The sequence below is a fragment of the Nonomuraea sp. NPDC003754 genome, assembly GCF_053605785.1.
Map to the genome: position 1 here is coordinate 511073 of NZ_JBSGJX010000001.1, position 55243 is coordinate 566315.

Annotated in this window: 66 protein-coding genes (1 of these 66 only partly in view); 12 read left to right on the forward strand and 54 right to left on the reverse strand. The window is 69.7% G+C overall.

Features of this window, described 5'->3' with window-relative positions:
- The 3 genes in view from ACWEVS_RS02280 to ACWEVS_RS02290 are tightly spaced (at most 45 nt apart) and all read left to right on the forward strand, a layout consistent with a single transcriptional unit that may run on beyond the window.
- Positions 1–571 carry the 3' portion of a LacI family DNA-binding transcriptional regulator gene (locus tag ACWEVS_RS02280; RefSeq protein WP_452549542.1) on the forward strand. The gene continues 461 nt to the left of window position 1, outside the view, so 571 of the gene's 1032 nt are visible here — the last part of the coding sequence; its start codon lies off the left edge, out of view; it ends in the stop codon at positions 569–571.
- Positions 572–616: 45 nt separating this feature from the next.
- Entirely contained in the window at positions 617–1834 is a 1218-nt protein-coding gene (locus ACWEVS_RS02285) for a glycoside hydrolase 5 family protein (protein WP_452549544.1), read from the forward strand.
- Between the two features lie 14 nt (positions 1835–1848).
- The gene (locus tag ACWEVS_RS02290) at positions 1849–4374 is read left to right on the forward strand and encodes an endo-beta-N-acetylglucosaminidase (protein WP_452549546.1); all 2526 of its coding nucleotides are present in this window, start codon (positions 1849–1851) and stop codon (positions 4372–4374) included.
- Between the two features lie 538 nt (positions 4375–4912).
- On the opposite strand, the gene tsaD is transcribed toward ACWEVS_RS02290, so the two are convergent.
- From tsaD to ACWEVS_RS02350, 12 genes are all read right to left on the reverse strand, one after another.
- Positions 4913–5944 (reverse strand): tRNA (adenosine(37)-N6)-threonylcarbamoyltransferase complex transferase subunit TsaD, encoded by a 1032-nt coding sequence (gene tsaD / locus ACWEVS_RS02295; protein WP_449919825.1) that lies wholly within the window; start codon positions 5942–5944, stop codon positions 4913–4915.
- Entirely contained in the window at positions 5937–6368 is a 432-nt protein-coding gene (gene rimI / locus ACWEVS_RS02300) for a ribosomal protein S18-alanine N-acetyltransferase (protein ID WP_354906503.1), read from the reverse strand. The genes tsaD and rimI overlap by 8 nt, the downstream gene beginning before the upstream one ends.
- A gap of 11 nt (positions 6369–6379) precedes the next feature.
- Positions 6380–7027: a tRNA (adenosine(37)-N6)-threonylcarbamoyltransferase complex dimerization subunit type 1 TsaB gene (tsaB, locus tag ACWEVS_RS02305; protein ID WP_452417207.1), complete on the reverse strand. Its 648-nt coding sequence runs from the start codon at positions 7025–7027 to the stop codon at positions 6380–6382.
- A 127-nt stretch (positions 7028–7154) separates the two neighbouring features.
- Positions 7155–8084, reverse strand: a complete 930-nt coding sequence (locus ACWEVS_RS02310) for an aminoglycoside phosphotransferase family protein (RefSeq protein ID WP_449919819.1) — start codon at positions 8082–8084, stop codon at positions 7155–7157.
- 36 nt (positions 8085–8120) lie between these two features.
- Positions 8121–8660: a class F sortase gene (locus ACWEVS_RS02315; protein WP_452417206.1), complete on the reverse strand. Its 540-nt coding sequence runs from the start codon at positions 8658–8660 to the stop codon at positions 8121–8123.
- A gap of 12 nt (positions 8661–8672) precedes the next feature.
- On the reverse strand, positions 8673–9392 hold the full coding sequence (locus ACWEVS_RS02320; protein ID WP_452417204.1) for a hypothetical protein: 720 nt from the start codon (positions 9390–9392) through the stop codon (positions 8673–8675).
- A 103-nt stretch (positions 9393–9495) separates the two neighbouring features.
- Complete coding sequence (tsaE, locus tag ACWEVS_RS02325) at positions 9496–9951, reverse strand: tRNA (adenosine(37)-N6)-threonylcarbamoyltransferase complex ATPase subunit type 1 TsaE (protein WP_449919815.1); 456 nt, start codon at positions 9949–9951, stop codon at positions 9496–9498.
- Positions 9948–10997 carry an alpha/beta fold hydrolase gene (locus ACWEVS_RS02330; RefSeq protein WP_449919812.1) on the reverse strand — a complete coding sequence of 350 codons (1050 nt, stop codon included), beginning with the start codon at positions 10995–10997 and terminating at the stop codon, positions 9948–9950. Before ACWEVS_RS02330 ends, tsaE begins: the two co-directional genes overlap by 4 nt.
- The gene (alr, locus tag ACWEVS_RS02335) at positions 10994–12136 is read right to left on the reverse strand and encodes an alanine racemase (RefSeq protein WP_452549549.1); all 1143 of its coding nucleotides are present in this window, start codon (positions 12134–12136) and stop codon (positions 10994–10996) included. Before alr ends, ACWEVS_RS02330 begins: the two co-directional genes overlap by 4 nt.
- A 12-nt stretch (positions 12137–12148) precedes the next feature.
- Positions 12149–13612: an NAD(P)H-hydrate dehydratase gene (locus ACWEVS_RS02340; RefSeq protein WP_452549551.1), complete on the reverse strand. Its 1464-nt coding sequence runs from the start codon at positions 13610–13612 to the stop codon at positions 12149–12151.
- A gap of 10 nt (positions 13613–13622) precedes the next feature.
- Positions 13623–13973, reverse strand: a complete 351-nt coding sequence (locus ACWEVS_RS02345; protein ID WP_449919807.1) for a holo-ACP synthase — start codon at positions 13971–13973, stop codon at positions 13623–13625.
- Positions 13974–13992: 19 nt separating this feature from the next.
- Positions 13993–15402 carry an alkaline phosphatase PhoX gene (locus ACWEVS_RS02350; RefSeq protein ID WP_449919805.1) on the reverse strand — a complete coding sequence of 470 codons (1410 nt, stop codon included), beginning with the start codon at positions 15400–15402 and terminating at the stop codon, positions 13993–13995.
- A gap of 220 nt (positions 15403–15622) precedes the next feature.
- Here ACWEVS_RS02350 and coaA point away from each other — a divergent pair, with 220 nt between their 5' ends.
- Positions 15623–16525 (forward strand): type I pantothenate kinase, encoded by a 903-nt coding sequence (gene coaA / locus ACWEVS_RS02355; RefSeq protein WP_354906505.1) that lies wholly within the window; start codon positions 15623–15625, stop codon positions 16523–16525.
- Here coaA and ACWEVS_RS02360 read toward each other — a convergent pair.
- Positions 16497–16628, reverse strand: coding sequence for a hypothetical protein (locus ACWEVS_RS02360; RefSeq protein ID WP_354906437.1), 132 nt, complete (start codon positions 16626–16628; stop codon positions 16497–16499). The two genes, coaA and ACWEVS_RS02360, sit on opposite strands and share 29 nt — an antisense overlap.
- A gap of 64 nt (positions 16629–16692) precedes the next feature.
- On the opposite strand from ACWEVS_RS02360, the gene ACWEVS_RS02365 reads away from it, so the two are divergent.
- Genes ACWEVS_RS02365 through ACWEVS_RS02385 form a run of 5 tightly spaced genes read left to right on the forward strand, consistent with a single transcriptional unit; the run spans position 16693 to position 21033 of the window.
- The gene (locus ACWEVS_RS02365) at positions 16693–17655 is read left to right on the forward strand and encodes a DUF389 domain-containing protein (RefSeq protein WP_452549553.1); all 963 of its coding nucleotides are present in this window, start codon (positions 16693–16695) and stop codon (positions 17653–17655) included.
- A gap of 10 nt (positions 17656–17665) precedes the next feature.
- On the forward strand, positions 17666–18559 hold the full coding sequence (locus ACWEVS_RS02370) for an ABC transporter ATP-binding protein (RefSeq protein ID WP_452549555.1): 894 nt from the start codon (positions 17666–17668) through the stop codon (positions 18557–18559).
- Positions 18552–19406, forward strand: a complete 855-nt coding sequence (locus tag ACWEVS_RS02375; protein ID WP_354906442.1) for an ABC transporter permease subunit — start codon at positions 18552–18554, stop codon at positions 19404–19406. The genes ACWEVS_RS02370 and ACWEVS_RS02375 overlap by 8 nt, the downstream gene beginning before the upstream one ends.
- Complete coding sequence (locus tag ACWEVS_RS02380) at positions 19403–20317, forward strand: ABC transporter ATP-binding protein (protein WP_354906443.1); 915 nt, start codon at positions 19403–19405, stop codon at positions 20315–20317. The genes ACWEVS_RS02375 and ACWEVS_RS02380 overlap by 4 nt, the downstream gene beginning before the upstream one ends.
- Positions 20317–21033: an ABC transporter permease subunit gene (locus tag ACWEVS_RS02385; RefSeq protein WP_452549558.1), complete on the forward strand. Its 717-nt coding sequence runs from the start codon at positions 20317–20319 to the stop codon at positions 21031–21033. The genes ACWEVS_RS02380 and ACWEVS_RS02385 overlap by 1 nt, the downstream gene beginning before the upstream one ends.
- A gap of 67 nt (positions 21034–21100) precedes the next feature.
- On the opposite strand, the gene glmM is transcribed toward ACWEVS_RS02385, so the two are convergent.
- From glmM to rplM, 3 genes are read right to left on the reverse strand one after another with little or no spacing between them, the layout of a single operon-like run.
- The gene (glmM, locus tag ACWEVS_RS02390) at positions 21101–22450 is read right to left on the reverse strand and encodes a phosphoglucosamine mutase (RefSeq protein WP_452549560.1); all 1350 of its coding nucleotides are present in this window, start codon (positions 22448–22450) and stop codon (positions 21101–21103) included.
- A gap of 1 nt (position 22451) precedes the next feature.
- Positions 22452–22973 carry a 30S ribosomal protein S9 gene (gene rpsI / locus ACWEVS_RS02395; protein WP_354906448.1) on the reverse strand — a complete coding sequence of 174 codons (522 nt, stop codon included), beginning with the start codon at positions 22971–22973 and terminating at the stop codon, positions 22452–22454.
- Between the two features lie 25 nt (positions 22974–22998).
- Positions 22999–23442: a 50S ribosomal protein L13 gene (gene rplM, locus ACWEVS_RS02400; protein ID WP_354906450.1), complete on the reverse strand. Its 444-nt coding sequence runs from the start codon at positions 23440–23442 to the stop codon at positions 22999–23001.
- 307 nt (positions 23443–23749) lie between these two features.
- Between rplM and ACWEVS_RS02405 the strand changes: the two genes are divergently transcribed.
- The 3 genes from ACWEVS_RS02405 (at position 23750) to ACWEVS_RS02415 (ending at position 29766) form a co-directional block, all read left to right on the forward strand.
- Positions 23750–24520: a CAP domain-containing protein gene (locus tag ACWEVS_RS02405; protein ID WP_449919788.1), complete on the forward strand. Its 771-nt coding sequence runs from the start codon at positions 23750–23752 to the stop codon at positions 24518–24520.
- A 35-nt stretch (positions 24521–24555) separates the two neighbouring features.
- A complete protein-coding gene (locus ACWEVS_RS02410; protein WP_452549563.1) occupies positions 24556–25359 on the forward strand; it encodes a hypothetical protein in 804 nt (267 codons plus the stop codon).
- A gap of 195 nt (positions 25360–25554) precedes the next feature.
- Positions 25555–29766 carry a hypothetical protein gene (locus ACWEVS_RS02415; RefSeq protein ID WP_452549565.1) on the forward strand — a complete coding sequence of 1404 codons (4212 nt, stop codon included), beginning with the start codon at positions 25555–25557 and terminating at the stop codon, positions 29764–29766.
- 185 nt (positions 29767–29951) lie between these two features.
- Here the strand turns inward: ACWEVS_RS02415 and truA are convergent, their stop codons facing one another.
- The 38 genes from truA to rpsL all read right to left on the reverse strand — a co-directional run bounded on the left by truA (position 29952) and on the right by rpsL (position 54311).
- A complete protein-coding gene (truA, locus tag ACWEVS_RS02420; protein ID WP_452549567.1) occupies positions 29952–30824 on the reverse strand; it encodes a tRNA pseudouridine(38-40) synthase TruA in 873 nt (290 codons plus the stop codon).
- 64 nt (positions 30825–30888) lie between these two features.
- A complete protein-coding gene (gene rplQ / locus ACWEVS_RS02425; RefSeq protein ID WP_449919778.1) occupies positions 30889–31416 on the reverse strand; it encodes a 50S ribosomal protein L17 in 528 nt (175 codons plus the stop codon).
- Positions 31417–31679: 263 nt separating this feature from the next.
- Positions 31680–32696: a DNA-directed RNA polymerase subunit alpha gene (locus tag ACWEVS_RS02430; RefSeq protein ID WP_354906459.1), complete on the reverse strand. Its 1017-nt coding sequence runs from the start codon at positions 32694–32696 to the stop codon at positions 31680–31682.
- Between the two features lie 187 nt (positions 32697–32883).
- Positions 32884–33510, reverse strand: coding sequence for a 30S ribosomal protein S4 (gene rpsD, locus ACWEVS_RS02435; RefSeq protein WP_354906460.1), 627 nt, complete (start codon positions 33508–33510; stop codon positions 32884–32886).
- 20 nt (positions 33511–33530) lie between these two features.
- A complete protein-coding gene (rpsK, locus tag ACWEVS_RS02440) occupies positions 33531–33935 on the reverse strand; it encodes a 30S ribosomal protein S11 (RefSeq protein WP_020542285.1) in 405 nt (134 codons plus the stop codon).
- 45 nt (positions 33936–33980) lie between these two features.
- Positions 33981–34361 carry a 30S ribosomal protein S13 gene (gene rpsM, locus ACWEVS_RS02445; protein WP_354906462.1) on the reverse strand — a complete coding sequence of 127 codons (381 nt, stop codon included), beginning with the start codon at positions 34359–34361 and terminating at the stop codon, positions 33981–33983.
- Between the two features lie 190 nt (positions 34362–34551).
- Complete coding sequence (gene rpmJ / locus ACWEVS_RS02450) at positions 34552–34665, reverse strand: 50S ribosomal protein L36 (protein ID WP_003956441.1); 114 nt, start codon at positions 34663–34665, stop codon at positions 34552–34554.
- A 24-nt stretch (positions 34666–34689) separates the two neighbouring features.
- On the reverse strand, positions 34690–34911 hold the full coding sequence (gene infA, locus ACWEVS_RS02455) for a translation initiation factor IF-1 (protein WP_012887858.1): 222 nt from the start codon (positions 34909–34911) through the stop codon (positions 34690–34692).
- A gap of 714 nt (positions 34912–35625) precedes the next feature.
- The gene (locus tag ACWEVS_RS02460; RefSeq protein WP_452549569.1) at positions 35626–36021 is read right to left on the reverse strand and encodes a hypothetical protein; all 396 of its coding nucleotides are present in this window, start codon (positions 36019–36021) and stop codon (positions 35626–35628) included.
- A 97-nt stretch (positions 36022–36118) separates the two neighbouring features.
- Positions 36119–36505 (reverse strand): DUF1707 SHOCT-like domain-containing protein, encoded by a 387-nt coding sequence (locus ACWEVS_RS02465; RefSeq protein ID WP_354906466.1) that lies wholly within the window; start codon positions 36503–36505, stop codon positions 36119–36121.
- 35 nt (positions 36506–36540) lie between these two features.
- On the reverse strand, positions 36541–37350 hold the full coding sequence (gene map / locus ACWEVS_RS02470) for a type I methionyl aminopeptidase (RefSeq protein ID WP_449919772.1): 810 nt from the start codon (positions 37348–37350) through the stop codon (positions 36541–36543).
- Positions 37351–37531: 181 nt separating this feature from the next.
- Complete coding sequence (locus ACWEVS_RS02475) at positions 37532–38182, reverse strand: adenylate kinase (RefSeq protein ID WP_449919770.1); 651 nt, start codon at positions 38180–38182, stop codon at positions 37532–37534.
- Positions 38182–39492 (reverse strand): preprotein translocase subunit SecY, encoded by a 1311-nt coding sequence (gene secY, locus ACWEVS_RS02480; protein WP_449919766.1) that lies wholly within the window; start codon positions 39490–39492, stop codon positions 38182–38184. The genes ACWEVS_RS02475 and secY overlap by 1 nt, the downstream gene beginning before the upstream one ends.
- Before the next feature lie 171 nt (positions 39493–39663).
- A complete protein-coding gene (rplO, locus tag ACWEVS_RS02485; RefSeq protein WP_354906472.1) occupies positions 39664–40119 on the reverse strand; it encodes a 50S ribosomal protein L15 in 456 nt (151 codons plus the stop codon).
- 2 nt (positions 40120–40121) lie between these two features.
- Positions 40122–40304 (reverse strand): 50S ribosomal protein L30, encoded by a 183-nt coding sequence (gene rpmD, locus ACWEVS_RS02490; protein ID WP_020542293.1) that lies wholly within the window; start codon positions 40302–40304, stop codon positions 40122–40124.
- A gap of 2 nt (positions 40305–40306) precedes the next feature.
- Positions 40307–40939, reverse strand: coding sequence for a 30S ribosomal protein S5 (gene rpsE, locus ACWEVS_RS02495; protein ID WP_354906473.1), 633 nt, complete (start codon positions 40937–40939; stop codon positions 40307–40309).
- A gap of 49 nt (positions 40940–40988) precedes the next feature.
- A complete protein-coding gene (gene rplR, locus ACWEVS_RS02500; RefSeq protein WP_354906475.1) occupies positions 40989–41372 on the reverse strand; it encodes a 50S ribosomal protein L18 in 384 nt (127 codons plus the stop codon).
- A gap of 2 nt (positions 41373–41374) precedes the next feature.
- Positions 41375–41917, reverse strand: a complete 543-nt coding sequence (gene rplF / locus ACWEVS_RS02505; RefSeq protein ID WP_354906477.1) for a 50S ribosomal protein L6 — start codon at positions 41915–41917, stop codon at positions 41375–41377.
- Positions 41918–41935: 18 nt separating this feature from the next.
- Positions 41936–42334 carry a 30S ribosomal protein S8 gene (gene rpsH, locus ACWEVS_RS02510; RefSeq protein WP_157252527.1) on the reverse strand — a complete coding sequence of 133 codons (399 nt, stop codon included), beginning with the start codon at positions 42332–42334 and terminating at the stop codon, positions 41936–41938.
- Between the two features lie 229 nt (positions 42335–42563).
- Entirely contained in the window at positions 42564–42749 is a 186-nt protein-coding gene (locus ACWEVS_RS02515; protein ID WP_192779603.1) for a type Z 30S ribosomal protein S14, read from the reverse strand.
- A 2-nt stretch (positions 42750–42751) separates the two neighbouring features.
- Positions 42752–43327 carry a 50S ribosomal protein L5 gene (gene rplE / locus ACWEVS_RS02520; protein WP_354906478.1) on the reverse strand — a complete coding sequence of 192 codons (576 nt, stop codon included), beginning with the start codon at positions 43325–43327 and terminating at the stop codon, positions 42752–42754.
- Positions 43327–43617, reverse strand: coding sequence for a 50S ribosomal protein L24 (gene rplX / locus ACWEVS_RS02525; protein WP_354906506.1), 291 nt, complete (start codon positions 43615–43617; stop codon positions 43327–43329). The genes rplE and rplX overlap by 1 nt, the downstream gene beginning before the upstream one ends.
- A gap of 8 nt (positions 43618–43625) precedes the next feature.
- Positions 43626–43997, reverse strand: coding sequence for a 50S ribosomal protein L14 (gene rplN / locus ACWEVS_RS02530; RefSeq protein WP_043623452.1), 372 nt, complete (start codon positions 43995–43997; stop codon positions 43626–43628).
- A 233-nt stretch (positions 43998–44230) separates the two neighbouring features.
- Positions 44231–44506 carry a 30S ribosomal protein S17 gene (gene rpsQ / locus ACWEVS_RS02535; protein WP_354906479.1) on the reverse strand — a complete coding sequence of 92 codons (276 nt, stop codon included), beginning with the start codon at positions 44504–44506 and terminating at the stop codon, positions 44231–44233.
- Positions 44499–44735 carry a 50S ribosomal protein L29 gene (rpmC, locus tag ACWEVS_RS02540; protein ID WP_192779600.1) on the reverse strand — a complete coding sequence of 79 codons (237 nt, stop codon included), beginning with the start codon at positions 44733–44735 and terminating at the stop codon, positions 44499–44501. Before rpmC ends, rpsQ begins: the two co-directional genes overlap by 8 nt.
- Positions 44735–45154 (reverse strand): 50S ribosomal protein L16, encoded by a 420-nt coding sequence (gene rplP / locus ACWEVS_RS02545; protein ID WP_080043233.1) that lies wholly within the window; start codon positions 45152–45154, stop codon positions 44735–44737. Before rplP ends, rpmC begins: the two co-directional genes overlap by 1 nt.
- A 2-nt stretch (positions 45155–45156) precedes the next feature.
- Entirely contained in the window at positions 45157–45999 is an 843-nt protein-coding gene (gene rpsC, locus ACWEVS_RS02550; protein ID WP_452549571.1) for a 30S ribosomal protein S3, read from the reverse strand.
- A complete protein-coding gene (gene rplV / locus ACWEVS_RS02555; protein WP_192779597.1) occupies positions 45999–46352 on the reverse strand; it encodes a 50S ribosomal protein L22 in 354 nt (117 codons plus the stop codon). The genes rpsC and rplV overlap by 1 nt, the downstream gene beginning before the upstream one ends.
- 30 nt (positions 46353–46382) lie before the next feature.
- Complete coding sequence (gene rpsS, locus ACWEVS_RS02560) at positions 46383–46661, reverse strand: 30S ribosomal protein S19 (RefSeq protein WP_049572698.1); 279 nt, start codon at positions 46659–46661, stop codon at positions 46383–46385.
- A gap of 11 nt (positions 46662–46672) precedes the next feature.
- Entirely contained in the window at positions 46673–47506 is an 834-nt protein-coding gene (gene rplB, locus ACWEVS_RS02565; protein WP_354906482.1) for a 50S ribosomal protein L2, read from the reverse strand.
- 108 nt (positions 47507–47614) lie between these two features.
- Positions 47615–47962, reverse strand: coding sequence for a 50S ribosomal protein L23 (rplW, locus tag ACWEVS_RS02570; protein ID WP_354906483.1), 348 nt, complete (start codon positions 47960–47962; stop codon positions 47615–47617).
- The gene (gene rplD, locus ACWEVS_RS02575) at positions 47962–48609 is read right to left on the reverse strand and encodes a 50S ribosomal protein L4 (protein WP_354906484.1); all 648 of its coding nucleotides are present in this window, start codon (positions 48607–48609) and stop codon (positions 47962–47964) included. Before rplD ends, rplW begins: the two co-directional genes overlap by 1 nt.
- Positions 48606–49259, reverse strand: coding sequence for a 50S ribosomal protein L3 (rplC, locus tag ACWEVS_RS02580; RefSeq protein ID WP_354906485.1), 654 nt, complete (start codon positions 49257–49259; stop codon positions 48606–48608). The genes rplD and rplC overlap by 4 nt, the downstream gene beginning before the upstream one ends.
- A 14-nt stretch (positions 49260–49273) precedes the next feature.
- Complete coding sequence (gene rpsJ, locus ACWEVS_RS02585) at positions 49274–49582, reverse strand: 30S ribosomal protein S10 (protein ID WP_012887830.1); 309 nt, start codon at positions 49580–49582, stop codon at positions 49274–49276.
- Positions 49583–49841: 259 nt separating this feature from the next.
- A complete protein-coding gene (gene tuf, locus ACWEVS_RS02590; protein WP_354906486.1) occupies positions 49842–51035 on the reverse strand; it encodes an elongation factor Tu in 1194 nt (397 codons plus the stop codon).
- 295 nt (positions 51036–51330) lie between these two features.
- The gene (gene fusA / locus ACWEVS_RS02595) at positions 51331–53379 is read right to left on the reverse strand and encodes an elongation factor G (protein WP_449920559.1); all 2049 of its coding nucleotides are present in this window, start codon (positions 53377–53379) and stop codon (positions 51331–51333) included.
- Positions 53380–53466: 87 nt separating this feature from the next.
- Positions 53467–53937 (reverse strand): 30S ribosomal protein S7, encoded by a 471-nt coding sequence (gene rpsG / locus ACWEVS_RS02600; protein WP_183650905.1) that lies wholly within the window; start codon positions 53935–53937, stop codon positions 53467–53469.
- Positions 53938–53939: 2 nt separating this feature from the next.
- Positions 53940–54311, reverse strand: coding sequence for a 30S ribosomal protein S12 (rpsL, locus tag ACWEVS_RS02605; RefSeq protein ID WP_354906488.1), 372 nt, complete (start codon positions 54309–54311; stop codon positions 53940–53942).
- Positions 54312–55243: the final 932 nt, after the last annotated feature.

Genomic DNA, 55243 nt, shown 5'->3' on the forward strand with positions numbered 1-55243 from the left:
CGGCCGGCACGGCTCCCTGTCCAGCGTCTGGGCCGACGACAGGGAGGCGATGGTGTCGGTCGTCGAGTACCTGGCCGCGCTCGGCCATCGGCACATCGCCCACGTCGCCGGCCTGCCCGCCTTCCGGCACACCCAGCGCCGCATCCGCGCGCTGCGCGACTCCACCCGGCGGCTGGAACTGGCCGAGGCGGTGTCGCTGGCGACCGACTTCAGCGACGCCGAGGGCGCGGCGGCGACCAGGGCGCTGCTGTCACGTTCCCGCAGGCCGTCCGCGATCGTCTACGACAGCGACGTGATGGCCCTGGCGGGCCTGGGCGTGGCCGGCGAGATGGGCGTACGGGTCCCGGACGAGCTGTCGATCGTGGCCTTCGACGACTCGGTGCTGACGCGCATCGCGCACCCGGCCATCACCGCGCTCTCGCGCGACACCTTCGCCCTCGGCGGCCAGGTGGCCGAGGTCATGCTGGCGGTGATCGCCGACCCCGAGGCGCGGCAGGACCTCAGGACGCCCACCCCGCGGCTGGTCGTCAGGGGCAGCACGGCGGCGCCAGGGGCTTGGCAGAGCGACTAAATCGGTTTAGGGTCCCGGGGAGATCGACTCACGTTCGGAGGACGCGTGCCCCTGCCCCACCCCATCCGTTTCGGCGCCAACTACGTGCCTTCGGCAGGCTGGTTCCACAGCTGGCTCGAGCCCTCCCCCGACGACATCCGGCGTGACTTCGAGGACCTGGCCGGGATCGGGCTCGACCACGTCCGGGTGTTCCCCATCTGGCCGTGGATCCAGCCGAACCGCACCCTGATCAGGCAGCGCGGCATCGACGACCTGCTGCGGCTGATCGACATCGCCGCCGAGTTCGACCTGTCCGTGGCCGTGGACCTGCTGCAGGGGCACCTGTCCAGCTTCGACTTCCTGCCGTCGTGGGTGCTGACCTGGCACGAGCGCAGCCTCTTCACCGACACCGACGTCCGCGACGGCATCGCCGCCTACGCCGACCGGCTCACCCGCGCCGTGGCCGGCCGTCCCAACGTCTTCGCCGTGACGCTCGGCAACGAGGTCAACAACCTCTACCCGGCCAACCCGACCACCCCTGAGGCGTCCACCCGCTGGGCCGCCGACCTGATCGACGTGGTCCGCGCCGCCGCCCCCCACCTGCTGAGCCTGCACTCCCTCTACGACGCCAGCTGGTACGACCCCGCCCACCCGTTCCACCCCGCCGACAACGTCGACCTCGGCGACCTGACGACGGTCCACTCGTGGGTGTTCAACGGCGTCTCCAGGCTCGACGGCCCGCTCGGCCCCGCCACCGTCACCCACGCCGACTACCTCGTCGAGCTCGCCGCCGCCACCGCGCTCGACCCGGTCCGTCCCGTCTGGCTGCAGGAGGTCGGCGCCCCGCGCCCCGACATCCCCGAGGCCGACGCTCCCGCGTTCGTCCGCGGGATGCTCGAAGCGGTCACGGCCAACCCCGCGCTGTGGGGCGTCACCTGGTGGTGCTCCCACGATCTCGACCGGGCCCTGGCCGACTTCCCCGACCGCGAGTACGACCTCGGCCTGTTCACCGTCGACCACCGTGCCAAGCCGGCGGCCGAGGAACTCGCGGCCTTCATCAAGGAGCAGCGCCGTACCGCCGCCGGGAGGCCCGCGCTGCTGTGCGACGTCGACCTGCGCACCGAGCCTGAGCGCAGGGCCGAGGTCGCGCCGGGCAGCGCCTTCCACCGCGCCTGGGTACGGCTGCGCCAGGCCGGACCGCTGGCCATCGTCACCGCCGGCCGCGCGGCCGACAGCGACCATCTCAACGCTCGGGGGATCACCACCGTCCTGACCCAGCAGTGAGACAAGGAGATCAGATGCGACGGAGATTATTACCCCTGCTGTGCGGGGTCCTCGCCGCGACCGCCCTGGTCACGCCCCCCGCACAAGCCGACCCCACCCCTGCCCCTTCCGTGTCGGCCGACTCCGCCGAAGCCGGCACCGCGCCGGCCACCCCCACACCGTCCGCGTCCGCCCCCGCCGACGCCGGGCGGGCCGTACGCAAGCGCGCCGCCGCCGCGGGCGGCGAGCAGCCGTACGCCTCCTACTGGCACCCGAGCACCATCCTCACCTGGGACCCCGCGACCGACCCCGACGCCCGCTTCAACCGCTCGCGGGTACCGCTGCGGCCCCGCGTCTCCGACCCGGCGCTGAAGGCGAACCCGAACGCCCGCGCCGGCGAGGGCCGCATCGCCTCGCTGGTGTCGTTCGCCCCCACCTCGGGCAACCCCTCCCAGGGCGCCCTCGCCCCCAACTACTACGCCTTCACCCACTGGCAGTACGTCGACACCCTGGTGTTCTGGGGCGGCTCAGCCAGTGAGGGGCTGATCCTGGCCCCGAACGCCACCGTGATCGACGCCGCCCACCGCAACGGCGTCAAGGTCTACGGCACCGTCTTCTTCCCGCCCACCGCGTACGGCGGGCAGATCCAGTGGGTCCACGACTTCGTCAAGAAGACCGGCTCCTCCTACCCGGTCGCCGACAAGCTCGTCCAGGTCGCCCAGCACTACGGCTTCGACGGCTGGTTCATCAACCAGGAGACCGCGGGCGGTGACGCCGCCCTGGCGACCGAGCTGCGGTCGCTGATGAAGTACGCCAGGGGCAAGGGCCCGGTCGAGTTCATGTGGTACGACGCCATGACCGAGAGCGGCTCGATCAGCTGGCAGGACGGCCTCACCACGGCCAACGACGCCTTCCTGTCCGACCCCGCCAAGGTGTCCGACTCCATGTTCCTCGACTTCGGCTGGAGCGCGTCCAGGCAGAACTCCTCCCGCGACCTGGCCCGCTCGCTCGGCCGCGACGAGCACGAGCTGTACGCGGGCATCGACACCGAGGCCAACGGCTACAACACCGGCGTGCCCTGGGACGCGGTCTTCCCCGCCGGGCAGCCGCACGTCACCTCGCTCGGCATCTACCGCCCCGAGTGGACGTGGAAGTCGTCGACGGGACCGGCCGACTTCCGGGCCAAGGACTCGCGCTTCTGGGTGGGCGCCAACGCCGACCCGTCCGACACCTCCACGTCGTCGGTGTGGAAGGGCCTGGCCCACTACGTCGCCGAGTCGAGCGCCGTCACCGCGAAGCCGTTCGTGACCGGCTTCAACACCGGGCACGGCGACTTCTACAACGTCGGCGGCGTCCGCGTCCGCGACGGCGGCTGGAACAACCTGTCCGTCCAGGACGTGCCGCCCACCTACCAGTGGATCGTCTCCTCCACCGGCACCAGGCTGACCCCCTCCGTCGACTACGGCGACGCCTACGAAGGCGGCTCGTCGCTGCGCCTCACCGGCCGCCTCGACGCCACCAACACGGTGCGGCTCTACCAGACCCGCCTGCCGGTCGCCGCCGACACCAAACTGTCCGTGGTGGTCAAGACCCCCGCCGCGGGTGCCACCAGGCTGAAGGCGGCGATCGCGTTCACCGACGCGCCCACCACCTTCACCACGCTCGACCTCGGCTCGACCAGCGGCACCGGCTGGGAGCGCAGGACGCTCGACCTGTCCGCCCACGCCGGCAAGACGATCGCGCAGCTCGGCCTGCAGGCCGCCGGCACCGCCGACACCTACGACATCAGGGTGGGCCAGCTGGCGGTCTACGACGGTGACGTGGACGCCGTCGCCGCCCCCACCGGCCTGACCGTGCTCGGCGCCACCGACGTGTCGGCCACCCGCAAGTCGCTCCGCCTCTCCTGGACCGGCGCCGGCCAGGCCCACCACTACGACGTCTACCGCCGCAACGGCGACGGCACCCGCACCTACCTGGGCGCCACGCCGAACGACGCCTACTTCGTGCCCCAGCTCGACCGGAGCGGCACCGAGACCACGACGACGATCGAGGTCGAGGCGGTCGGCGCCGAGTACGGCCGGTCGGCCGCCGCCACGACCACGGTCTCCTGGAGCGGCACCCCGCCGACCGACACCAACGTCGCGCTCAACCGCCCCGCCACCGCCTCCGGCCAGTGCAACGCGAACGAAGGCCCGGCCAAGGCCGTCAACGGCAGCGTGAACGGCGGAAACACCGACAAGTGGTGCGCGCTGACCGCGGGCAAGTGGATGGAGGTCGACCTCGGGGCCGCCACGCCGCTCACCCGGTTCGTCGTCAAACACGCCCAGGCCGGCGGGGAGTCGTCGAGCTGGAACACCCGCGACTTCACCATCCAGGTACGCACCGGCACGTCCGACCCGTGGACCACGGTCGCGACCGTCACCGGCAACACCGCCGCGACCACCACCCACCCGGTCACGACCACGGCCCGCTACGTCCGGCTGACCATCACCAAACCCACGCAGACCTCCGACCCGGCCGCCCGCATCTACGAGTTCGAGGCCTGGAGCCCCACCCCCTGACCGAACCGCCCAGCTGAGGCGGGCCCCCACCACCCCGGGCGGCCCGCCTCGCCCCTTGGAGAGGGACCCGCCCCGGTGTCGCGGGCGGCGTGCCCGCCTCCGCACCGGCCCCGCGCCCCGGCTCACGCCGGTGTACGGCACTCGCGTCCCCGGGCCCGGCCCCCGCACCTTCGGAACCCGGCGTCTCGGCCTGGCGACCGGCGCCCCCGGGGCAGCACGGCAGCCACCGATGAAGGGTGAGCCGGTCGACCGCATCAACCATGTGCGGTCCTACCGCCGCACCTGGCCGGCGGACCCCACGATCGTCGGGACCGCCACCACGGCGGCGCCGACTTGTCGCGGCCCGTCAGCAGAAGCACCGCGACGTGTCGACGTTGCCCGACATGGCGCACTACTGGAGGAACAAGACGCACCCTGCCCGCGCCCTGACGCCACGACCGGGATCGTCCGCGTGGACGACATGACGGGCAAGAGGTAAGGGCGTCGCAGGGTCCGCGACCCGCACGAAGCGACCTCCGACGGCGCGACCCGATCCCGTCTACACGTGCACCGTCGTGATCGGGAGCGAGGAGTCGGCAGGCAGCTCCAGCGTCGACGGCGTGATCCCCGCCGACACCAGGTCGGAGCCCAGCGTCGCCACCATCGCCCCGTTGTCGGTGCACAGCCCGGGACGGGGCACGCGCAGCCGTACCCCCGCCTTGTCGCACCGCTCCTGCGCCAGCGCCCGCAGCCGCGAGTTGGCCGCGACGCCGCCGCCGATGAGCAGGTCGTGCACGTCGTACTTCTTGCAGGCCTGCAGCGCCTTGCGCGTCAGCACGTCGACGACCGCCTCCTGGAAGGAGGCCGCCACGTCCGGCACGTGGATCGACTGGCCCGCCGCCTCCTTCGCCTCCACCCAGCGCGCGACCGCGGTCTTGAGCCCGGAGAAGGAGAAGTCGAAGGTGCCGTCGTCGATCTTCCCGCGAGGGAAGGTGATGGCCGCGCCGTCGCCCGCCACCGCCGCCTTGTCGATGTGCGGGCCGCCGGGGAACGGCAGGCCGAGCACGCGGGCGACCTTGTCGAACGCCTCGCCGGCCGCGTCGTCGACGGTGGAGCCGAGCGAGATGACGTCTTCGGCCACGTCGGGCACCAGCAGCAGCGACGAGTGCCCGCCGGAGACGAGCAGCGCGATGCACGGCTTGGGCAGCGGCCCGTGTTCGAGCTGGTCGACGGCGACGTGCGCGGCCAGATGGTTCACGCCGTAGAGCGGCACGCCGAGGCCGAGGGAGTAGGCCTTGGCCGCGGCGACGCCCACCAGCAGCGCTCCGGCCAGCCCGGGGCCGGCGGTGACGGCGATGGCGTCGATGTCGGTGAGCTTCACGCCCGCCGTCGCCAGGGCCGACTCGATGGTGGGCGTCATCGCCTCCAGGTGCGCCCGGGAGGCGACCTCCGGCACGACGCCGCCGAAGCGGGCGTGTTCTTCCATGCTGGAGGCGATGGTGTTGGCCAGCAGCGTGTGGCCTCGGACGATGCCGATGCCGGTCTCGTCGCAGGAGGTCTCGATGCCAAGGACCAGGGGTTCGTCAGCCATCCAGCTTCCTCTTCATCATGATCGCGTCGGTGCCGTCGTCGTAGTAGCGGCGGCGCACGCCGATCTCCTCGAATCCGAACCGTTCGTAGACCGACCTGGCCCGCGGGTTATCGGCGCGGACCTCCAGGAAGATCTCCTGGGCGGCCCGCCGCCGTGCCTCGTCGAGCAGGTCGGTGAGCATCGCGCTGCCGACGCCCTCGCCCTGGCGTGCGGACCGCACCGCGATCGTCTGCACGTCGGCCTGGTCGGCGGCGACGGCCAGCCCCGCGTAGCCGATGATCTCGCCGCCGTCGACGGCGACGACGTAGTGCCTGGTACGCGGCTGGTCGGCGAGCTCGCCGCGCAGCATGCCCTCGCTCCACGCGTCGAGGGGGAACGTCTCCCGCTCCAGCGCCATGACCGCGGGCAGGTCGGCCTCGGTCATCTGCCTGAGCTTCACGCCGTCACCTTTTTCGGCGGCTTCGGGATGGTCGCGTCGGGCCTGCGCAGGTAGATGGGCCGCGGCTGCTCCAGCGGGACGCCCGCCGCGAGCCGTTCGGCGGCCAGCGCGGCCATGAACCGCCCATAAGGGTACGGCGGGGCGTCCGTCTCGCCGAGAACCTGCGGATAGAGCGTGGCGCCCGCCCCCACGACGGGAACCCCGTCGGCGCGCGGCACGTCGGCGGGGCGGTCGACGAAGGGCCCTGCCACCCGGGTGCGCGCGTCGGTGTAGCGGGCCCAGAAGACCTCCTTGCGCCGCGCGTCGGTGGCCGCCAGGAACTCGGTGGCGAGCCCGCTGCCGTAGGCGACTGCGTCGAGGCTGCAGATGCCGTACGCGGGCGTGCCGAGCGCCGTGGACAGCGCCTGGGCGGTCATCAGGCCCACTCGGAGGCCGGTGTAGGGGCCGGGGCCGGAGCCCGCGACGATCGCGGTGACGTCGTGGAGCGTGGCGCCCGCCTCGTCGAGCACCCGCTCGATCGTGGGAACGAGCAGCTCACCGTGGCGACGAGCGTCGACCACGGTGGATTCGGCGAGCACCCTCGTGCCGTCGTGCAGTGCGGCGGTGACGGCGGGGGTTGCGGTATCGAAGGCCAGGACCAGCACGAATGTTTAGCCTAGTGCGTCCCCGCGAGTGCTGCCCGACGCACGGCCCAGCTCGCCACCGCCCGGCACGCCACCCGCCCACCCCCGGCGCCACACCCGACCGGCCCTGTGGCTCGCCCGGCCGTGCTCAGTCCCACCCGGTCCTGGCCCGCAGCCACGCGAGCGCCGCGACGCCCTGCGCGCGCTGGAAGGCCCTGAGCGTCGGCAGCCCCGGCGGGTCGGGCTGGCGGCCCTGCCGTACGAGGTAGCCGGTATGCGCCGCGAGCACCGTGGTCACGGCGGGGTCCGGGTCGTCGAACAGCTCCTGCGGCGGCGGCCCGCCCTGCATGCGCACCGACGGCAGCATGCACACCAGGTCGATCCACGGCGCGCCGACCGACGCCCACGGCCAGTCCACGACGTACACCCGGTCGTCGGTGAGCAGGAGGTTGTCGGCCCTCAGGTCGGCGTGCAGGAGCGAGTCGCCCTCGGCCGCGGCCGCCCAGCCCTCCTCCATCGCGGCCAGCGTGTCCAGGTGGCGCAACGCCCACGGGTCCAGGCCGGTGGTGTCCTCCTTCTGGAGCCTGCGCCAGCCGGTGAAGTTCGTCTCGCGCGTCTCGGCGAAGGTCCGCGCCTCGATCGGCGCCGGGGTGAGCCCGGCCGACAGCTCGCCCACCGCGTCGAGCACCCGCCGCAGCTCGCCGGCGCGCCATGGCATGGCCGGGTGGCGGCCCTCGACGTCCTCGAAGACCAGCGCCACCCAGTCGCCGGTGTCGAACGAGGCCAGCAGCCTGGGCGCGGGCACCCGGTCGGGCAGCGCGCCCGCGATCCTGGCCTCCCAGCGGTAGATGCCGATCGAGTCGGGGTTCGGGGCGGAGCCGCAGGCCTTGACGAAGGCGCGCCTGCCGTTGTCGAGGCGCAGCCGTACGGCCGCGGCGGGAGAGAAGCCGCCCGTCTGGGTGACCGCCTCGACCACGCGCCCGCCGAGGAAGCCGGCGACCTGCTCGCGCAGCGCCGCCGGCACCTGCTCCCACGGCACGCGTACGCCCGAGGCTGGGGGATGGGGCTCGTCGCTCATGCCTTCATCGTCCAGAGGCCCGCAACCGGATTTCGTTCAGGCGAGCTTCACCGGAGAGGCGTAGACGATGATGTTGTCCTCGTACTCGTGCCTGGCGTAGTCGAAGTTGCCACCGCAGGTCACCAGGCGCAGCCCCGCCTCGGTGTAGACGCGTTCGGCGGGGAAGCGGTCCTTGTCGACCTGCTCCACCGACTCGACCCTGTACTCGGCGACCTTCCCGTCGCTGCGCGGCACCTTGACGATCTGGCCCTTGCGCAGCTGCCTGAGCTTGTAGAAGACCGCCGGCGCCGTCTTGGTGTCGACGTGCCCGATGATCACGGACGCGCCCTTCTCGCCGGGCACCGCGCTGTGCTTGAACCACCCGGCGACCTTCGGCTTCTCGTACGGCGGCAGCTCCACCTCGCCGCTCTTGGTCAGCCCGAGCTTCATCAGCGGCGCGTCGAGGTCGATGGCGGGAACCTCGATGCTCTCGGGCACGACGGACGCGGGCGTGGCCTCCTGCCGTACCTGGAGGGTCCTGCCGAAGGCGACCAGCACGAGGCCGGTGGCGGCCCCCGCGATGATCACCCGTGACATCCGGGCCACGGCTCAGCCGCGGCGGCGGCGCAGCGCCAGGCCCACGCCTCCGGCCAGCGCCAGCCCGAGCAGCACGCCCGCGGGGCCGAGCGGGATGCCCGACTCGTCCGCGACGTCCTTGGCGAAGGTGCCGCCGCCGCCCGCGCCCGGCGCCTTGGTGGGCACGACGGTCCTGGTGGACGTCGGTTCGTCGGTGGGTTCGGCGGCGACCACGCGCAGCGTGGCCTTGCCGGTGTCGTTGGTGCCGTCGCACTTGACGTTCACCGGGTAGCTGCCGCGCTTGACGGTGGCGGAGACGCGGGCGTCGCCGCGCACCCACGGCACGGGGGCGGGGGTGGCGGTCGTGCTCGGCGCGGCGGACGGCGTGGGCGGCGGCACCGGGTCGAGCGGGACCGCGGCCATGAACGCCTTGGACGTGGCGGTGCCGCTGTGCTCGGGGCCGTCGTTCGGCACGGGGCAGTTGGCCAGGATCCACACCGTGGAGTTGTCACCGGCCGTCACCCGGTCAGGGTTGAGCCGGACGTCGATGTTCTGCCGGGTGGCGGTGGTCGCCGTGGCGGTGGAGGTGGAGGTGGAGGTCGAGGTGGCGGTTGTCGTCGCGGTGCCGGACGGCGTGGCCGTATCCGCCGAAGCCGAGCACCCCGCCACACCTAACATCAGGAAGGCCCCCGCGTACGCGACTCGCCTGACCGTGAGCACCGCCGCACCCCACTTCGCCGTTTCATCCAGCATCCACCGGATCAGGACGCTGCACCCCACCTGATACCCAGAAAATCTGGGCGAACCCATGAAGAAATGATCTCAGCCCTGCCCGAGCCTTGGCGAAGATTTGGTGTTAGGCGGGATCAGACGGCGTGTCGGCCCAGCGCCCGCCGACGCCCCGGAGGGTGACGACGCGCGCGTCGTCATCGCCCGACCTGTCGATATGGACTTCGAGCCGCTCGTCGGACAGCCCCTCGACGAGCCCCTCGCCCCACTCCACGATCGTCACCGACTCCTCCAGCGAGGCGTCGAGGTCGAGGTCGTCGACCTCGAGATCGCCGCCGAGCCGGTAGGCGTCGGCGTGGACCAGCGGCGGCCCGTCGGCGAGGGAGGGGTGGACGCGGGCGATGACGAAGGTGGGCGAGGTGATCGGCCCGCGCACCTTGAGACCCTCGGCGATGCCCTGCACCAGCGTGGTCTTGCCGGCGCCGAGCGGCCCCGACAGGACGAGCAGGTCTCCGCCCCGCAACCGGGTCGCCAGCCGCACGCCGAGCGCGCGCATCTCCTCGGCCGTCGCGACGACAGTCACAGCTCCACCCTCTTCACCAGATCGCGCAGGGCGTCGTTGACCACGCTGGGCCGCTCCAGCTGGATGAGGTGGGAGGTCTCCGGCACCTCGGTCAGCTGGGCTCTGGGCAGCGCCGCCGCGATCGCCCTGCTGTGCTCGGGCGGCGTCAGCCAGTCTTTCTCCCCGACCATGATCGCGGTCGGCACGTCGTCGAGGACGCCGAGCGCGGACAGCTTGTCGTGGTTCATCAGCGCCGGGTAGAAGTCGGCGATCACCTCGGTCGGCGTCGAGCGGATCATCGACTCGACGAAGTCGACCAGGGTGGGGCTGACGTTCTTGGAGTCGCCGAACCCGAAGTGGCGCAGCACCAGGAAGGCGATGTCGTTGCCGGCGTGGCGGGTCCTGTCGACCAGCGAGCCGCCCCTGCCGAGCAGCGAGACCGTCGTGGGGGCCACCTTGTGCAGCCCCTTGGCCAGGAGGGCGGGCAGGCCGAGGGTGATCTCGGCCAGCTTGCCCGCGCTGGTGGCGATCAGCGCCGCCGCCTTGATCCGGTCGCCGAACAGCTCGGGGTGGCGGTCGGCGAGCGCCATGATCGTCATGCCGCCCATCGAGTGGCCGACCAGCACGCACGGCCCCGGCGCGAACGTCTCGAGCACCTCGTACAGGTCCTCCCCGAGCCGGTCGATGGTGCTGTCCTGCTTCTCCGTGCGCTGGGACAGGCCGTGGGAACGCTGGTCCCACAGCAGGATCCGGTTGCTGTCGCGCAGGTCGCGGCGCTGGTAGTGCCAGGAGTCGAGGTTGTGGGTGTAGCCGTGGCAGAACACGAGGGTCAGCGGCGCCTCGTCGGGGCCGTCGATCTCGACGTGGAGCGCCACCCCGTCGGAGGTGACGAGCGTGCGCTCCCTGCCCCGCAGCTCGCCGAACGGCTCGTCGGCCTCGGGGTCGGGGCGCAGCCTGATCCGGCCGACGGCGTAGCGCTTGGCGAGCGCGGCGGCCGCCAGGCCGGCGGAGGCGGCGCCGACGACCGCGCCCGCGATGCCGACCTTCTTGCGCGTGGCCGTCGTCATGCGCCCGCTCCCTCGTAGACCCTCGGCACCCTGGCGCCCAGCCTGGTGACGATCTCATGGGTGATCGTGCCGAGGTTGTCGGCCCATTCCTGGCAGGTCGGCTCGCCCGCGTCGCCCGGACCGAACAGGACGACCTCGTCGCCGTCGGACAGCGGGTCGTCACCCATGTCGATCATGAACTGGTCCATGCACACCCGGCCGACGATGGGCCTGCGCCTGCCGCCCGCCATGACCTCGGCCCGCCCGGTGGCGTGGCGCAGGATGCCGTCGGCGTAGCCGAGGGGCACCAGGCCGAGCGTCGACTCTCTCGCCGTGGTGTAGAGGTGGCCGTAGGAGACGCCCGAGCCCTCGGGCACCCGCTTGGCCAGCGCGATCCGCGCCACCAGCGTCATCGCCTGGCGCAGGCCGAAGTCGCCGAGCTCGGGGATGGGGCTCAGGCCGTACATCGCGATGCCCGGCCTGACCATGTCGTAGTGGGTGTGCGGCAGCGACACGATCGCCGCCGAGTTGGCCAGGTGCCTGATGACGTGGGAGCCGCCGACCCCGGCCTGGTCGGCCAGCTTGAGCGCCGTCTCGTAGGCGTCGATCTGCAGGTCGACGGAGGGGTGCCCGGGGATGTCGGAGCAGGCGAAGTGGGACCACAGCCCGACCACCTCGACCGCGCCCTCGGCCCGCAGCCGCGCCGCCGCGGCCAGCAGCCCCGGCCAGGCCGCCAGGGGCGAGCCGCCCCTGGTCATGCCGGTGTCGGCTTCGAGATGGACCTTCGCCGTCACTCCCGTACGGCGCGCCGCCGCGGCGATCTCCTCCAGCCGCCGCTCGTCGGAGGCCGACAGCTCGATGTCGGCCCGCAGCGCCTCGTCGAGCGGCTCGCCGGGCGTGAGGATCCACGACAGCACGGGCACGGTGATGCCCGCCGCGCGCAGCGCCAGGCCCTCCCTGACGTAGGCGGTGCCGAGCCGGCCGGCGCCGCCCTCGACGACGGCCTTCGACACCGGCACCAGACCGTGTCCGTAGGCGTCGGCCTTGACCGCGCCCATCAGCTCCGCCCCGGGCGCCCGCTGCTTGAGGGACTCGACGTTGCGCCTGATGGCGGCCAGGTCGACCCGCGCATGCGCGGGCGTCGCCTCACGGAAGCTCATGCTCCCAGTTTGTCAGCTCCGCCGACCGCCTGAGCGTGATTCGTCTCTCAGAGATCGGATGGCCGCGGGCACGGCGGCGGCCACGTCCGCCGCCGTCAGCGGCGCGCCGCCGGCGGCGATGCGTCCCGCGAGCCCGTGCAGGTAGGCGGCGCACGCCCCCGCGTCGTACGGCGCGAGCCCGGCCGCCAGCAACGCCCCGGCGATCCCCGACAGCACGTCGCCGGTGCCGCCCGTGGCCAGCCACGACGACCCCGTCGTGTTGATCCTGGCCGGTCTGTCCTGCTCGGCGACGACCGTCGTCGAACCCTTGAGCAGCACGGTCACCCCGAGCTCGGCGGCGGCCCTGCGGGCGTGCTCGAGCCTGGCCGCCTCCACCCTGTCGCTCGGCACGCCGATCAGCCGCGACAGCTCGCCGGCGTGCGGGGTGATCAGGACGGGTGCGCTGCGGCGCAGCAGCCCGCGGTCCCTCGACACGATCGTGAGCGCGTCGGCGTCGAGCAGCACCGGCACGTCGCCGGCCAGCACCTCGGCCAGCAGCTCGTGCGCCCAGTCGCCGGTGCCGAGCCCCGGCCCCGCCACCCATGCCTGGACCCGGCCGACGTCGGCGATCGAGGGCCGGTCCAGCTCGGTGACGACCGCCTCGGGCCAGTGCGCGCGCACCTGGAGGACGGGCGGCGCCGTACCGGCGTAGCGGACCATGCCGGCGCCCGCCCGCAGCGCCCCGCCGACGGACAGCACCGCCGCCCCGGTGTAGCGGTCGCTGCCGGCGGCGATGCCGACGACGCCCCTGCGGTACTTGTCGGACTCGGCGCCGGGCCTGGGCAGCAGGCCCTCCACGTCCTCGCCGGTCAGCGCGGCCACGTCGGGGTCGGGCAGGTAGGGGCCGAGCCCGATGTCGATCACCTCCAGCGTGCCCACGCGCGCGGCGCCCGGGTCGACGAGCAGCCCCGTCTTGCAGGCGCCCATCGTCACGGTGACGTGCGCGTCGACGGCGGCGCCCGCGACACGCCCGGTGCTGGAGTCGACGCCGCTCGGCACGTCGACCGCGACCATCAGCGCGTCGAGCGCGTTGGCCGCCGTCACCAGCGACGCGTACGGCTCGCGCAACGCTCCCGAGGCGCCGATGCCCACCAGCCCGTCCATGACGAGGTCGGGCGCGCCCACCTCGTCGACGACCCTGCCGCCCGCCGCGAGGAAGGCGGCCAGCCCTTCGGCGTGCGTCTTGGCCCCGGCCAGGATCGCCTCCACCCGCGCGCCCCTGCGGGCCAGCCGCTCGCCCGCGTAGAGGGCGTCGCCGCCGTTGTCGCCGCTGCCGACCAGCAGGAGCACCCGCGAGCCGTACACGCGGCCGAGCAGGGCCGCGCAGACGGAGGCCAGGCCCGCGGCGGCGCGCTGCATCAGCGTGCCCTCGGGGAGCGTGGCCATCAGCGCCAGCTCGGCTGCTCTGATCTGGTCGGCGGTGTAAGCGGTGCGCACGTGTCAGAACCTAACCCTCGGCGATCACGTAGGCCATGGCGATACCCGCGTCGTGGGTGAGTGAGACGTGCCAGCGCTTGACCCCGAGGCCGTAGGCGACGTGCGCGGCCTGGCCGGTGACGTGCAGCTCGGGCTTGCCGTTGTCGCCGGTGCGGACCTCGGCGTCGAGGTGGCTGAGGCCCGGCGGCGCGCCGAGCGCCTTCGCGACGGCCTCCTTGGCGGCGAACCTGGCCGCCAGCGACTGCACGCCGAGCTCCCGCTCCGCGTCGGTGAACAGCCGCGAGCGCAGGCCCGGCGTGCGCGCCATCGTCGCCTCGAAGCGGGCGACGTCGACCACGTCCACCCCGATGCCCAGAATCATTCACCCAGCGTAACCAGCCTCAGAAGCCTCCCCGGTGCCAAGGGCCCCAGATCGCGAACGACAGCCCCTTGACGGACTGGACGTTCACGTAGAGCGTGTGGCCGCCGGGGCCGAACGTGGAGCCCGCGAACTCCGCGCCCGCGTCGCCGGGGACGGGCACGAGCCGGGAGAAGTCGAAGATCTCGCCGCGCCGCGTCAGGCCGCGCAGGTAGTTGTCGCCGCCGCCGTCCTCGCACAGCACGAGCGTGCCCCTCGCGCTGGTGGTGACGTTGTCGGGCAGGTCGAGCACCATCGATCCCGGCGACTCGTAGACGAGCCTGAGCCGCCGGCTCCACGTCTCGTACGCCCACACCTGGCCCCTGCCCTTGCCGAAGCCGGACGGCGGCGTGTCGCCGGAGGCGGTCGGGCCGCCCTGCGTGGAGACGAAGTAGACGACGCCGTGGTGGTGGATCGCGCCCTCCAGGCGGGAGAAGATCGCCGCCCCCTTGTCGCGGCCCTGCCTGCCCACGGCCTGGATCGCCGTGTCGTTGGGGGGCCTGCCGGTGAACGTCGGGTCGGGATCGTCGATGTCCACCCACGTCACGTCGAAGGACGCGCCGCGCGGCTGCCCGGCCGACAGGTCCTTGTTGGGCACGCCGTCGACGGCGAGCATCTGCAGCCGCCCGCCGTCGAGGATCCGTCCCGCACTGAGCGGGTTGCGCGGCGGCAGGTACCGGTAGAACCCCGAGGCGAACCCGAAGTTGTCCTCGGTCAGGTAGACGGCGCCGCTCAGCGGGTCGAAGGCCGCCGACTCGTGCGCGAACCGGCCGGCCGACCTGATCGGCCGCGCGTCGGCCGGGCCGTCGACCGGCACCTCGAAGATGTAGCCGTGCTTCTGCTCCAGCCGCGTGTTGTCCCCGCCGGAGAAGTCGTTGCCCACGTCGGGGCCGTTGACGGTCTCCTCGCAGGTCACCCAGGCGCCCCACGGCATGGGCCCGCCCGAGCAGTTCATCTGCGTGCCGGTGAGGGAGGGCGCGCCGCGTAACACCTCGCCGTACCTGGTCACCTGAAGGGTGGCGGTGCCGCCGCCGGCCGCGGGGTCGTAGGCCCTGGACACGTCGCCGAACGCGCCCACGGGGCCGTTGACCTCGTGGTTGCGCACCAGGATCGTCGTGCCCCTCGGGCCTCTGAAGGCGGCCATCCCGTCGTGCCGCGACGGTGTCACCGAGCCGTCGCTGAACGGCTCGCCCGCCTCGTTGAACGACCGGTACCTGAAGCCTTCCGGCAGGTGCAGCCTGACCTGCCCGTCCCGCTCGTCGGCGACGGGTTTCAGCGGGCCGTACCCGGCCGCCGGGCGGGCGGCGCCGTTGACACCGGCGCTGGCCACTCCGGTGAACGGGCCCGCGACGCCTGCTGCCGCGACTCCTGCGAGGAAACGACGACGTTCCATGCGGTCCTCCCTGGCGATGGTGCCGTCACCGTAAACCGCGCCCGTGGCGGGGCCCTATGTCAGATCTCGCCAATTCCGCCGCGTGAACACCTTCTGTTACCCGGTCCGGCGCCCGCGTAATCCCAGGTGTTCGTCCACAGCCTGTGCACAACGCATCACGACACCCACGAACCGACCAAGCTTCGCCGGTCAATAGGCTTTCAGCGTGAACAACGGCTACGTGGACCTGAGCAGGGAGCAGTGGAGCGAGCTCCGCAAGAACACGCCCTTGACTCTCACCGCAGACGAGCTGGAAGACCTCCGCGGCGTCGACGACCCGATCGATCTCAGCGAGGTCACCGACATCTACCTCCCCCTGACCCGGTTGCTGAACCTCCACTTCACCGGGTCCAAGCAGCGCAGCAGCGTGCTGAGCGCGTTCCTCGGCAACCAGGAGCAGCGCGTGCCGTACATCCTGGGCATCGCGGGAAGCGTCGCGGTCGGCAAGTCGACCACGGCGCGGCTGCTCAGGACGCTGCTGGCCCGCTGGCCCGAGCACCCCAAGGTCGCGCTGATCACCACCGACAGCTTCCTCTACCCCAACGAGGTGCTGGAGTCGCGCGGGATCATGCACCGCAAGGGCTTCCCCGAGAGCTACGACCGCCGCGCCCTGGTGCGCTTCGTCGCCGAGGTGAAGGCGGGCTCGGACGAGGCGCACGCCCCCGTGTACTCCCACCTGGAGTACGACATCGTGCCCGGCGTGACCCAGGCCGTGAAGAAGCCCGACATCCTCATCATCGAGGGGCTGAACGTGCTGCAGCCCGCCCCTCCCGCGGCGCTGGCCGTCAACGACTACTTCGACTTCTCCATCTACGTCGACGCCAAGGTCGAGGACATCCGCACCTGGTACGTCCACCGCTTCCACCAACTGCGCCGTACCGCCTTCGAGGATCCGAAGTCGTACTTCAGGCACATCGCGGAGCTCTCGGAGGAGGAGGCCACCACGTTCGCCAAGAACGTGTGGCGCGACATCAACGAGCGCAACCTCGTCGAGAACATCCTGCCCACCCGGGGTCGCGCGGGCCTGGTGCTCAAGAAGGGCCCCGACCACTCCATCACGCGGGTACGGCTGCGCCGTACCTGACGGCCTGCTCCATCACGAAGGCCGCGAACCGGCCCTGACACCCGAGATCGTCGATGTCGGCGAACCAGCAGGGTTCGCCCTCCTCGTGACAACTGTTCCTCATGCCCGGCAGCCTGGCCGAACCCGGTCAACGCCCTATCAACATCCGATGGACGACAATGGGGCGCGTGCTGCATCTGCGACTCATCAGCCCCCCAGGCCGCACCGACGAGGTGCTGGACGCCCTGGAGGGCTGTGTGGGAGTCACCAACATCGCCGTCCTCCCGGGAACCGCCCGCACGCCTCGCGGTGACCTGATCTTCTGTGACGTGGCCCGCGAGGCCGCCAACGAGGTCCTCGACCGGATCGGCTGGCTGGAGCAGGAGGGCTCCATCTCGGTCGAGCAGGTCGACCTGGCGCTCTCCCGCGTCGCCCACCAGGCCAAGGCCGAGGCGCCGGGAGAGGGCGACGACGCCGTGGTGTGGGCGGCCCTGGCCCAGCGGATCGCCGAGGACCTGCGGATCACCTGGGCCTTCCTCGCCTTCATGGTGATCGCCACCATGCTCGCGGGCATCGGTGTCATCACCAACTCCCCCATCCTGATCGTCGGCGCGATGGTCCTCGGCCCCGAGTTCGGCGCGATCGCGGCCATCTGCTTCGGCCTGCTGACCTGGCGCTGGAACCTGGTGGGCAGGGCCCTGGCCACGCTGGCCGTCGGCTTCGGCATCGCGATCGCCATCACCACGGCCTGCGCCCTGGTCGCGCGCGGCCTCGGCTGGATCGACGCGCAGGCCCTCAACACCGGCCACGAGGAAGTCCAGTTCATCGTCAAACCCGACCGCTGGTCGTTCATCGTCGCCCTGCTGGCGGGCGCGGCAGGCGTGTTGTCGGTCACCGCGGGCAAGTCGTCGGCGCTGGTGGGCGTCTTCATCTCCGTCACCACCATCCCGGCGGCCGGCTACGCGGCCGTCGCCGTGGCCCTCGGCAACTGGAGCGAGCTCGGCGGGTCCGCGCTGCAACTCGGCGTCAACATCGCGGGCATGGTGGTCTCCGGCACGGCGGTGCTATACGTCCAGCGCCGCATCTGGCCCCAGGGGATGAGACTCGGTTCGTCCACGGGGACGAGGCCGTCGGAGGGTCTGCCCGGGTAGGGTCCGGATCATGCACATCCTCGCGACCGAGGGGCTGACCGAACGCTTCCCGACGGTGACCGCGCTGGACCAGTTGTCCATCACGGTCGGAGCCGGCGTCACGGGCCTGGTGGGCGCCAACGGGGCGGGCAAGTCGACGCTGATCAAGATCCTGCTCGGCCTGCTGCCGCCCACGTCCGGCCGCGCGGAGGTCCTGGGCCTGGACGTGGTCACCCAGGGCCCGCGCATCCGCTCACTCGTCGGCTACATGCCCGAGCACGACTGCCTGCCGCCCGACGTGTCCGCCACCGAGCTGGTCGTCCACCTCGCGCAGATCTCCGGGCTCCCGCGCACCGCCGCCCGCGAGCGCGCCGCCGACGTGCTGCGGCACGTCGGCCTGTACGAGGAGCGCTACCGCGCCATCGGCGGCTACTCCACCGGCATGAAGCAGCGCGTCAAGCTCGCCCAGGCGCTCGTCCACGACCCCAAGGTGGTGTTCCTGGACGAGCCGACCAACGGGCTCGACCCGCGGGGCCGCGACGAGATGCTCACGCTGATCAGGCGGATCGGCACCGAGTTCGGCATCAGCGTCCTGGTCACCTCCCACCTGCTCGGCGAGCTCGAACGCGTCTGCGACCACGTCATCGTCATCGACGGCGGGCGGCTGCTGCGCTCCAGCGCCATCACCGAGTTCACCCAGGCCACCCAGACCCTCACCGTCGAGGTCGAGGAGGGCGCCGAGCCGCTGGCGGCCAGGCTGGCCGAGCTCGGCCACTCCGCCGCCCCGCACGGCCGCGGCCTGCTGGTCGACGTCAGCGGCCCCGAGACCTACGACGCCGTCCGCGACGCGGTGTGCGAGCTCGACCTGTGCCTCATCCGGCTCGAACAGGGCAGGCAGCGAATCGAGGACGTGTTCCGTGTCTGAGATCTACGACATCGGCTACCGCCACTACGACGGCGTACGGCTCGGCCGGGCCCACGCCGTACGCGCGCTGATCGTCCAGAACCTGCGCAGCCTCTTCGGGCTCGGGCGCAGGGCGCGCAGCAAGCTCATGCCGTTCCTGCTGGCCGGAGCCATGATGGTGCTGCCGGTGGTCTCCATCGCGCTGATGGCGCTGACCGGCCGCGTCGACATCGGCTACACCAACTACGCCATCATGATGCAGCCGGTCATCGCCATCTTCCTGGCCGCGCAGTCGCCCACGATCACCGCGCCCGACCTGCGGTACAAGGTGCTGCCGCTGTACCTGTCGCGGCCCATCTCCTCCTCCGACTACGTCGCGGCCAAGGTGGCGGCGATGACCGCCGCGGTGTTCGCGCTGGTCGCCGTCCCGCTGACGGTGATGTTCGCCGGCGAGCTGCTCGTCGACCCGCCGGGGCCGCCGCACACCAAGGAGTACATCGGGGCCGTGGTCACGGCGCTGCTGCTGGCGCTGCTGCTGTCCACGTTCGGCCTGGCGCTCGCCTCCTTCACGCCGCGCCGCGGCCTGGGCGTCGCCTCCGTCATCGCGGTGTACCTGCTGGCCGCGGCCGTGCAGGGCGCGCTCTTCGCGGCCTTCGAGGGGCTGGGCCGTACCAGCCTGGCCGAGCTGTCGTGGCTGATCAACCCGTTCTTCCTCGTCGACGCGGTGCAGTCGTGGCTGTTCGGCACCACGCCCGCCAACGGCTACACCTACCCGCCCGGCGCCCTGGCCGCCCTCGTGGTCGTCGCGCTCATCGCGCTGAGCCTGGCGGCGTTCATCCTCCGCTACCGGAAGGCGGCCTCCCGGTGAAGATCGAGCTCGCCCAGGTCTCGCGTTGGTACGGCAACGTGGTGGCCGTCAACGACGTCACCATGACCATCGGCCCCGGCGTCACGGGCCTGCTCGGTCCGAACGGCGCGGGCAAGTCCACGCTCCTGCACATGATGGCCGGCTTCCTGGCGCCGTCGAGCGGCACGGTGACCGTCGACGGCGCCACCACCTGGAAGAACCACCACATCTACCGCCACATCGGCCTGGTGCCCGAGCGTGAGGGGATCTACGGCTTCCTCACCGGCTGGCAGTTCGTGCTGTCGGCGGCCAAGCTGCACGGGCTGCCCTCGCCCGAGGACGCCGCCACCAAGGCCCTGGCCATGGTCGAGATGGAGGCGGCCAAGGACCGCCGCGTCGAGACCTACTCCAAGGGCATGAAGCAGCGCGTCAAGGTCGCCGCCGCCCTCGTCCACCAGCCGCAGGTGCTGCTGCTCGACGAACCGTTCAACGGCATGGACCCGCGCCAGCGCCTCCAGCTGATGGACCTCATCACCGCCATGGGCACCGAGGGCCGGACGATCCTGTTCAGCTCGCACATCCTGGAGGAGGTCGAGCGGGTCGCCCAGCACATCGAGGTCGTCGTCGCCGGACGGCACGCCGCCTCGGGAGACTTCCGCCAGATCCGCCGCCTGATGACCGACCGGCCGCACCTGTTCAGGATCCGCTCGAGCGACGACAGGAAGCTGGCCGCCGCGCTCATCGCGGACAGGTCGGCGGCGGGCGTGACGCTCACCCCCAACGGCCTCGAGGTGCAGGCGGCCGAGTTCCGCCGCTTCACCTGGCTGCTGCCGCGCGTCGCCCAGCACGAGGGCGTCCACCTCCACCAGGTCTCCCCCGCCGACGAGGACCTGGAGAGCGTCTTCGCCTACCTGATCACAAGGAGTTCCTAGTGAACGGCGTCGTAGCGGGCATCACCTACCGCGCGGTCCTCGGCCGCCGCCGCATCCTGCTGCTCGTCCTGCTTCCCCTGGCCCTGGTCGGCATGGCGCTGCTGCTGCGGATGGTCGGCAGCGCGGACGAGCGGTCGGCGGTCGCGCTCATGCAGAGCTTCGCCATCGGGACCATGCTGCCGCTGCTCGGCCTGATCGCCGGCACCGGCGTGATCGCGCCGGAGATCGACGACGGCACCGTCCTGCACCTGCTGTCCAAGCCGATCTCGCGGCCCGTCATCATCCAGACCAAGTTCGCCGTGGCCGCCTCGCTGCTGGCCCTGTTCGCCGCGGTGCCCACCTTCGTGTCGGCCTGGCTGCTGGTGGGCACCGAGTCGGGGGTCGCCGGCGGCTTCACGGTGGGAGCGCTGTGCGGCGGCATCGCCTACGCGGCGGTGTTCCTGCTGCTCGGGGTCATCACCAAGCACGCCGTCACCATCGGGATCATCTACGCGCTGGTGTGGGAGGGCCTGATCGGCAACCTGGTGTCAGGGGTCAGGCAGTTCTCGGTCCAGCAGTGGGCCAAGTCGATCGCCGACCAGATCAGCTCCTCGCCGTTCCTGACGGCGGACGTGAAGCCCGGCTTCGCCATCCCGGCGCTGATCGTGGTGACGGTCGCCGCGGTCGTGTGGGCGGGCCAGCGGCTGCGCTCCTTGTCCCTGACCGGCGACGAGTAAGAGACGTCCGGCAACACCAAGGGGGGTACGGCACGCGCGTGCCGTACCCCCCTTGGGAGAAACGCCGTCAGACGCAGGCGCTGCGGACCACGTCGGCCAGCCGGCCCGCGACCCTGCTGGCCTGCTCCTCCGACGAGGCCTCGACCATCACCCTGATCATCGGCTCGGTGCCGCTCGGCCTGATGAGGACGCGCCCCGTCTCGCCGAGCTCCGCCTCGGCCACCGCCACCGCCTCCGACAGCTCCGGCGAGGCCGCCTTGCTCCTGTCGACGTCCTTGACGTTGATCAGGATCTGCGGCAGCGCGGTCATCACCGCGGCGAGGTCACGCAGCGACCTGCCCGACCTGGCCACCACCGACAGCAGGTGCAGCGAGGTCAGCAGACCGTCGCCGGTCGTCGCGTGGTCGAGCAGGATCACGTGACCCGACTGCTCGCCGCCGAGGGTGTAGCCGTCGGCCTTCATCGCCTCCAGCACGTAGCGGTCGCCGACCGCGGTCTGGACGACCTCGATGCCCGCCTCGCGCATGGCGAGCTTGAAACCCAGGTTGGACATCACGGTCGCGACGACGGTGTTGCGCGCCAGCCGGTTCTCCTCGTGCATCGCCAGCGCCAGGATCGCCATGATCTGGTCGCCGTCGACCACCGCGCCCGTGTGGTCGACCGCCAGGCAGCGGTCGGCGTCGCCGTCGTAGGCGATGCCGAGGTCGGCGCCGCGCGAGACGACGACCTGCTGCAGCTTGTCGAGGTGGGTCGAGCCGCAGCCCGCGTTGATGTTCAGCCCGTCGGGACGGGCGCCGATCGCCTCCACCTGGGCGCCGGCCCGCAGCAGCGCCTCGGGCGCCACCACGCTGGCCGCGCCGTTGGCGCAGTCGACGACGATGTTGAGCCCGTCGAGCCGCCCGCCGAGCGTGTCGAGCAGGTGGGAGATGTAGCGGTCGGCCTCGCCGTACGCCTCGCGCACCCGGCCGACGCCCGCGCCCACCGGGCGGTCCCAGCGCTCGCCCAGCCGCCGCTCGATCTCGTCCTCGACCGTGTCGGACAGCTTGAAGCCGCCGCGGGCCAGGAACTTGATGCCGTTGTCGGGGGCCGGATTGTGCGAGGCCGACAGCATGACGCCGAGGTCGGCGCCGAGCGCGGCCGTGAGATGAGCGACGGCGGGAGTGGGCAGGACGCCGAGACGCAGCACGTCCACCCCTGACGACGCGAGGCCGGCGACCACCGCGGCCTCCAGGAACTCACCTGAGGCGCGGGGGTCCCGGCCGACGACCGCCACCGGCCGCTTGTGGCCGGTGGCGGTGAAAGCGCCTGCATCGCCGAGAACGTGAGCCGCCGCGACCGAGAGGTCCATGGCGAGCTCGGCCGTGAGGTCGCGACCCGCGACCCCACGTATCCCGTCGGTGCCGAAAAGGCGCCCCAACTTAGCGCTTGCTGTACTGCGGAGCCTTACGGGCCTTCTTGAGGCCGTACTTCTTCCGCTCCGTGGCGCGGGCGTCACGGGTCAGGAAGCCGGCCTTCTTCAGCGGCGGGCGGTTGTTCTCGACGTCGAGGATCGCCAGCGCGCGGGACAGGCCCATGCGGAGGGCACCGGCCTGGCCGGTCACGCCGCCGCCGTCGATGCGGGCGATGACGTCGAAGGCCTCCTCGGCACCGAGCACCACGAAGGGCTCGTTGACGATCTGCTGGTGGACCTTGTTGGGGAAGTAGGTGTCAAGCGAACGACCGTTGATCGTCCACTTGCCGGTACCGGGGACGATGCGCACGCGGGCGATCGCCTCCTTGCGCCGGCCGGTGCCGTACGAGTTGCCCGTGGTGACGGGCTTGCGCACGGGAGCATCGGCGCCGGCAGCGGACTCGGTGGTGTACTCGGACGGGAAGTCCTCGCCGGAGTAGTCCTCCAGCTCGACCTCGACGGCCGTCTCGACACCGGTGGGCTCAGCCACGGTTCTCCTCAAATCTTTCGAACTACTACTGGGCGATCTGGGTGATCTCGAACGGCACGGGCTGCTGGGCCTGGTGCGGGTGGTCGGACCCGGCGTAGACCTTCAGCTTCTTGGCCATCTTCCGGCCGAGGGCGTTCTTCGGGAGCATGCCCTTGACGGCCTTCTCGACGGCGCGGTCGGGCCGCTTCTCCATCAGCTCGCCGTAGGTCACGGAACGCAGACCGCCCGGGTAGCCCGAGTGGCGGTAGGCCTTCTTCTGCTCGAGCTTGTTGCCGCTCAGCGAAACCTTGTCGGCGTTGATGACGATGACGAAGTCACCGGTGTCGACGTGGTTGGCGAAGATCGGCTTGTGCTTACCGCGGAGCAGGTTCGCGACGTGGCTGGCCAGCCGGCCCAGCACCACGTCAGTGGCGTCGATGACGTACCACTGACGCTGGATGTCGGCGGGCTTCGGTGTGTACGTGCGCACGGTCGTAGCCTTCTTTAATCGCGTCTTCGGCGCTGTCGGATGCGACAGCTCTATGGTCGGTCGGTGCGGGCGCACGACAGCCCGGACCTTCCGTCTCCAGCAGATGGGAGATGACGCCGGACGCGCCGCGCATCGGTCACAGACGGACCGACTCGCATACAACGAACGCTTAGGGTACCGCCACTCGCGGACACGGGTCAAAACGAGCGGAGACACCGCGGCACAGCTTACCTGCGGCACGGTTGTGTTTCGGTTCCCTGTAAGCCCTTCTCCGGCAATATCTGGCGTCCCTATCGTTGACTGCGGTATGTGGCAGACCCCTCACACCCGGCATCCCCAGCCGAGATCACGGCGCCGGAACCTCCTGGGCCTGCTGGCCTGCCTGCTGGCCGTCCTGTTCGCTGGCGTGCTCATCGGCAGGCTCTCGGTCAACCGCCTCGACGCCTCCGACCAGGTCTACCTCAACAACACCGCACCGCCGTCCGCCGCCGCCCCCACCCCGTCGGCCTCGGGGTCGCCGAGGAAGCCGCGCTCGAACGTGGAGAGCCGCGCCCGCCGTACGGTGAAGACCACCTCCACGCCGCGGCCCACCGTGCAGGCGCGCAGGAAGCCGACGGGGACGGTGGAGCCGGGAGTGGTGCAGGGAGAGGTGCCCGGCGACCCCACCACCGTCCTGGGCGCGCCGCTGCTGGAGGTCTCCCCCGCCCTGGCCGCCCAGGTCGTCAGGCTGACCAACGCCGAACGCGTCCGCAAGGGCTGCGCCCCGCTGCGCGTCGACCGGCGGCTGACCGGTTCGGCGCGCGCCCACTCGCTGGAGATGGCCGAGTCGGGCAGGTTCGCCCACGACTCCCCCGACGGCTCCTCGCCGTGGCGGCGCATGGAGCGGGCCGGCTACCGCGACGGGGCCGCCGAGAACATCGGCCGCGGCTACTCCTCGGCCGAGGAGGCCGTGCGCGGCTGGATGGGCAGTCCCGCACACCGCCGCAACCTCCTGCATTGCGGCTACCGCGCGGTCGGCGTCGGCGTCGTGTCCGGGCCCGGCGGGCCGTGGTGGACCCAGGACTTCGGGTTTTCGTGACCTCCCCGCAGGTAAACCCCGGCTAATCTCGGCGTATGGGTTCCACCAAGAAGACCGACGAAGCCCCCGCACCGCAGCGCAAAGCGATGTGGAGCCCCTACGACGAGGGCCCCCGCTCGTACACCCCGCTCTGGTTCGCCCTCGGCGGCCTGCTCGTCCTCGGGGCGCTCGTGGCCGGTCTCGTGGTGATGTGGAACACCGAAGGTCCCGACCCGACGGCCGACCCGGCGGGCCGCGTGAGCGCGCCGCCCGCCGACCAGCCCGTCGCACCCGCCGACAAGTACGGCTTCGCCGCCGCCCGCGAGAGCGACCCCGACACGCTCACGCAGAAGGAGCTCTTCCCCAAGAAGAAGTTCACGGTCGACGGCCGCGCCTACACCGTGACGATTCTCAAGACCGACAAGAAGTGCGCCGACGCCACCGAGGGCGACAAGCTCGACAAGGCACTCAAGTCCGGCAAGTGCTCGCAGCTCATCCGGGCGACCTTCAAGGACAAGTCAGGGAAGATCATCGGTACTGTCGGCGTCGCCAACCTGCTGAACGGCAAGGCGTCGGCGAAGGTGGCCGCCTCGGTGCGCACCAAGGGCGAGAGCAAGCAGTTCGTTAAGCCGCTGGCGGGCAAGGACGAGATCACCAAGTTCGTCGGCGCGGGCGAGGCCAGCGTCCACGTGGCCACGCACGGCCACTATGCGATCATGCTCTACGTCCAGTTCAAGGACGGCCACAAGCCCGACAAGAAGGGCAGCAAGCAACTGGCGCAGGCGGGCGACGACGTGACCAACGCCTCCGTGTACCCGGCACTCGACTCACGTTCGCTCACCGGCCGCCGCGGGGGCTGAGACCACTCAGTCGCCACCAAAAGGGGACAAACCGCCCGACCGATCCGTCCGAGAACACCCATACGGGCATGGCGATCTCCTGACTATGGTTAGGCTCCCCCTATGCGTGGCCAGGAATCTGGGTCTGAGCACGAGCGCCAGACGGACGGCTCAGCCGCACCGGCGACGCCACCGCCGAGTTTCGGCAGGCCGACGGTGCCGGCTCCATCAGCCTTCCAGGAAGGCGCCCCCGACGCGGCGCACGGATCGGCCTTCGCCGACGCGGCGCACGGAGACGCGCTGGCGGGTCCGCCGTACGCCGCCGGTCAGGTGACCGGCTCCGGTACGGCACCGGCCCAGCCGATCCCCGTCTACCAGGGACCGCCGCCCGGGCTGCCGGTCACCGAGTCCGGCATGGCCGCCGACGGGGGTCACGCCCCCGCCGCCACCGGCCCGTGGGCACCACCGGAGCCCGCGACATCACCGGACGCCCCGGCACCGTGGGCCTCCGGTCCTCACGCTTCCTCCGGCACTCCCGGGGCCTGGACCTCCGGACCCACCGGACCCACCGACGCCCCATGGACCTCCGGCCCCCCGGCACCCTCGGCGCCCCCCGGCCTCGCTTCCCCCGGCGCCCCGTGGGCCACCGGACCCACCCCGTCCTCCGACGCCTCCGGCCCGTGGACCGCCGGACCGGCCGCGTCGTCGAACGCTCCGCAGACCTCCGGACCCGCCGCATCCCCGGACACCCCGTGGACCACCGGACCCACCCCGTCCTCGGACGCCTCCGGCCCCTGGACCGCCGGACCGGCCGCGTCGTCGAACGCTCCGCAGACCTCCGGACCCGCCGCATCCCCGGACACCCCGTGGACCACCGGACCCACCCCGTCTTCGGACGCCTCCGGCCCCTGGCCCGCCGGACCGGCCGCCTCACGCGGCGCCGACGGACCGTGGACGACCCCGGAGGCCGCGGCCGGCCCGCACGCGGGATCCCCCTGGACGGCCGAGCCTCCGGTGACGCCGGACGCGGGAAGCCCGTGGGCACCTGAGTCCACGCCCGCACCGGCCGGAACCTCCTGGTCCCCCGAACACGCGCCGCCCGGCGCCGGTGGCCCCTGGCCATCCGCCCCGGCGACCCCCGACGCGAACGGCCCGTGGACGGCTGGCGCGGCGACTCCCGACGCGAACGGCTCGTGGTCTCCTGAGCTGGCGACCCCCGACGCGAACGGCCCCTGGTCGGCTGGCGCGGCGACTCCCGACGCGGGTGGCCCGTGGTCGCCCGAGCCCGCCGCCGCGGCCGCGCGCCCGTCTGCCGGTGAGGACGCGGGACGGCCCCTTGACCCCGCAGGAAGCGCGGGACGCCCCGTCCACGCGAAGGACACAGACCGGCCCACCGGCGTCGAGCAGGCGGGACGGCCCGCCGGCGCCGAGGGCGCGGGACACCCCGACGGCGGCGACGGCGCCGGCCGGAGCGACGGCGGCAACGACACAGGCCGGACCGACGGCGTCGAGGACGCGACGGTCGAGCACCGCAGGCCCGACAACCGGCCGCTGTCCGCGTCCCCCAGCGTGCCCGCCGAGACCTGGACGGCCGCCCAGCCGTGGTCGCAGGCCGACGACGCCCAGCCCTACGACTGGTTCGCCGACCCCGAGCCAGGCGCGCAGGACCCGCACGCCGGCCCCCGGCCCGCCACCCCATCACCCTCCGGGCCTCAGCCCGTTGCCGGGCCACACGCCGGAACCGGGGCCGCGCCCACCGCGCACCCCGGCGTCCCGCAGCATGCCGCCTGGGCACCTCCGGGCGCCGCCCAGCCACCCTCGGGCGCCCCCCTTCCCCCGGTACCCGGAGCCCCGTACACCCCGCTGCCCGGCGCCCCCCAGCCACCCGCGCCCACCGGCTGGCAGGCCGACAACCCCGGCTCCGCACAGCCCCCCAACCCCGGCATCCCGCAAGCCCCCAACCTCGGCACCCCGCAAGCCCCCAACCCCGGCATCCCGCAGACCCCCAACTCCGGCACCCCGCACGCCCCCTGGGCGCCGCCCGCCGGGCAGGCGCAGACCCCGTGGGCACCCCCGCACGGCGGGCAGCCCACCCCCGGGACATTCGGGGCCCCTGGGACACTCGGGGCCCCCGGGACCACTGGGGCGCAGCACCCCCACGCACCGCAGGGCGAGCCGTGGACGCCGTCTCCCGAGGCCTGGTACATCCAGCCCGATCAGGCCGCATCCACCTGGCAGCCCCCGCAGGCCTTCACCGCGGCCGCCGCGGGCATGAAGGTCTGGCCGTCGGCCACCGCCGACGTCGCGGGCATGCCACCGTGGCCCGCCGCGACCGGCGAACCCATCGGCGACCACGAAGGCTTCCAGGACGGCAACACCGTCGGCTCCGGCCCGACGGTCCCGTTCGCCCCCAATACCGGCCCGGACCGGACGGCCTCGCACCCCTCCGACACCGATCCCGGCGCCACGAACCCGGCTTCCGCCGACACGGGCGACGCGACGGCCACAGCCACCTCCGACCCCGGCACGCCGGACCCGGCAGCCACCGACAGAGGTCACGGCACGACAGGCCTCACCGACGGCGACGACACGACGGCCCCCACCGACTCCCCCGGCGGTTACGGCGCGACACCGGCCACCGACTCCCCCGTGGGTCACGGCACGACGGCCGCCACCAACTCCCCCGTGGGTCACGGCACGACGGCCGCCACCGACTCCCTCGAGGGTCACGGCACGACGGCCGCCACCAACTCTCCCGGCGGTTACGGCACGACGGCCCCCACGGCCTTCGACGGAGGTCACGCGACGGCCGCCGGCGACAACACCGACCCCGGGATGACGGTCTCGTTCGCGCACAGCGCCGAGCCCGGCGACGTCCCCGTCTGGCCGCCGCACCAGCCTGCCGCCGACGGCGCCGGCGACCGCGTCCCTGACCTCCCGTTCGACAGCTCCACGTGGGGACGTTCCAGGGGCACCGAGCCTCCCGCCGACGTGCTCGACGACGTTCTCGACGACGCCCTATCGGCGACCGCTCCGGGCCACCGTCCCACCTCGTCGGAGCCCGCCCCCGGCCACCACTCCTCCGTCCCGCCGGCGACCGATGCCGGCGGATGGTCCGGCACCTCTCCGGCGAGCGACCCCCTCGCCGGTGACGCTCTCAGCGCGGACCCGCCCCACTCCGGCGCACCCACCGCAGGCACACCAGACCCGGGCACAGCCGGGCCCGCCACGGCCTCACCCGACACAGTCGAGCCGATCTCAGGCGCAACCGACACATCCGGACCCGACGCGGCCGGACCCAACGCGCAGGAAGCCAACGCGGCCGGACCCGACGCACACGGACCCAACGCGGCCGGGCCCGGCTCGGAGTCCTCCACCGCGGACGCGTCCTCCGGCACGCCCACCGCAGGCGGATCCGATCCGCAGGCGTCGGGCACCGACGGAACGGCCCCGCACGCCAACGGCACGGCGGCGGGCGACGCCCCGCACGACGACCCATCGCCGACCTTCGGAGCCATCCCGCTGCCCCCGACCCAGCCCCCAGCCGGCCTTCCCGCGCTGCCCGCCCCGACCGGCGAGGGCTCGGCCACGCCGCCCGCCGTACCGGACGGGTCGAGCGTCGCGGACCTGCCGACGCCGCCGCACGGCGCGCCGGTGGCGTCCTTCGATCCGTTCGCGCCGATGCCGCAGGGCGGCGTCGCGCCCGCGCCCGAGCCGCCCTCCACCGAGCCGGGCAAGGGCAAGATCGCGCTGATGGCGACGCTCGGTGTGCTCATCGTGGCCGGGGTCGCCACCGGCGGCTTCTTCGCCTACCGCTCGATGAGCACGGCACAGCCGGCCGACAGCGCCTCCGCGGCCCCCAGCGCCAGGCCGTCCGCGGGCGACGACCCGCTGGCCAGCTCGCTGCTCAACTCCGAGGGCACCGATCCCGAGAAGATGTCGATCAACGAGGCGTTCCCCGACCAGAAGGTCGACCTCGGCGGTCGGGTCTACACGCGGGTCAAGGTCGACCTGTCCGACGACTGCCAGAAGGCGGCTGCGGGGCCGTTCGCCACGGCGCTGCGCGACCAGAAGTGCAGCCGCGTGCTGAGGGCGACCTACGTCGACGACAAGAAGCGCTACGCCGTCACCACCGGCATCGCCGTCCTGCCGACCAAGGAGGCGGCCGTCTCGGCCGACCAGGCGAAGGACCTCGACAAGAACCTGTGGTTCAAGCCACTGCCCGGCGCGGCGTCCAGCGGCGCCGACCGGGTCCACATCGCGGGCGGGTACGCGGCGGGGCTGCTGTGGGGTCGCTACATCGTCTTCAGCTACGCGACGTTCGCCGACGGCCACACCCCGACCGCCAGGGAGAAGAGCCTGGGCGACGTCAGCGGCGCCTTCCGCGACCACACCTCGCTGGTGCTGGAACGCAGGATCACCGAGTGACGCGCGCGTGAGGCGGGCCGCCGTCGCCGGGTCAGGGGCGGCGGCACAGCCACAACCCGGACGGCACCAGCCCGACACTCGGCATCACCCAGACCCAGCAAGCACAGCATCACCCGGCGAACACGGCATCACCCGGCAAGCACGGCGTCACCCGGCAAGCACGGCGTCACCCGGCGAGCACCGCGTCACCCGGCGAGCGTGCGGACCCTGCGGGTGGCGGCCGCCCTGGCGGCCAGTTCCTCGTCCGGCGGATAGCTGACCTCTTCGAGGCACAGACCGTGGGCGGGCGCGACGTGCACCCCCGAGTCCCGTACGGCTCCCGCCAGCACCCGCGACGGCCACTCCACGGGTCGCCTGCCGTCTCCCACCGCCAGCAGGCACCCGACGAGGGCCCTGACCATCGAGTGGCAGAACGCGTCGGCCACGACGGTCGCCTCGAGCACGCCGGACTCCGTGCGCACCCACTCGAGCCGCTGCAGTTCCCTGATCGTGGTGGCGCCTTCCCGCTTCTTGCAGAAGGCGGCGAAGTCGTGCTCGCCGAGCAGTTGCGCGGCCCCGGCCTTCATCGCGTCGAGGTCGAGCGGACGCGCGTGCCAGACGATCTCGCTGCGGCGCAGCGGGTCGCCGCCGCCGGGCGCGTCGTGCACGCGGTAGACGTAACGCCGGGAGAGCGCGGAGAAACGCGCGTCGAAGCCCTCAGGAGCCACGCTGACGCGATGAACCCGCACATCCGGCGGCAGGACCCCGGCAAGCCGCCGCAGGAGCGTGGAGAGCCGCTCATCGACGCTCTCCTCGACGGCGGGCTCGCCCTTGCGGCGGTTGCGCTCCAGTTCCCTGAGCGCCGCCACGGGCAGGTCGACGTGGGCGACCTGGCCGCGCGCGTGGACGCCGGCGTCCGTACGGCCGGCCACGGTGAGCGCGACCTCGCCCAGTCTGAGGATCTTGCAGAGCGCGTCCTCGAGCTCGCCCTGCACCGTGCGCCGTCCCGGCTGGCGGGCCCAGCCGGAGAAGCCGGTGCCGTCGTAGCCGAGGTCGAGGCGGAGCCGAACCACGATCATCCTCCTGCGTGAAACGGGGAAGGCCCGGCACCCAGAAGGGTGCCGGGCCCGTGAGCCTGAAAGATCAGGCCTCGTCCTTCTTCGCCTCGTCGGCCGGAGCCTCGGCGCTCTCCTCGGCCTTGGCCTCGGTGCTCTCCTCGGCGGCCTCCGCGACGGCCTCGGTGGTCTCCTCCACGGCCTCGGCGGCCGGGGCGGCGGCGGCCGGAGCCGTGCGGCGGGTGGCGACCTGGTTCAGCGCCTCGCCCACCAGCTCGATGACCGCCATGGGCGCGTTGTCGCCCTTACGGTTGCCGATCTTGGTGATGCGGGTGTAGCCACCGGGACGCTCGGCGAAAGTCGTCGCGATCTCGGTGAAGAGGTGGTGGACGACGCCCTTGTCCTTGACGACGGTCAGCACCTGGCGACGGTTGTGGATGTCGCCCTTCTTGGCCTTGGTGATGAGGCGCTCCGCCAGCGGGCGGACGCGCTTGGCCTTGGCCACGGTGGTGGTGATGCGGCCGTGGCGGAACAGGTCCGTGGCGAGGTTCGCCAGGATCAGCCGCTCGTGAGCCGGGCTGCCGCCAAGACGTGCACCCTTGGTGGGCTTGGGCATTGCGTTCTCCTTGAGAGTGAACCCGCCCCGGCCGTGTCAGGTACCGGAGTCGAGCCGCCAGGCCTCCCGCAGGAGGCCCGCGATATCCAGCTGCGCCGGCCCGGAAGGTTCCGGGCCGCATGGTCCCCGGCCGTGGCGACGTCTGGTCGTCCAGACTCCCGCCCCATCCGGAGCTCCCGCTTCCAGGGGCCCGGATCGCCGGGGCCGCGAGGACGGCGCCCCCGCGGTTCGGGCGAGGGACCTGGTCCCTCGCCCTCGGCCTGCTAGTACTGCTCGGTCTCGACGTACGCGCTGTCGTCGTCGTCGTAGCCGCCGCCGGCCACCGCGCTCGGGTCGAACCCGGGCGGGGAGTCCTTGAGCGCCAGCGACATCTCGTGCAGCTTCTGCTTGACCTCTTCGATCGACTTGGCGCCGAAGTTCCTGATGTCGAGCAGGTCCTGCTCGCTGCGTGCCACGAGCTCACCCACGGTGTGGATGCCCTCGCGCTTGAGGCAGTTGTAGGAGCGGACCGTGAGGTTGAGCTCCTCGATCGGCAGCGCCAGGTCGGCGGCGAGCGCCGCGTCCGTCGGCGACGGGCCGATGTCGATGCCCTCGGCCTCGACGTTGAGCTCGCGGGCCAGGCCGAACAGCTCGACGAGGGTCTTGCCGGCGGAGGCCACCGCGTCGCGGGGCTTCATCGCGGCCTTGGTCTCGACGTCGAGGATCAGCCGGTCGAAGTCGGTGCGCTGCTCGACACGGGTGGCCTCGACCTTGTAGGTGACCTTGAGCACCGGGGAGTAGATGGAGTCGATCGGGATGCGACCGATCTCCTGGCCCGGCTGCTTGTTCTGCGCGGCGGAGACGTAGCCGCGACCGCGCTCGACGGTCAGCTCCATCTCCAGCTTCGCCTTGCCGTTCAGCGTGGCGATGCGCAGGTCGGGGTTGTGCACCTCGACACCGGCCGGCGGCGCGATGTCGGCGGCGGTGACCTCGCCGGGGCCCTGCTTGCGCAGGTACATCACGACGGGCTCGTCGTGCTCCGAGGAGACGACCAGTTCCTTGAGGTTGAGGATGATGTCGGTGACGTCTTCCTTCACACCGGGAACGGTCGAGAACTCGTGCAGGACGCCCTCGATGCGGATGCTCGTCACGGCCGCGCCCGGGATGGACGACAGCAGCGTGCGGCGCAGCGAGTTGCCGATGGTGTAGCCGAAGCCCGGCTCCAGCGGCTCGATGACGAACTTGGACCGGGTCTCGTCGATCGACTCTTCGAGAAGAGTCGGACGCTGAGCGATCAGCATGTTTCGGGATCTCCCCTTGTCGTGTGGCGCCCGCTATATGACACCACTCCGATGAACAGCCTAAATGGGGTACGGCATGCCGTACCCCATGTGACCCTCGCGGACAGGGAATCCCATCCACGAGGGAAGACGCCCGCCGAAGCGAGCAGTGGCGGCGCGCCCGCGAGGGGCACGCCGCCCGTACGGCCTACTTGGAGTAGAGCTCGACGATCAGCTGCTCCTGGACCTGGGTGTCGATCTGCTGGCGAACCGGCAGCTGGTGAACCAGGACGCGGAGCTTCTCCGGCACGACGCCGAGCCACGCCGGGACCGTCCTGTCGCCCGCGGTCGCCTTGGCGACCTCGTACGGCATCAGGTTGACGGCCTTCTCGCGGACCTCGACGATGTCGTGCTCGCGGACGCGGTACGACGGGATGTCGACCTTCTTGCCGTTCACCAGGATGTGGCCGTGACGGACCTGCTGGCGAGCGGCGTCGCGCGACTGGGCGAAACCGGCGCGGTAGACCACGTTGTCGAGACGGCTCTCCAGGATCTGGAGAAGGTTCTCGCCGGTCTTGCCGCCCTTCTTGTTGGCTTCCTCGTAGTAGTTGCGGAACTGCTTCTCGAGGACGCCGTAGATGCGGCGGGTCTTCTGCTTCTCACGAAGCTGGAGCTGGTACTCAGACTCCTTGGGACGGCCGCGACCGTGCTCACCCGGCGGGTAAGGACGGATCTCGATGGGGCACTTCGCGGACTCGCACTTGCTGCCCTTGAGGAAGAGCTTGGTCTTCTCGCGACGGCAGAGCTTGCAGTCCGCACCCGTGTAACGAGCCATTTCTCTCTATCTCCTGGGTGTCAGACGCGGCGGCGCTTCGGCGGACGGCAGCCGTTGTGCGGAACCGGGGTCACGTCCTGGATCGAGCCGACCTCGAGGCCGGTCGCCTGCAGCGAACGGATCGCGGTCTCACGGCCGGAGCCGGGGCCCTTGACGAAGACGTCGACCTTGCGCATGCCGTGCTCCATGGCGCGGCGAGCGGCGTTCTCCGCGGCCATCTGAGCGGCGAACGGGGTGGACTTACGGGAGCCCTTGAAACCCACGTGGCCGGCGCTGGCCCAGGAGATCACGTTCCCGTTCGGGTCGGTGATCGAAACGATCGTGTTGTTGAACGTGCTCTTGATGTGCGCGTGGCCGTGAGCGACGTTCTTCTTTTCCTTGCGGCGCACCTTCTTCGGCGCACCCTGGCGGCTCTTAGGAGGCATTCCTTGCCTTCACTCCTGAGGTCTTCGGTCCGACAGCTGCGCGGACTACTTCTTACCGGGCTTCTTCTTACCGGCGACGGTCTTCTTCTTGCCCTTACGGGTGCGCGCGTTGGTCTGGGTGCGCTGGCCGTGGACGGGCAGACCCTTGCGGTGACGGATGCCCTGGTAGCAGCCGATTTCGATCTTGCGGCGGATGTCGGCCTGGACCTCGCGGCGCAGGTCACCCTCGATCTTGAAGTTCGCCTCGATGTAGTCACGCATCGGGACGAGCTCAGCGTCGGTGAGCTGGTGCACACGCAGGTCGCCGCTGACGCCGGTGGCCTGGAGGATCTCCAGGGCGCGGGTGCGGCCGATTCCGTAGATGTAGGTGAGAGCGATCTCCAGCCGCTTCTCGCGGGGGAGGTCGACGCCAACCAGGCGAGCCATGGTCGGGCATTCTCCTTCACTGTGGCGGAGGTCTTGCGCCCCACTCCCCTCCCCATGCCCGGGGTGAGGGCCCCGGCCTCCGACCGGGGGTGTCCCACTCGCGTGGGTGTGAAACGCGCTTACTGACTCAGGCTTCTCATGCGTCGAGCCCGCACCCGATCAAGGGGCGGACTCGGAGAAGCCTTCGCGACTAGCCCTGGCGCTGCTTGTGGCGCAGGTTGTCGCAGATCACCATGACGCGACCGTGCCGGCGGATCACCTTGCACTTGTCGCAGATCTTCTTGACGCTCGGCTTAACCTTCATAGTCCTTCGTGATCCTCAGACGTTTTACTTGTATCGGTAGACGATCCGCCCACGACTCAGGTCGTAAGGGCTCAGTTCTACGACTACCCGGTCGTCGGGCAGGATCCGGATGTAGTGCATCCGCATCCGTCCGCTGATGTGGGCCAGGACCTTATGGCCGTTGTCGAGTTGCACCCTGAACATCGCGTTCGGGAGCGACTCAACCACAGTGCCCTCGATCTCGATGGCGCCGTCTTTCTTGGCCATGTCCCTCGCGTTTCACTGATCGGTCGTCTGAGGTATCGGTCACTAAGCAGCCGCGACCACCTGTATCGGATGAGAGCGGCGGTCTGCGAGACCGCCAACACAGGATGGCCATAGTGAGCCGACTAAGGAGTGTACGACACCTAGCGGGAAAATGCGAAACGCCCGTGCCAGGTGTCCTGACACAACCATGCCCAAGGTTACCCCAGATCCACGGTGGATCCGCCGCCACGCGAGCCGAGGCGCAGGTCCCCCGCAGACGTGCCCGCCCGGCCCCAGCAGCCGCCGACACGCGAAACCGGGCGGGCACGTGCTCATGGAGCGTCGTCATGTCGAGGACGCTTCTCCAGGTGACGACGGTCGAAGGTGTCCACCGCGAGCAGCACGGCCGGTCACCACCGGGAGGGCGGAGCCCGCCGTCGGCGGGCCGCCCCCGCCCGTGTGCGGATCGCGGTGGGATGCCACCGGCCGGGTCGCAGGCATTGACCGTGACCGGTGATCTCACCGCGCCGGGCGGCGACAGATCCATCGTCAAAGAGCATCTACCCGGCGTGATCACCGCCAAATACGACCAGCGGTAAAGACTGGGTCTTGCCTGCCGTACCAGGACAGAGGAACGGACAGAGGAAACGGCGAAGGCCCGCCGGTGACGGTGTCACCGGCGGGCCTCCTCACGTCCAGAGCCCCCAGAGATGCGCGTCGTGCGCGCGGTGTTTCTCAGTAGATGCGGTGCTTGCTGCCGCAGTTGTCGAACTTGGAGGCGCCGTAGCACGTGTAGGTGTAGACCTTCTTGATCCCCTGGTCGCTCCAGGCGCTGGAGTGCTTGCCGTCCCAGCCCTGGGCGAACTTGTGCCAGCTGCCGCCCTTGTAGTACTCGAACCACACGTAGCCGTGTTTGCCGCCGGACTTCTCCTGGCCGTACCACTTGGTGTAGACCTTGCCGTGCGACGAGAAGGACGTGCCGTAGGTGTAGGCGCTGCCGTCGCTGGAGAAGTACTTCCCCCAACCGCCGGTGGCGCCGGCCTGTGTGGTCGCCGCCTGGGCGGCGGGGGCGACGGCCAGACCCGTCAGGGCGGAGCCGGTAATGGCCGCTGCAATGAGAATCTTTCGCATGTTCTTCCTCCTGTGAGCGATGTGACACTCACGTTAGGAAGCAGCCGCCGGGCCTTCCGCGCACAAATCCACACAGTGCACTAGTGCACAGATCGGGTCATTTCCGGTGATTGCCGAAAATGCTGCTTACCAGGAGCAACGCGCCCCAGGGACCGGCCACCCACATCGGCCAGAAGTAGCCGCCGAAGTCGGTCAGCAGCCAGATCACCGACGTGACCGCCACCGCCGACGCCCAGGCGGCCCAGGCGCCCTTCATGCCGGAGTGCATCCCCGACTGCGCGGGAGTGGCGGGAAGACGGGCGGCCTGCGCCCGCAGGTCGACCTCCGGCAGATCGGCGGTGACCCGCGCGAGCTCGCCGTAGGTCTTGCTCTGGTAGACCTGCTCCAGCCGCTCGTTGAACTCCTCGACCGTGATCCGGCCCTGCGCGGTGTGTTCGCGGAGGATGGCCGCCACCCGATCGCGGTCGACGTCCGATGCACGCATTTCGGGGCTCTGCGCCATCCCCACCACTTCCCGCCTCAGCTCAGCAGTTGTGAAAGGCGCTCCTTGCCCCCATCGAGAGCGGTAAGCACCCAAGGTCCATTATGTGTCACAGCGACGCTGTGTTCGAAGTGTGCGGACGCCTTACCGTCGATCGTGACGACGGTCCAGTCGTCGTCCAGCACGCGGGTGCGGGCCGTACCCAGGTTCACCATGGGCTCGATCGCCAGGCACATCCCGGCCTCGAGGGCCGGGCCGCGGCCCGGGCGTCCGTGGTTGGCCACCCAGGGGTCCATGTGCATCTCGGTGCCGATGCCGTGGCCGCCGTACTCCTGCGGGATGCCGTACCTGCCCTGCGACCTGACGTACTTCTCCACCTCGTACCCGATGTCCGACAGGTGGCGGCCGACGCCGAGCGCGGCGATGCCGCGCCACATGGCCTCCTCCGTCACCCGCATCAGCTCCGTGAGCGCCGGCGAGACCTCCCCCACCGGTACGGTCACCGCCGAGTCGCCGTGCCACCCGTCGAGGATGGCGCCACAGTCGATGGAGATGATGTCGCCCTCGCGCAGCTTGCGCTCGTTGGACGGGATGCCGTGCACCACCTCGTGGTTGACGGACGCGCAGATCGTCGCGGGAAAGCCCTGGTAACCCTTGAACGACGGGATCGCGCCCTCGCCCCTGATCGCCTTCTCGGCGATCGCGTCCAGGTCGAGCGGCGTCATGCCCGGCTCGACCGACCGCCTCAGCAGATCCAGCGTCCGCCCGACCACCAGACCGGCCGCCCGCATCTTCTCCAGCTGCTCCGGCGACTTGATCTGGATTCCATGTCTGTTCTTTCTGAACAAGTTCGACACCCCCCAGGGTGGTTCAACGGGCGAACACTGAAGCCCAATTCCCCCACAGCGGGGCTGATCACGCAATACTCGCGAGAACCGCGTCCCTCTCGTTCGGGCAGCTCACGCAGGTCGCCTCACATGAATAACGCCGACCCTGATCGGCAGGGTCGGCGTTATCGGGGCGGTCGTCCTAACCGGCGTAGGGCCGGATCGCCTTCATCGCCCGCTGGGTGACCTCTTCGACAGGTCCCGTCGCGTCGACGCCGACCAGGATGTCCTCTTCGGCGTAGAAGCGGATCAGCGGGGAGGTCTGCTGCTGGTAGACCTCCAGGCGGTGCCGGACGGTCTCCTCCTTGTCGTCGTCACGCTGGAACAGCGTGCCGCCGCAGACGTCGCAGATGTCGTCCCTCTTGTCGTCGAACTCGACGTGCCAGATGCGACCGCACTGGCTGCAGGTGCGCCGGCCCGCCAGACGGCGGACGACCTCCTCGTCGTCGACCACGAGCTCCAGGACCAGGTCGAGCTTCTGCCCCCAGTCCTTCAGCATGTCGCGGAGGATCTCCGCCTGAGGGACGTTGCGAGGGAAGCCGTCGAGCAGGAAGCCGTCCTGGGCGTCCTCCTCCGACAGGCGGTCGCGGACCATGGCGATGGTGACCTCGTCGGGCACGAGGTCGCCGCGGTCCATGTAGGTCTTGGCGAGCTTGCCGAGCTCCGTGCCGCCCGAGACGTTGGCACGGAAGATGTCACCTGTCGAGATCTTCGGGATGGACAGGTTCGATGCGATGAACTGGGCCTGTGTCCCCTTACCCGCTCCGGGGGGCCCGACCAGAACGAGACGCACTACCGCAGGAAACCTTCGTAGTTGCGCTGCTGCAGCTGGCTCTCGATCTGCTTCACCGTGTCAAGGCCGACACCAACCATGATCAGGATGCTCGTCCCTCCGAACGGGAAGTTCTGGCTGGCTCCCGAGATCGCCAGTGCGATGATCGGCACCATCGCGATGAGGCCGAGGTAGAGCGCACCGGGTGCGGTGAGACGAGTCAGAACGAAGTTCAGGTACTCGGCCGTAGGCCGACCCGGACGGATGCCCGGGATGAACCCACCGTACTTCTTCATGTTGTCGGCGACTTCAGCGGGGTTGAACGTAATCGACACGTAGAAGTACGTGAAGAAAACGATCAGCACGAAGAAGGTGACCATGTAGATCGGTGTGTCGCCGGTGACCATGTTGCGCTGGATCCACTCGACCACGGGGTTCGGGTTCTCGCTGGTGCGCGCGAAGAGGTTCACCAACAGGTTCGGCAGGTACAGCAGCGAGGAGGCGAAGATGACCGGGATGATGCCGGCCTGGTTCACCTTCAGCGGGATGTAGGTCGAGGTGCCGCCGTACATCCGGCGGCCGACCATGCGCTTGGCGTACTGCACGGGGATCCGGCGCTGGGCCTGCTCCACGAAGACGACCGCGGCGATCATGAAGATGCCGACCACCATCACCACGGCGAAGGTGAACGGGTTGGCGCGGAAGATGTTCAGGAGCTCGGCCGGGAAGACCGCGACGACCTGCGTGAAGATGAGGATCGACATGCCGTTGCCGACGCCGCGGTCGGTGATGAGCTCACCGAGCCACATGATGACCGAGGTGCCGGCCGTCATGACGATGACCATCGTCACGATGTGGAAGACGTTGTCGGGCTCCAGCAGGATCGGCAGGTTGCAGTCGAACAGCTGCCCGGAGCGCGCCAGCGCGATGAAGGCGGTCGACTGCAGGACGCCGAGGCCGATGGTGAGATAACGGGTGTACTGTGTGATCTTCGTCTGACCGGCCTGGCCCTCCTTCTTGAGGGCTTCCAGGCGCGGGATGACCACGACCAGCAGCTGCAGGATGATGCTCGCGGTGATGTACGGCATGATGCCGAGCGCGAACACCGACAGCTTCAGCAAGGCGCCGCCGCTGAACAGCTGCACCATGCCGTAGATGTTGCCGGACTCGCCGGCTTGAGCCTGCGCGAGACAGGTGCGAATGTTCTCGGTGTGAACACCCGGTGTCGGAAGAACCGAGCCGAGGCGGAACAGCGCGATGATGCCCAGAGTGAAGAGCAACTTCTTGCGCAGGTCCGGCGTCCGGAACGCCCGGGTAAACGCGGTCAGCACGGTCCCTCCAGCACGCCGTGATGGCGGTATGGGTCTGCGATGGTGCGGGGATCAGCCATCTGAGTCTCAAGGTCAGGCGTCGAGCAGGACAGAACCCTGCCGTCTCGCGAACTCTAACGCACTACAGGCACGGGAGCCCATTGTCAGGACCCCCGTGCCTCGTAATGGCACTTACAGCTCGGTAACGGACCCACCGGCAGCGGCGATCTTCTCCTTGGCGGAACCCGAGAAGGCGTGCGCCTGCACGTTCACCGCGACGGAGATCTCACCGGTGCCGAGGACCTTGACCGGCTGGTTCTTGCGGACAGCGCCCTTGGCGACCAGCGAGTCGACGGTGACCTCGCCACCCTCGGGGAACAGCTCACCGATCTTGTCCAGGTTGACGACCTGGTAGGTCGTCTTGAACAGGGCGTTGGAGAAGCCCTTGAACTTCGGCAGACGACGCTGCAGCGGGATCTGGCCACCCTCGAAACCGAGGGGAACCGTGGTCCGCGCCGTCGTGCCCTTGGTACCACGACCGGCCGTCTTACCCTTGGACGCCTCGCCGCGACCCTTACGGATCTTGGCCTTGTTGGCGCCCTTGGCGGGACGCAGGTCGTGGATCTTCAGCGGAGCCTTGTCAGTCATGACTAGTCGACCTCTTCCACCTCGACGAGGTGCGTCACCACGGCGACCATCCCACGGATCTCGGGGCGGTCCTCCTTGACGACGACATCGCCGATTCGCTTCAGGCCAAGCGAACGCAGCGAGTCACGCTGGTTCTGCTTGCCACCGATCTTCGAGCGAACCTGAGTGATCTTCAGGCGTGCCATGACTAGCTCACCGCCTTCGCCGCCGCGGCAGCCTCGGCCAGGCCCTCGGCCCGAGCCTTCAGCATCGCCGTGGGAGCGACGTCCTCGATCGCCAGGCCACGACGGGCGGCGATCGCCTCGGGCGTGGACAGGCCCTTCAGCGCAGCCACGGTGGCGTGCACGATGTTGATCGGGTTGTCCGAGCCGAGCGACTTGGACAGGACGTCGTGGATGCCGGCGCACTCGAGAACGGCGCGCACCGGGCCACCGGCGATGACACCGGTACCGGCGGAAGCCGGACGCAGGAAGACGACACCGGCCGCCTCCTCACCCTGCACGGTGTGCGGGATGGTGCCCTGGATGCGGGGAACGCGGAAGAAGTGCTTCTTCGCCTCCTCGACACCCTTGGCGATGGCCGCGGGGACTTCCTTGGCCTTGCCGTAACCGACGCCGACCAGGCCGTTGCCGTCACCGACGACAACCAGGGCGGTGAAGCTGAAGCGACGACCACCCTTCACGACCTTGGCCACTCGGTTGATCTTTACGACGCGCTCGATGTACGAGACGCCCTTGTCGGCGGCGCCGCCGCGGCGATCGTCACGACGGTCCCGCCGCTCGCCACCGGTGCCGCCACCGCGACGCGGAGCTGCAGCCATCAGTGGTTCCTCTTCTCAGTAGCCATTAGTTCAGATCCTCGCGCCCTCATCAGAACTCGAGCCCGCCTTCGCGAGCGCTGTCCGCGAGAGCCGCGATGCGACCCGCGTAGCGGTTGCCACCGCGGTCGAAGACGACCTTGGTGATCCCGGCTTCCTTGGCCCGCTGAGCGAGGAGCTCGCCGACCTTCTTGGCCTTCTCGGTCTTGTCAGCCTCGAGCGTGCGCAGGCTGGCGTCCATGGTGGAGGCGCTGACCAGCGTGTGGCCGAGGTTGTCGTCCACGATCTGCACGAACATGTGACGGGTCGAGCGGTTGACGACCAGGCGGGGACGCTCGGCCGTACCGACGACCTTCTTGCGGACGCGGCCGTGACGGCGGGCCCGCGAGACGGTGCGAGCAGCCGTGTGCTTGCTGTACGCAGTCTTGGGAGCCATGCCTACTTACCAGCCTTTCCGACCTTGCGGCGGATCACTTCGCCCTGGTAACGCACACCCTTGCCCTTGTAGGGGTCGGGCTTGCGCAGCTTGCGGATGTTGGCGGCGACCTCGCCGACCTTCTGCTTGTCGATGCCGTCCACGTGGAACAGGGTCGGCTTCTCGACGCGGAAGGAGATGCCCTCGGGGGCGTCCACGATCACCGGGTGGCTGAAGCCCAGAGCGAACTCGAGCTGCGTCGGGCCCTTGGCCGCGACGCGGTAACCGACACCGACGATCTCCAGGGTCTTGGAGTAACCCTGGGTGACACCGGCCACCATGTTGGCGATCAGCGTCCGAGACAGGCCGTGCAGAGCGCGGACCTTGTTCTCGTCGTTGGGCCGGGAGACGGCGATGGCGCCGTCCTCGTCGCGAGCCACCGTGATGGGCTCAGCGACCGTGTGCGAAAGCGTGCCCTTCGGGCCCTTGACCTGGACATCCTGGCCGTCGATCGTGATGTCGACGCCGCTCGGTACAGGGATGGGCAGCCGTCCGATTCGCGACATGCTGTAGTCCTCCCCTCGTTACCAAACGTAGGCGAGGACTTCCCCGCCCACACCACGCTTGCCGGCCTGCTTGTCGGTCATGAGGCCACCGGACGTCGAGATGATCGCGACACCCAGTCCGCCCAGGACTCGAGGCAGGTTGTCCTTCTTCGCGTAAACACGCAGCCCGGGCTTGGAAACCCGGCGCAGCCCCGCGAGCGAACGCTCACGGCTCGGCCCGAACTTGAGCTCCACCACGAGGTTCTTTCCGACCTTGGCGTCCTCGACGGTCCAAGACTGGATGTAACCCTCCTGCTGGAGGATCTCGGCGATGTGCGCCTTGATCTTCGAATACGGCATCGTCACGGAGTCGTGATATGCCGAGTTCGCGTTGCGCAGACGTGTCAACATGTCTGCGATCGGGTCGGTCATCGTCATGGCCAACGGCCTTCCTCGCCGCGGTTTCCAGTCGGTGAAGCAGAGCTCTACCGGTGGACCTTCGGCGCGGTCATGGGCGCTTGGAACAGCGCCCGGTTGATATTTCTCGTACGGCTCGGCGGGGACGAACCCCGAAGCCCCTGACAGGGCGTGCGAAACGCCCTACAGAAGGATGCCATCCTCCACCCGGTGCTCCCTCCAGGAGAGGGAGCACCCTAGCGGAAAGATGTCACCAGCTGGACTTGGTGATGCCCGGCAGCTCGCCCCGGTGCGCCATCTCGCGGAAGCACACGCGGCACAGGCCGAACTTCTTGTAGACGGCGCGCGGACGGCCGCAACGCGAGCAACGCGTGTAGGCGCGAACCTCGAACTTCTGCTTCCGCCCCGCCTTGGCGATCAGCGACTTCTTCGCCATGATCAGGCCTCCTTGAAGGGGAACCCGAGGAGCTTCAGCAGCGCCCGGCCCTGGTCGTCGTTCTTCGCTGTGGTCACGATCGTGATGTCCATGCCACGCGGCCGGTCGACCTTGTCCGGGTCGACCTCGTGGAACATGACCTGCTCGGTCAGACCGAAGGTGTAGTTGCCGTTGCCGTCGAACTGCTTGGGCGAAAGGCCGCGGAAGTCCCTGATGCGGGGCAGCGCCAGCGAGAGCAGCCGGTCGAGGAACTCCCACATGCGGTCGCCGCGCAGCGTGACGTGCGCGCCGATCGGCATGCCCTCACGCAGCTTGAACTGCGCGATGGACTTGCGGGCGCGGACGACGGCCGGCTTCTGACCGGTGATGACGGTCAGGTCGCGAACAGCACCCTCGATGAGCTTCGAGTCACGAGCCGCCTCGCCGACACCCATGTTGACCTTGATCTTGGTCAGGCCGGGCACGAGCATGACGTTCTCGATGCCGAACTCCTCACGAAGCTTCGCGAGGATCTCCTCGCGGTACTTCGTCTTGAGGCGCGGCGTGGGACGCTCGGTCTCAGTAGTCGTGGCAGTCATCAGTTGTCCTCACCCGACTCGTCGGCCTTCGCCTCGGCCTTCTTGGCAGGCTTGCTGTCATCCTTGAGCTTCTTGACGTTGCTCACGTGGATGGGAGCCTCCATGGTCTCCACGCCGCCCTGCTTGGCGCCGCGAGGACCGTTGAGGTTCTCCTTCGAGTGCTTCTTGATCATGTTGACGCCCTCGACGACCACGCGGTCCTCGCGCGGGTTCGCCGAGATGACCCGACCCTTGGCACCCTTGTCCTTGCCGGCGATGACCTGAACCAGGTCACCCTTCTTCACGTGCAGCTTCGCCATCACAGCACCTCCGGGGCGAGCGAGATGATGCGCATGAACTTCTTGTCGCGCAGCTCGCGGCCCACCGGGCCGAAGATACGAGTGCCGCGAGGGTCACCGCTGTCCTTGATGATGACGGCGGCGTTCTCGTCGAAACGGATGTAGGAGCCGTCAGGACGGCGACGCTCCTTCACCGTACGGACGACGACGGCCTTGACGACGTCGCCCTTCTTCACACCAGTGCTGCCGGGAAGAGCGTCCTTCACCGTGGCGACGATGACGTCGCCGATTCCCGCGTAGCGTCGACCCGAGCCACCGAGAACACGGATGCAGAGGATCTCCTTGGCACCCGTGTTGTCGGCGACCTTGAGTCGCGACTCCTGCTGGATCACGTCAACTCCTGTTGGTCTCCGCCGGTTCTCATCGCTGAGCCTGGCGGAACTCTGTATGGTCTTGGTCCTCCGGCCACAACCCCGAAGGGGCCGCACCGCAGGCGACGCGAGGGCTTGTCCCGGACGGGCGCCGTACCCTCAGGCACGGCCACCGCGCGGAGCCCCCGCGTCCTTGGACGCCGTCATGGGGGGTGTCTCCACCCCCCACGAGGCGCGCATCTATGTGGAAGACCTTACTTGGCCTTCTCAAGCACCTCGACGACCCGCCAGCGCTTGGTGGCGGACAGCGGCCGGGTCTCCATGAGGAGGACGCGGTCGCCGACGCCGCAGGCGTTGGCCTCGTCGTGCGCCTTGTACTTGGTCGTACGGCGGATGACCTTGCCGTACAGCGGGTGCTTCACGCGGTCCTCGACGGCGACGACGACGGTCTTGTCCATCTTGTCGCTGACGACCAGGCCCTCACGGGTCTTGCGGTAGTTCCGCGCGGTCTTCTCGGTTGCCTCAGACATCGCTCGTCTCCTTCTCGACCGTGACAATGCCGAGCTCCCGCTCGCGCATCACGGTGTAGATACGGGCGATCTCGCGGCGGACGGCGCGCAGCCGCCCGTGGCTCTCCAGCTGACCGGTCGCCGCCTGGAAGCGGAGGTTGAACAGCTCCTCCTTCGCCTCCTTCAGCTTCTGGACCAGGGTGTCCTGGTCCTCGAGCCGCAGCTCTCCGGCGGTCAGGCCCTTAGCCATCACGCCTCACCCACTTCACGCTTAACAATCTTGCACTTCATCGGAAGCTTGTGGATCGCGCGCTGCAGCGCCTCGCGAGCGATGGGCTCGGCGACGCCGGACAGCTCGAACATCACGCGCCCAGGCTTGACGTTCGCGATCCACCACTCCGGCGAACCCTTACCGGAACCCATGCGGGTCTCGGCGGGCTTCTTGGTGAGCGGACGGTCGGGGTAGATGTTGATCCACACCTTGCCGCCACGGCGGATGTGACGGGTCATGGCGATACGAGCCGACTCGATCTGACGGTTGGTCACGTAGGAGTGCTCAACCGCCTGGATGCCGAACTCGCCGAACACGACCCTGGTGCCGCCCTTGGCGGCTCCGCTGCGGTCAGGCCGGTGCTGCTTGCGGTGCTTGACCCTGCGCGGGATCAGCATGGTCAGCTCCCTTCAGCACCCGGCTGCGCAGCCGGGCCGGTCTCGGGGGCAGCCTGGGAGGCCGCCTCAGTCCTGGGGGCACGGTCTCCGCGGCCACCGCCACGGCGAGCGCCGCCGGCGCCGCCACGACGCGGACGCTCGCCGCCACCGCGACGGTCGTCACGGTCGCGACGCTGGCCGGCGCGAGCACCGGCGGCAGCCGCCTCACGCTCGGCGCGGCTGGTCGGAGCCTCACCCTTGTAGATCCACACCTTCACGCCGATGCGGCCGAAGGTGGTGCGGGCCTCGTAGAAGCCGAAGTCGATGTCCGCGCGCAGCGTGTGCAGCGGCACACGACCCTCGCGGTAGAACTCCGACCTCGACATCTCGGCGCCGCCCAGACGACCGGAGCAGGCGACCCTGATGCCCTTGGCGCCGCTCTTCATGGCCGACTGCATCGCCTTGCGCATGGCGCGGCGGAAGGAGACACGGCTGGAGAGCTGCTCGGCCACGCCCTGCGCGACGAGCTGGGCGTCGATCTCGGGGTTCTTGACCTCGAGGATGTTGAGCTGGACCTGCTTCTTGGTCAGCTTCTCCAGGTCACCGCGGATGCGGTCGGCCTCGGCGCCACGGCGACCGATGACGATGCCGGGACGGGCGGTGTGGATGTCGACCTGGACGCGGTCGGTCGTACGCTCGATCTCGACCTTGGAGATGCCGGCCCGCTCCATGCCCTTCTGCAGCATGCGACGGATCGCCACGTCCTCAGCGACGTACGACTTGTACAGCTTGTCGGCGTACCACCGGCTCTTGAAGTCGGTCGTGATGCCGAGGCGGAACCCGTGCGGGTTAACCTTCTGGCCCACTATCGGGTCCTTCCCTTCGGCTCGCGGGACTCCACGATCACGGTGATGTGGCTGGTCCGCTTGTTGATCCGATAGGCGCGACCCTGGGCACGCGGACGAAACCGCTTCAGCGTCGGGCCCTCGTCGACCCACGCGCGGCTCACGACGAGCGTCTGCGGGTCGAGCTTGAAGTTGTGCTCAGCGTTCGCCATCGCGCTCGAGAGCACCTTGTAGATCGGCTCGCTAGCCGCCTGGCTGGCGAACTGCAGTACGGCCTGCGCCTCCGAAGCGGGCAGCCCGCGAATAAGGTCCACCACGCGGCGGGCCTTCTGGGGCGTGACACGGACGAACCGCGCCTGAGCCCTGGCTTCCATCGCTTACTCCTCTGATGCTTCGAAAGGCGCTTACCGCCGGCTGCGGCGGTCTTCCTTGACGTGGCTGCGGAAGGTCCGCGTGGGGGCGAACTCACCGAGCTTGTGACCGATCATCGACTCGGTGACGAACACCGGGACGTGCTTGCGGCCGTCGTGAACGGCGATCGTGTGGCCGAGCATGTCGGGCACGATCATGGATCGACGCGACCACGTCTTGATGACGTTCTTGGTGCCCTTCTCGTTCTGGACGTCCACCTTCTTCTGAAGGTGCTCGTCCACGAAGGGGCCCTTCTTAAGGCTACGTGGCATTTCGGCTGCTCCTACCGCTTCTTCTTGGACCGACGGCGGATGATCAGCCTGTCACTGGCCTTGTTCGCCTGACGGGTACGGCCCTCGGGCTTGCCCTTGGGGTTGACCGGGTGGCGACCACCGGAGGTCTTGCCCTCACCACCACCGTGCGGGTGGTCGACGGGGTTCATGGCCACACCACGAACGGTCGGGCGCTTGCCCTTCCACCGCATACGACCGGCCTTGCCCCAGTTGATGTTGGCCTGCTCGGCGTTGCCGACCTGACCAACCGTCGCGCGGCAACGGACGTCGACCATGCGCATCTCACCGGACGGCATACGCAGCGTGGCGTACTGGCCCTCCTTGGCGAGGAGCTGGATCTGCGCGCCGGCGGAACGACCGAGCTTGGCGCCGCCGCCCGGACGGAGCTCCACCGCGTGGATGAAGGTACCGGTCGGGATGTTGCGCAGCGGCAGGCAGTTGCCCGGCTTGATGTCGGCCGCGGGGCCGTTCTCGATCCTGTCACCCTGCTTGAGGCCGGTCGGCGCGATGATGTAGCGCTTCTCGCCGTCGGCGTAGTGCAGCAGCGCGATGTTGGCGGTGCGGTTGGGGTCGTACTCGATGTGAGCGACCTTCGCCGGGATGCCATCCTTGTCGTGCCTGCGGAAGTCGATGATCCGGTAGGCGCGCTTGTGTCCACCACCCTGGTGGCGGGCGGTGACCCGGCCGTGGACGTTACGGCCACCCTTGCCGTGAAGGGGAGCAAGCAGCGACTTCTCCGGCTCGCTGCGGGTGATCTCGGAGAAGTCCGAGACACTCGAGCCGCGGCGACCCGGAGTCGTCGGCTTGTACTTACGGATGCCCATCTTTTTCGTTCATCCTTCGTCGGTTACATGGGTGAGCCCGCCGCGCTTTCGCACGGCGGTCTCATCCCCCGCGGGCCGTACGGCCTGCGCTTACTTGCTGGTTATCGGCTAGCCGATCTGACCGAAGATGTCGATCCGGTCGCCCTCGGCCAAGCTCACGATCGCGCGCTTGGTGTCGGGACGCTTGCCGAAGCCGGTACGGGTGCGCTTGCGCTTGCCCTGCCGGTTGATGGTGTTCACGCTGGTGACCTTGACCCCGAAGATCTGCTCGACGGCGATCTTGACCTGGGTCTTGTTCGCGGTCTTCTTCACCAGGAACGTGTACTTGTTGTTCTCGTCGATCAGGCCGTAGCTCTTCTCGGAGACAACCGGCTTGATGATGACGTCGCGCGGGTCGGCAACCCTCTCCAGGCGGCCCTTACGCTCGGCCGTCTGGACGTTCTGCGGGTTCTCCATCAGGCGTCTTCCTTCCCGCCCTGGCTCAGCCGCGCGACAACCTGGTCGTAGGCCTCCTGGGTGAAGACCACGTCGTCGTGGACGAGCACGTCGTAGGTGTTCAGCTGACCGGCGTCCAGCAGGTGGACCTCCGGCGCGTTGCGCAGGCTCAGCCAGGTCAGCTCGTCGGTCTCGCCGACCACGACCAGAACGGTCTTGGCGTCGGTGACCTTGCGCAGCGACTCGAGAGCCGCCTTGGTCTTCGGCGTCTCGCCGCTGACCAGGCCGCTGACCACGTGCACGCGACCGCCGGAGGCCCGGTCGGACAGGGCGCCACGCAGGGCGGCGGCCTTCATCTTCTTGGGCGTCTTCTGCGAGTAGTCACGCGGGAGCGGACCGTGGACGGTGCCACCACCGGCGAACTGCGGAGCGCGGGTCGAACCCTGACGGGCGCGACCGGTGCCCTTCTGGCGGTACGGCTTCTTGCCGCCACCGCTGACCTCGCCACGGGTCTTGGCCTTGTGGGTGCCCTGCCGGCGAGCGGCGAGCTGGGCCACGACCACCTGGTGGATCAGCGGGATGTTGACCTTGGCGCCGAAGATGTCTTCGGGCAGGTCGACGGAGCCGGTCTTCGCGCCGCTGGCGTCGAGGACGTCAATGCTGGTCACTTGGCAGCCCCCTTCTTTGCAGCGGTGCGGACGAGGACCAGGCTGCCGTTGGCGCCGGGGATCGCACCCTTGATCAGGATGAGGCCCTTCTCGGCGTCCACGGCGTGAACCTTGAGGCTCTGCACGGTGGTGCGGACGTTACCCATCCGACCGGCCATGCGGAGACCCTTGAAAACGCGGCCCGGGGTGGCGCAGCCACCGATGGAACCCGGCGAGCGGTGCTTGCGCTGCGTACCGTGCGAGGCACCCAGACCACCGAAGCCGTGCCGCTTCATGACACCGGCGAAGCCCTTGCCCTTGCTCTTGCCCGTCACGTCGACGAACTGGCCGGCCTCGAAGGTGTCAGCCAGCAGCTCCTGGCCGAGGGTGTAGTCGCTCGCGTCGTCGGTGCGGATCTCCGCGAAGTAACGGCGCGGGGTGATGTCGTGCTTACGCAGGTAGTCGCCGAGCGGCTTGTTGACCTTCCGGGGGTCGACCTGCCCGAAGCCGAGCTGGATGGCGGAGTAGCCGTCCTTGTCAGCGGTGCGGACCCTGGTCACCACGCACGGACCGGCCTCGACCACGGTCACCGGAACCATCCGGTTGTCCGCGTCGAAGACCTGGGTCATGCCGAGCTTCTTGCCCAGGACGCCCTTGATCGTCTTAGCCATGTCAGTGCGTTCCCTCAGAGCTTGATCGAAATGTCGACGCCGGCGGGGAGGTCGAGTCGCATGAGCGAGTCGACCGTCTTCGGCGTCGGGTCGATGATGTCAATCAGCCGCTTGTGCGTGCGCATCTCGAAGTGCTCGCGGCTGTCCTTGTACTTGTGCGGCGAGCGGATGACGCAGTACACGTTCTTCTCGGTCGGCAGCGGCACCGGGCCCGCGACCTTCGCGCCAGTCCGCGTCACCGTCTCGACGATCTTCTTGGCCGAGCTGTCGATGACCTCGTGGTCATAGGCCTTAAGCCGGATGCGGATCTTCTGTCCCGCCATAGTGGCCTCGGTGTCCTTCGCTGTCGTCTGAAAAAGTATCGTGCGGCCTGTGGCCGCTATGAGTGCGAGCGGAGACCGCCCGCTGACCCCACGTAGCAGACGCAATCGATCTGCTGGTTTCTTCCGTGATCCGGCAGTTACTTCGGTCACGTTCCCGAAGTGACTGCGAGATCACGGCTGTGCGTGGAGCCGCTGGTGCTCGGTTCGTGGTTCGGCGGCCGGCCCCTTCCGAGGGCCGACCGCCGCCCCAGCGATCGTGCTACTTGAGGATCTTCGTCACGCGACCGGCGCCGACGGTGCGGCCACCCTCACGGATCGCGAACTTCAGACCGTCCTCCATGGCGATGGGCTGGATCAGCTCAACGCGCATCTCGGTGTTGTCGCCCGGCATGACCATCTCGGTGCCCTCGGGGAGGTTCACCACGCCGGTCACGTCCGTCGTACGGAAGTAGAACTGCGGGCGGTAGTTGTTGAAGAACGGCGTGTGGCGGCCGCCCTCGTCCTTGCTCAGGATGTAGACCTGGGCCTCGAACTCGGTGTGCGGGGTGGTCGTGCCCGGCTTGATGATGCACTGGCCGCGCTCGACGTCCTCACGCTTGATGCCGCGCAGGAGCAGACCGACGTTGTCACCGGCCTGGCCCTCGTCGAGCAGCTTGCGGAACATCTCGACGCCGGTGACCGTGGTGGTGGTCTTCTCCGGACGGATGCCGATGATGTCGACCGTCTCGTTGACCTTGACGACACCGCGCTCGATACGGCCGGTGACGACGGTGCCACGACCGGTGATCGAGAAGACGTCCTCGATCGGCATCAGGAACGGCTTGTCGGTGTCACGCTGCGGCTCGGGGACGTTCTCGTCGACAGCGGTCATCAGCTCGATGATGCTGTCGCCCCACTTCTGGTCGCCCTCGAGGGCCTTCAGAGCGGAGACGCGAACGACGGGCAGGTCGTCGCCGGGGAACTCCTGAGCGGACAGCAGCTCACGGACCTCGAGCTCGACGAGCTCCAGGATCTCCTCGTCGTCGACCATGTCGGCCTTGTTGAGGGCCACGACGATGTAGGGGACGCCGACCTGGCGGGCCAGGAGGACGTGCTCCTTCGTCTGCGGCATCGGGCCGTCGGTGGCGGCGACCACGAGGATCGCGCCGTCCATCTGAGCGGCACCGGTGATCATGTTCTTCACGTAGTCGGCGTGACCGGGGCAGTCCACGTGAGCGTAGTGGCGCTTCTCGGTCTGGTACTCGACGTGCGCGATGGAGATCGTGATACCACGAGCCTTCTCCTCGGGCGCCTTGTCGATCTTGTCGAACGGGGTCGCCTCGTTAAGCTCGGGGTAACGCTCGTGGAGCACCTTGGTGATCGCCGCGGTCAGAGTGGTCTTGCCGTGGTCGATGTGCCCAATGGTGCCGATGTTCACGTGCGGCTTAGTCCGCTCGAACTTGGCCTTAGCCACTGGTTCTCTCCTTAGAGAATCTGACTGACTTACTTCACACTCGGGCCCGGGGTTTAGCCCGGCCCCTGGGCGGTGGGGCGGCTCGTCGCCACCCCACCAGGGACACCGGGGTGTCCCGGACCTCTCCGGCGGCGGACCACCGGCGAGTCTCCGGGCTCATCGCCCCGGCCCGTCGGCAAGGTGGGCGACGACCGCCGCCCACTCTGCCATCGGGCCTCCAGGGCTGTTCGCCCCGGGCCCCTTTGGCAGCGGGGCGACGATCTCCTCCCCACCTCTGCCATCGGGACTCGGGAGCTTATTCGCCCCGGGCCTTCGCGACGATCTCCTTGGCGATGCCCGGAGGCACCTCCGCGTAGGAGTCGAACTGCATGCTGTAGCTCGCCCGGCCCTGAGTGCGGCTGCGCAGGTCACCCACGTAGCCGAACATCTCGGACAGCGGAACGAGCGCGGCGATGACACGGGCGCCGGCGCGCTCGTCCATCGACTGGATCTGCCCGCGGCGACCGTTGAGGTCACCGATGACGTCACCCATGTAGTCCTCGGGCGTGGTGACCTCGACGGCCATCATCGGCTCAAGGAGCACAGCGTCGGCCTTGCGAGCGGCCTCCTTGAAGGCCATCGAGCCGGCGATCTTGAAGGCCATTTCGGAGGAGTCGACGTCGTGCGCCGCACCGTCGGTCAGCGTCACCTTCACGCCCACCATCGGGTAGCCGGCCAGCACGCCGAACTCGGCCGCCTCCTGGGCGCCCGCGTCGACCGAGGGGATGTACTCCCTCGGGACACGACCACCCGAGACCTTGTTCTGGAACTCGTAGCCGTCGTTGCCGTCGCCCAGCGGCTCCAGGTCGATGATGACCCGCGCGAACTGACCGGAACCACCGGTCTGCTTCTTGTGGGTGTAATCGACCTTCTCCACCTTGCGGCGGATGGTCTCGCGGTAGGCGACCTGCGGACGGCCGACGTTGGCCTCGACCTTGAACTCTCGACGCATACGGTCGACGAGGATCTCGAGGTGAAGCTCGCCCATGCCCCAGATGACCGTCTGACCGGTCTCCTCGTCACGGCGGACCTGGAAGGACGGGTCCTCCTCGGCCAGACGCTGGATGGCGGTGCCGAGCTTCTCCTGGTCACCCTTGGTCTTGGGCTCGATCGCGACGTTGATGACCGGGGCCGGGAACGTCATCGACTCGAGCACGACCTGGTTGGCCGGGTCGGAGAGCGTGTCACCCGTGGTGGTGTCCTTCAGACCCATCACGGCGACGATCTGACCAGCGTGCGCGGACGGGCGCTCCTCGCGCTTGTTCGCGTGCATCTGGTAGATCTTGCCGATCCGCTCCTTCTTGCCCTTCACCGAGTTGATGACACCGGTGCCGGTCTCGAGCGTGCCCGAGTAGATGCGGATGTAGGTCAGACGACCCAGGTGCTGGTCGCTCATGATCTTGAAGGCCAGCGCGGAGAAGGGCTCCGTGGTGTCCGCGTGACGCTCGACGACCTCGTCCTCGTTGTTGACCGCGTGGCCCTTGAAGGCCGGGATGTCGGTCGGGGCGGGGAGGTAGGCCACGATCGCGTCGAGCAGGGGCTGAACACCCTTGTTCTTGAACGCGGTGCCGGTCAGGACCGGGTTGATGGCGCTGGACAGCGTGGCGCGGCGGATGGCCGCGACCAGCTGCTCCTCGGTGGGCTCGTTGCCCTCGAGGAAGAGCTCCATCAGCTCGTCGTCGTTCTCGGCGACGGTCTCGACCAGCTTCTCGCGCCACTCACGAGCAGTGTCGGCGTACTCGGCCGGGATGTCGACGGTGTCGTACATCTCGCCCTTGGCAGCCTCTTCGCTCCAGAGCAGACCCTTCATCTTCACCAGGTCGATGACGCCCTTGAAGCCGGCCTCAACACCCCAGGGAAGCTGGATGACAGCCGGGGTCGCACCCAGACGGCTGATCATCATGTCGACGCAGCGGTGGAACTCCGCGCCGACGCGGTCCATCTTGTTCACGAAGCAGATGCGCGGCACGCCATAGCGGTCAGCCTGGCGCCACACCGTCTCCGACTGCGGCTCGACACCGGCGACACCGTCGAACACGGCGACGGCACCGTCGAGGACGCGGAGCGAGCGCTCCACCTCGATGGTGAAGTCGACGTGACCCGGAGTGTCGATGATGTTGATGGTGTGGTCGAGCCACTCGCAGGTCGTCGCGGCAGACGTGATCGTGATGCCGCGCTCCTGCTCCTGCTCCATCCAGTCCATCGTGGCAGCGCCCTCGTGGACTTCACCGATCTTGTAGTTGATGCCGGTGTAGAACAGGATGCGCTCGGTCGTGGTGGTCTTGCCCGCGTCGATGTGGGCCATGATCCCGATGTTGCGGATCTTGGCCAGGTCAAGAGCGGTCGTGGTGGCCACTTCTCTCGCGTCCTCGTCGTCTCGTCGAACCCGCTGTTACCAGCGGTAGTGGGCGAAGGCCTTGTTGGACTCGGCCATCTTGTGGGTGTCCTCGCGCTTCTTGACACTCGCCCCGAGGCCGTTGCTGGCGTCCAGGAGCTCGTTCATGAGGCGCTCGGTCATGGTCTTCTCGCGGCGGGCGCGGGAGTACTGCACCAGCCAACGCAGGGCCAGGGTGGTGCTGCGCGCGGCGCGCACCTCGACCGGCACCTGGTAGGTCGCGCCACCGACACGGCGGCTGCGGACCTCGAGAGTGGGCTTGACGTTGTCGAGGGCGCGCTTCAGCGTGACGACCGGGTCGTTGCCGGTCTTGTCCTTGCAGCCCTCGAGGGCTCCGTAGACGATCGACTGCGCGATGGAGCGCTTGCCGTCCAGAAGTACCTTGTTGATCAGGGCGGTGACCAGCGGCGAGCTGTACACCGGGTCAGACATGAGCTGACGACGGCCAGGAGAACCCTTGCGAGGCATGGTTACTTCTCCTTCTTGGTGCCGTAGCGGCTGCGGGCCTGCTTGCGGTTACGAACGCCCTGGGTGTCGAGAGAACCACGGATGATCTTGTAGCGAACACCCGGCAGGTCCTTCACACGACCGCCACGCACGAGCACGATCGAGTGCTCCTGCAGGTTGTGACCCACACCGGGGATGTAGGCCGTGACCTCGATGCCGTTGGTGAGCCGAACACGGGCCACCTTGCGCAGTGCCGAGTTGGGCTTCTTGGGAGTCGTGGTGTAGACGCGCTGGCACGTGCCGCGACGCTGCGGGCTCCCCTTGAGGGCAGGAGTCTTGGTCTTGGTGACCTTGTCCTGCCGGCCCTTGCGGACCAACTGCTGAATAGTGGGCACTGCCACTCCGTTCGTGCCTTGGCCGGTAATACGTACGTTGAGCGTTTCGCAGGTACTGCCGGTGTCATGACCTGCTGGTTTTCCCCTCCCGCCGACCCACGCGGTCGGGCGTGTCGCGCTCTGTCGAGCCACGAGCCCCCGCGTCATCGAACGCCGGAGAGGGACCATGCCGCGCAGCCTGTCGGAGCGCATGCATGAGGGCCCGTGAACCCACGGGCACGAAGGGCAAGACTACCCACCCCAGCGCAGCACGTCAAAACGACTGCGACCGGTCACTGCCAGTGTGACCGTACATTCGTGCCGTGGCCTTATCAGACCCTCGTCTAGCTTACCCGCAACACTCGAGTTGTCCGGCCCTTCTCCACCACACGTTTTCCCCTTCTGTACGGCAAGCGCGCCCCCCTCGACGTCGTCTCGCCTGTCCGGCCTTCCGTGACGCACCCCGGCCACGCGCGCTCGGTGACGCGTATCCCTCAGCAGAGCCCGGCCCCGTGCGGAGGGTGGCGCGTGGGGCGGCTTGCCGTACCGGAGGTCGGCCTGCACCGCCGGGACCAGCGGGAACCCGGCCCGCCCGCACCGGCCGCCGAAAGAGAACCCCCGCCACACGGAACCGCCGCGGCCGGCCATGGCCCTCCCGGGAAGAGGTCCCCACCACGCGCGGACACCCGCCCCGTGGCAAGGCCTGGCGATGGCGGGCTGGTCGTGACGTGGGCGCGGCCGCCCCGTGCGGGGCGTTCCCCCGGCGATGATGGGCTGGTCGTGGCGTGGGGCGCGGCTGCCGTCCCCTCGACCCGGGAGAGGATCCCGCCGTGCGGGACGGCGGGTGGCGGCAGATGCGACGGCCGGGCGTGCCCTGGGAAGAGGACCCCGCCCTGCGGGACACCCATCCGGCGGTGCGGGGTCGTCATGACAGGGGACGCGCCGTGCGGGAA

Coding starts and splice junctions, on each gene's coding strand:
- ACWEVS_RS02290 (WP_452549546.1), top strand. CDS start 1,849: ATGCGACGGAGATTATTACCCCTGCTGTGCGGGGTCCTCGCCGCGACC.
- tsaD (WP_449919825.1), bottom strand. CDS start 5,944: ATGGCTGACGAACCCCTGGTCCTTGGCATCGAGACCTCCTGCGACGAG.
- rimI (WP_354906503.1), bottom strand. CDS start 6,368: ATGACCGAGGCCGACCTGCCCGCGGTCATGGCGCTGGAGCGGGAGACG.
- ACWEVS_RS02310 (WP_449919819.1), bottom strand. CDS start 8,084: ATGAGCGACGAGCCCCATCCCCCAGCCTCGGGCGTACGCGTGCCGTGG.
- ACWEVS_RS02315 (WP_452417206.1), bottom strand. CDS start 8,660: ATGTCACGGGTGATCATCGCGGGGGCCGCCACCGGCCTCGTGCTGGTC.
- ACWEVS_RS02320 (WP_452417204.1), bottom strand. CDS start 9,392: ATGCTGGATGAAACGGCGAAGTGGGGTGCGGCGGTGCTCACGGTCAGG.
- ACWEVS_RS02330 (WP_449919812.1), bottom strand. CDS start 10,997: ATGACGACGGCCACGCGCAAGAAGGTCGGCATCGCGGGCGCGGTCGTC.
- alr (WP_452549549.1), bottom strand. CDS start 12,136: ATGAGCTTCCGTGAGGCGACGCCCGCGCATGCGCGGGTCGACCTGGCC.
- ACWEVS_RS02345 (WP_449919807.1), bottom strand. CDS start 13,973: ATGATTCTGGGCATCGGGGTGGACGTGGTCGACGTCGCCCGCTTCGAG.
- ACWEVS_RS02350 (WP_449919805.1), bottom strand. CDS start 15,402: ATGGAACGTCGTCGTTTCCTCGCAGGAGTCGCGGCAGCAGGCGTCGCG.
- ACWEVS_RS02360 (WP_354906437.1), bottom strand. CDS start 16,628: ATGAGGAACAGTTGTCACGAGGAGGGCGAACCCTGCTGGTTCGCCGAC.
- ACWEVS_RS02370 (WP_452549555.1), top strand. CDS start 17,666: ATGCACATCCTCGCGACCGAGGGGCTGACCGAACGCTTCCCGACGGTG.
- ACWEVS_RS02405 (WP_449919788.1), top strand. CDS start 23,750: ATGTGGCAGACCCCTCACACCCGGCATCCCCAGCCGAGATCACGGCGC.
- ACWEVS_RS02410 (WP_452549563.1), top strand. CDS start 24,556: ATGGGTTCCACCAAGAAGACCGACGAAGCCCCCGCACCGCAGCGCAAA.
- truA (WP_452549567.1), bottom strand. CDS start 30,824: ATGATCGTGGTTCGGCTCCGCCTCGACCTCGGCTACGACGGCACCGGC.
- rplQ (WP_449919778.1), bottom strand. CDS start 31,416: ATGCCCAAGCCCACCAAGGGTGCACGTCTTGGCGGCAGCCCGGCTCAC.
- ACWEVS_RS02430 (WP_354906459.1), bottom strand. CDS start 32,696: ATGCTGATCGCTCAGCGTCCGACTCTTCTCGAAGAGTCGATCGACGAG.
- rpsD (WP_354906460.1), bottom strand. CDS start 33,510: ATGGCTCGTTACACGGGTGCGGACTGCAAGCTCTGCCGTCGCGAGAAG.
- rpsK (WP_020542285.1), bottom strand. CDS start 33,935: ATGCCTCCTAAGAGCCGCCAGGGTGCGCCGAAGAAGGTGCGCCGCAAG.
- rpsM (WP_354906462.1), bottom strand. CDS start 34,361: ATGGCTCGCCTGGTTGGCGTCGACCTCCCCCGCGAGAAGCGGCTGGAG.
- rpmJ (WP_003956441.1), bottom strand. CDS start 34,665: ATGAAGGTTAAGCCGAGCGTCAAGAAGATCTGCGACAAGTGCAAGGTG.
- infA (WP_012887858.1), bottom strand. CDS start 34,911: ATGGCCAAGAAAGACGGCGCCATCGAGATCGAGGGCACTGTGGTTGAG.
- ACWEVS_RS02460 (WP_452549569.1), bottom strand. CDS start 36,021: ATGCGAAAGATTCTCATTGCAGCGGCCATTACCGGCTCCGCCCTGACG.
- ACWEVS_RS02465 (WP_354906466.1), bottom strand. CDS start 36,505: ATGCGTGCATCGGACGTCGACCGCGATCGGGTGGCGGCCATCCTCCGC.
- rplO (WP_354906472.1), bottom strand. CDS start 40,119: ATGACTGACAAGGCTCCGCTGAAGATCCACGACCTGCGTCCCGCCAAG.
- rpmD (WP_020542293.1), bottom strand. CDS start 40,304: ATGGCACGCCTGAAGATCACTCAGGTTCGCTCGAAGATCGGTGGCAAG.
- rpsE (WP_354906473.1), bottom strand. CDS start 40,939: ATGGCTGCAGCTCCGCGTCGCGGTGGCGGCACCGGTGGCGAGCGGCGG.
- rplR (WP_354906475.1), bottom strand. CDS start 41,372: ATGGCTCCCAAGACTGCGTACAGCAAGCACACGGCTGCTCGCACCGTC.
- rplF (WP_354906477.1), bottom strand. CDS start 41,917: ATGTCGCGAATCGGACGGCTGCCCATCCCTGTACCGAGCGGCGTCGAC.
- rpsH (WP_157252527.1), bottom strand. CDS start 42,334: ATGACGATGACCGACCCGATCGCAGACATGTTGACACGTCTGCGCAAC.
- ACWEVS_RS02515 (WP_192779603.1), bottom strand. CDS start 42,749: ATGGCGAAGAAGTCGCTGATCGCCAAGGCGGGGCGGAAGCAGAAGTTC.
- rplE (WP_354906478.1), bottom strand. CDS start 43,327: ATGACTGCCACGACTACTGAGACCGAGCGTCCCACGCCGCGCCTCAAG.
- rpsQ (WP_354906479.1), bottom strand. CDS start 44,506: ATGTCTGAGGCAACCGAGAAGACCGCGCGGAACTACCGCAAGACCCGT.
- rpmC (WP_192779600.1), bottom strand. CDS start 44,735: ATGGCTAAGGGCCTGACCGCCGGAGAGCTGCGGCTCGAGGACCAGGAC.
- rplP (WP_080043233.1), bottom strand. CDS start 45,154: ATGCTGATCCCGCGCAGGGTCAAGCACCGCAAGCAGCACCGGCCTGAC.
- rplV (WP_192779597.1), bottom strand. CDS start 46,352: ATGGAAGCCAGGGCTCAGGCGCGGTTCGTCCGTGTCACGCCCCAGAAG.
- rpsS (WP_049572698.1), bottom strand. CDS start 46,661: ATGCCACGTAGCCTTAAGAAGGGCCCCTTCGTGGACGAGCACCTTCAG.
- rplB (WP_354906482.1), bottom strand. CDS start 47,506: ATGGGCATCCGTAAGTACAAGCCGACGACTCCGGGTCGCCGCGGCTCG.
- rplW (WP_354906483.1), bottom strand. CDS start 47,962: ATGGAGAACCCGCAGAACGTCCAGACGGCCGAGCGTAAGGGCCGCCTG.
- rplC (WP_354906485.1), bottom strand. CDS start 49,259: ATGGCTAAGACGATCAAGGGCGTCCTGGGCAAGAAGCTCGGCATGACC.
- rpsJ (WP_012887830.1), bottom strand. CDS start 49,582: ATGGCGGGACAGAAGATCCGCATCCGGCTTAAGGCCTATGACCACGAG.
- fusA (WP_449920559.1), bottom strand. CDS start 53,379: ATGGCCCACATCGACGCGGGCAAGACCACCACGACCGAGCGCATCCTG.
- rpsG (WP_183650905.1), bottom strand. CDS start 53,937: ATGCCTCGCAAGGGTTCTCCTGGCCGTCGTCAGCTCATGTCTGACCCG.